Origin of the sequence: Achromobacter pulmonis, assembly GCF_902859765.1 — a bacterium.
Taxonomy (GTDB): Bacteria; Pseudomonadota; Gammaproteobacteria; order Burkholderiales; family Burkholderiaceae_B; genus Achromobacter; species Achromobacter pulmonis.
The window spans coordinates 1-57,671 of record NZ_CADIJV010000019.1 but is presented as its reverse complement, the minus strand read 5'-3'; the positions used below and the strand labels follow the sequence as shown (position 1 = coordinate 57,671).

At 66.1% G+C, this 57,671-nt stretch carries 50 protein-coding genes (1 of these 50 running past the window's edge); 7 read left to right on the top strand and 43 right to left on the bottom strand.

Annotated features, from left to right (window positions below; genetic code table 11):
* The 15 genes from HV701_RS16465 to ndk all read right to left on the bottom strand — a co-directional run.
* A protein-coding gene (locus tag HV701_RS16465) for an adenylosuccinate synthase (RefSeq protein WP_054417791.1) crosses the window boundary here: on the bottom strand, positions 1-517 show its 5' portion. 779 nt of this gene lie to the left of the window's left edge; the window shows 517 of its 1,296 coding nt (coding positions 1-517); the start codon lies at positions 515-517; its stop codon lies off the left edge, out of view.
* 76 nt (positions 518-593) lie between these two features.
* Positions 594-1,751 carry an ATP phosphoribosyltransferase regulatory subunit gene (locus HV701_RS16460; RefSeq protein WP_175134112.1) on the bottom strand — a complete coding sequence of 386 codons (1,158 nt, stop codon included), beginning with the start codon at positions 1,749-1,751 and terminating at the stop codon, positions 594-596.
* A gap of 269 nt (positions 1,752-2,020) precedes the next feature.
* The gene (hflC, locus tag HV701_RS16455) at positions 2,021-2,923 is read right to left on the bottom strand and encodes a protease modulator HflC (protein WP_175134111.1); all 903 of its coding nucleotides are present in this window, start codon (positions 2,921-2,923) and stop codon (positions 2,021-2,023) included.
* 18 nt (positions 2,924-2,941) lie between these two features.
* A complete protein-coding gene (gene hflK / locus HV701_RS16450) occupies positions 2,942-4,243 on the bottom strand; it encodes an FtsH protease activity modulator HflK (RefSeq protein WP_175134110.1) in 1,302 nt (433 codons plus the stop codon).
* The gene (gene hflX, locus HV701_RS16445) at positions 4,209-5,315 is read right to left on the bottom strand and encodes a GTPase HflX (RefSeq protein WP_175134109.1); all 1,107 of its coding nucleotides are present in this window, start codon (positions 5,313-5,315) and stop codon (positions 4,209-4,211) included. The genes hflK and hflX overlap by 35 nt, the downstream gene beginning before the upstream one ends.
* A gap of 84 nt (positions 5,316-5,399) precedes the next feature.
* Entirely contained in the window at positions 5,400-5,636 is a 237-nt protein-coding gene (hfq, locus tag HV701_RS16440; protein ID WP_006218585.1) for an RNA chaperone Hfq, read from the bottom strand.
* Between the two features lie 161 nt (positions 5,637-5,797).
* Positions 5,798-6,865: a histidinol-phosphate transaminase gene (gene hisC / locus HV701_RS16435; protein WP_175134108.1), complete on the bottom strand. Its 1,068-nt coding sequence runs from the start codon at positions 6,863-6,865 to the stop codon at positions 5,798-5,800.
* A 3-nt stretch (positions 6,866-6,868) separates the two neighbouring features.
* On the bottom strand, positions 6,869-8,221 hold the full coding sequence (gene der / locus HV701_RS16430) for a ribosome biogenesis GTPase Der (protein WP_175134107.1): 1,353 nt from the start codon (positions 8,219-8,221) through the stop codon (positions 6,869-6,871).
* A 25-nt stretch (positions 8,222-8,246) separates the two neighbouring features.
* The gene (bamB, locus tag HV701_RS16425) at positions 8,247-9,404 is read right to left on the bottom strand and encodes an outer membrane protein assembly factor BamB (RefSeq protein ID WP_175134106.1); all 1,158 of its coding nucleotides are present in this window, start codon (positions 9,402-9,404) and stop codon (positions 8,247-8,249) included.
* 5 nt (positions 9,405-9,409) lie between these two features.
* Positions 9,410-10,048: a YfgM family protein gene (locus HV701_RS16420; RefSeq protein WP_175134105.1), complete on the bottom strand. Its 639-nt coding sequence runs from the start codon at positions 10,046-10,048 to the stop codon at positions 9,410-9,412.
* 1 nt (position 10,049) lies between these two features.
* Positions 10,050-11,336 (bottom strand): histidine--tRNA ligase, encoded by a 1,287-nt coding sequence (hisS, locus tag HV701_RS16415; protein WP_175134104.1) that lies wholly within the window; start codon positions 11,334-11,336, stop codon positions 10,050-10,052.
* Positions 11,337-11,390: 54 nt separating this feature from the next.
* Positions 11,391-12,686 (bottom strand): flavodoxin-dependent (E)-4-hydroxy-3-methylbut-2-enyl-diphosphate synthase, encoded by a 1,296-nt coding sequence (gene ispG / locus HV701_RS16410; protein WP_420867820.1) that lies wholly within the window; start codon positions 12,684-12,686, stop codon positions 11,391-11,393.
* Positions 12,687-12,692: 6 nt separating this feature from the next.
* Complete coding sequence (locus HV701_RS16405; protein WP_175134102.1) at positions 12,693-13,193, bottom strand: helix-turn-helix domain-containing protein; 501 nt, start codon at positions 13,191-13,193, stop codon at positions 12,693-12,695.
* Positions 13,190-14,344 carry a dual-specificity RNA methyltransferase RlmN gene (rlmN, locus tag HV701_RS16400; RefSeq protein ID WP_175134101.1) on the bottom strand — a complete coding sequence of 385 codons (1,155 nt, stop codon included), beginning with the start codon at positions 14,342-14,344 and terminating at the stop codon, positions 13,190-13,192. Before rlmN ends, HV701_RS16405 begins: the two co-directional genes overlap by 4 nt.
* 41 nt (positions 14,345-14,385) lie before the next feature.
* Positions 14,386-14,811, bottom strand: a complete 426-nt coding sequence (gene ndk / locus HV701_RS16395; protein ID WP_175134100.1) for a nucleoside-diphosphate kinase — start codon at positions 14,809-14,811, stop codon at positions 14,386-14,388.
* Positions 14,812-15,238: 427 nt separating this feature from the next.
* On the opposite strand from ndk, the gene HV701_RS16390 reads away from it, so the two are divergent.
* Complete coding sequence (locus HV701_RS16390; protein WP_175134099.1) at positions 15,239-18,145, top strand: valine--tRNA ligase; 2,907 nt, start codon at positions 15,239-15,241, stop codon at positions 18,143-18,145.
* A gap of 97 nt (positions 18,146-18,242) precedes the next feature.
* Here HV701_RS16390 and HV701_RS16385 read toward each other — a convergent pair whose 3' ends face one another.
* The 21 genes from HV701_RS16385 to HV701_RS16285 form a co-directional block, all read right to left on the bottom strand.
* On the bottom strand, positions 18,243-19,532 hold the full coding sequence (locus HV701_RS16385; RefSeq protein WP_175134098.1) for an NAD(P)/FAD-dependent oxidoreductase: 1,290 nt from the start codon (positions 19,530-19,532) through the stop codon (positions 18,243-18,245).
* 9 nt (positions 19,533-19,541) lie between these two features.
* Positions 19,542-20,273, bottom strand: coding sequence for an amino acid ABC transporter ATP-binding protein (locus HV701_RS16380; protein ID WP_175134097.1), 732 nt, complete (start codon positions 20,271-20,273; stop codon positions 19,542-19,544).
* Positions 20,270-20,923 (bottom strand): amino acid ABC transporter permease, encoded by a 654-nt coding sequence (locus HV701_RS16375; protein WP_175134096.1) that lies wholly within the window; start codon positions 20,921-20,923, stop codon positions 20,270-20,272. Before HV701_RS16375 ends, HV701_RS16380 begins: the two co-directional genes overlap by 4 nt.
* A gap of 161 nt (positions 20,924-21,084) precedes the next feature.
* Entirely contained in the window at positions 21,085-21,840 is a 756-nt protein-coding gene (locus tag HV701_RS16370; RefSeq protein WP_175134095.1) for an ABC transporter substrate-binding protein, read from the bottom strand.
* A gap of 92 nt (positions 21,841-21,932) precedes the next feature.
* Positions 21,933-22,607: a helix-turn-helix domain-containing protein gene (locus tag HV701_RS16365; RefSeq protein WP_175134094.1), complete on the bottom strand. Its 675-nt coding sequence runs from the start codon at positions 22,605-22,607 to the stop codon at positions 21,933-21,935.
* Between the two features lie 224 nt (positions 22,608-22,831).
* On the bottom strand, positions 22,832-23,650 hold the full coding sequence (gene trmD / locus HV701_RS16360; protein WP_175134093.1) for a tRNA (guanosine(37)-N1)-methyltransferase TrmD: 819 nt from the start codon (positions 23,648-23,650) through the stop codon (positions 22,832-22,834).
* Positions 23,650-24,267, bottom strand: a complete 618-nt coding sequence (gene rimM, locus HV701_RS16355) for a ribosome maturation factor RimM (RefSeq protein ID WP_175134092.1) — start codon at positions 24,265-24,267, stop codon at positions 23,650-23,652. The genes trmD and rimM overlap by 1 nt, the downstream gene beginning before the upstream one ends.
* A gap of 65 nt (positions 24,268-24,332) precedes the next feature.
* Positions 24,333-24,593 carry a 30S ribosomal protein S16 gene (rpsP, locus tag HV701_RS16350; RefSeq protein WP_175134091.1) on the bottom strand — a complete coding sequence of 87 codons (261 nt, stop codon included), beginning with the start codon at positions 24,591-24,593 and terminating at the stop codon, positions 24,333-24,335.
* A 271-nt stretch (positions 24,594-24,864) separates the two neighbouring features.
* Positions 24,865-25,122 (bottom strand): sulfurtransferase TusA family protein, encoded by a 258-nt coding sequence (locus HV701_RS16345; RefSeq protein WP_175134090.1) that lies wholly within the window; start codon positions 25,120-25,122, stop codon positions 24,865-24,867.
* Complete coding sequence (alaS, locus tag HV701_RS16340; RefSeq protein WP_175134089.1) at positions 25,109-27,733, bottom strand: alanine--tRNA ligase; 2,625 nt, start codon at positions 27,731-27,733, stop codon at positions 25,109-25,111. The genes HV701_RS16345 and alaS overlap by 14 nt, the downstream gene beginning before the upstream one ends.
* Before the next feature lie 33 nt (positions 27,734-27,766).
* The gene (locus HV701_RS26955; protein ID WP_175134088.1) at positions 27,767-28,186 is read right to left on the bottom strand and encodes a TrbG/VirB9 family P-type conjugative transfer protein; all 420 of its coding nucleotides are present in this window, start codon (positions 28,184-28,186) and stop codon (positions 27,767-27,769) included.
* Positions 28,187-28,389: 203 nt separating this feature from the next.
* Entirely contained in the window at positions 28,390-29,730 is a 1,341-nt protein-coding gene (locus tag HV701_RS16330; protein ID WP_175134087.1) for an extracellular solute-binding protein, read from the bottom strand.
* A gap of 4 nt (positions 29,731-29,734) precedes the next feature.
* Positions 29,735-30,991, bottom strand: coding sequence for a D-amino acid dehydrogenase (locus tag HV701_RS16325; RefSeq protein ID WP_175134086.1), 1,257 nt, complete (start codon positions 30,989-30,991; stop codon positions 29,735-29,737).
* A gap of 192 nt (positions 30,992-31,183) precedes the next feature.
* Positions 31,184-32,230: a CDP-6-deoxy-delta-3,4-glucoseen reductase gene (locus HV701_RS16320; protein ID WP_175134085.1), complete on the bottom strand. Its 1,047-nt coding sequence runs from the start codon at positions 32,228-32,230 to the stop codon at positions 31,184-31,186.
* 65 nt (positions 32,231-32,295) lie between these two features.
* Complete coding sequence (gene panD, locus HV701_RS16315; protein WP_175134084.1) at positions 32,296-32,664, bottom strand: aspartate 1-decarboxylase; 369 nt, start codon at positions 32,662-32,664, stop codon at positions 32,296-32,298.
* A gap of 241 nt (positions 32,665-32,905) precedes the next feature.
* Positions 32,906-33,778: an MOSC domain-containing protein gene (locus HV701_RS16310; protein WP_175134083.1), complete on the bottom strand. Its 873-nt coding sequence runs from the start codon at positions 33,776-33,778 to the stop codon at positions 32,906-32,908.
* Positions 33,779-33,894: 116 nt separating this feature from the next.
* On the bottom strand, positions 33,895-34,821 hold the full coding sequence (gene thpD / locus HV701_RS16305) for an ectoine hydroxylase (RefSeq protein WP_175134082.1): 927 nt from the start codon (positions 34,819-34,821) through the stop codon (positions 33,895-33,897).
* A gap of 15 nt (positions 34,822-34,836) precedes the next feature.
* A complete protein-coding gene (locus tag HV701_RS16300) occupies positions 34,837-35,241 on the bottom strand; it encodes an ectoine synthase (protein ID WP_006387829.1) in 405 nt (134 codons plus the stop codon).
* On the bottom strand, positions 35,238-36,545 hold the full coding sequence (gene ectB / locus HV701_RS16295; RefSeq protein ID WP_175134081.1) for a diaminobutyrate--2-oxoglutarate transaminase: 1,308 nt from the start codon (positions 36,543-36,545) through the stop codon (positions 35,238-35,240). Before ectB ends, HV701_RS16300 begins: the two co-directional genes overlap by 4 nt.
* A 121-nt stretch (positions 36,546-36,666) precedes the next feature.
* Positions 36,667-37,227 (bottom strand): diaminobutyrate acetyltransferase, encoded by a 561-nt coding sequence (gene ectA / locus HV701_RS16290; protein WP_175134080.1) that lies wholly within the window; start codon positions 37,225-37,227, stop codon positions 36,667-36,669.
* Entirely contained in the window at positions 37,224-37,772 is a 549-nt protein-coding gene (locus tag HV701_RS16285) for a MarR family winged helix-turn-helix transcriptional regulator (RefSeq protein WP_175134079.1), read from the bottom strand. Before HV701_RS16285 ends, ectA begins: the two co-directional genes overlap by 4 nt.
* 248 nt (positions 37,773-38,020) lie before the next feature.
* Between HV701_RS16285 and HV701_RS16280 the strand changes: the two genes are divergently transcribed.
* Both HV701_RS16280 and HV701_RS16275 read left to right on the top strand, forming a co-directional pair.
* Entirely contained in the window at positions 38,021-38,956 is a 936-nt protein-coding gene (locus HV701_RS16280; protein ID WP_175134078.1) for a MurR/RpiR family transcriptional regulator, read from the top strand.
* 61 nt (positions 38,957-39,017) lie between these two features.
* Positions 39,018-40,361 carry an aspartate aminotransferase family protein gene (locus tag HV701_RS16275; RefSeq protein WP_175134077.1) on the top strand — a complete coding sequence of 448 codons (1,344 nt, stop codon included), beginning with the start codon at positions 39,018-39,020 and terminating at the stop codon, positions 40,359-40,361.
* A gap of 15 nt (positions 40,362-40,376) precedes the next feature.
* Here HV701_RS16275 and HV701_RS16270 read toward each other — a convergent pair whose 3' ends face one another.
* From HV701_RS16270 to parE, 4 genes are all read right to left on the bottom strand, one after another.
* Positions 40,377-41,591, bottom strand: a complete 1,215-nt coding sequence (locus HV701_RS16270; protein ID WP_175134076.1) for a DUF418 domain-containing protein — start codon at positions 41,589-41,591, stop codon at positions 40,377-40,379.
* An 88-nt stretch (positions 41,592-41,679) separates the two neighbouring features.
* Complete coding sequence (gene parC / locus HV701_RS16265; protein WP_175134075.1) at positions 41,680-44,004, bottom strand: DNA topoisomerase IV subunit A; 2,325 nt, start codon at positions 44,002-44,004, stop codon at positions 41,680-41,682.
* 35 nt (positions 44,005-44,039) lie between these two features.
* Positions 44,040-44,651 carry a YcxB family protein gene (locus tag HV701_RS16260; RefSeq protein ID WP_175134074.1) on the bottom strand — a complete coding sequence of 204 codons (612 nt, stop codon included), beginning with the start codon at positions 44,649-44,651 and terminating at the stop codon, positions 44,040-44,042.
* Positions 44,651-46,612 carry a DNA topoisomerase IV subunit B gene (parE, locus tag HV701_RS16255; RefSeq protein WP_175134073.1) on the bottom strand — a complete coding sequence of 654 codons (1,962 nt, stop codon included), beginning with the start codon at positions 46,610-46,612 and terminating at the stop codon, positions 44,651-44,653. The genes HV701_RS16260 and parE overlap by 1 nt, the downstream gene beginning before the upstream one ends.
* Before the next feature lie 326 nt (positions 46,613-46,938).
* On the opposite strand from parE, the gene trxA reads away from it, so the two are divergent.
* Together trxA and rho are read left to right on the top strand one after the other, a co-directional pair.
* Positions 46,939-47,265 (top strand): thioredoxin TrxA, encoded by a 327-nt coding sequence (gene trxA / locus HV701_RS16250; RefSeq protein WP_006387817.1) that lies wholly within the window; start codon positions 46,939-46,941, stop codon positions 47,263-47,265.
* A gap of 117 nt (positions 47,266-47,382) precedes the next feature.
* The gene (gene rho, locus HV701_RS16245) at positions 47,383-48,642 is read left to right on the top strand and encodes a transcription termination factor Rho (protein ID WP_175134072.1); all 1,260 of its coding nucleotides are present in this window, start codon (positions 47,383-47,385) and stop codon (positions 48,640-48,642) included.
* 130 nt (positions 48,643-48,772) lie between these two features.
* Here the strand turns inward: rho and HV701_RS16240 are convergent, their stop codons facing one another.
* Entirely contained in the window at positions 48,773-52,393 is a 3,621-nt protein-coding gene (locus HV701_RS16240; RefSeq protein WP_175134138.1) for a YhdP family protein, read from the bottom strand.
* Positions 52,394-52,494: 101 nt separating this feature from the next.
* Between HV701_RS16240 and glnE the strand changes: the two genes are divergently transcribed.
* Positions 52,495-55,260, top strand: coding sequence for a bifunctional [glutamate--ammonia ligase]-adenylyl-L-tyrosine phosphorylase/[glutamate--ammonia-ligase] adenylyltransferase (gene glnE / locus HV701_RS16235; RefSeq protein WP_175134071.1), 2,766 nt, complete (start codon positions 52,495-52,497; stop codon positions 55,258-55,260).
* A 100-nt stretch (positions 55,261-55,360) separates the two neighbouring features.
* Positions 55,361-56,035, top strand: coding sequence for an epoxyqueuosine reductase QueH (locus HV701_RS16230; protein WP_175134070.1), 675 nt, complete (start codon positions 55,361-55,363; stop codon positions 56,033-56,035).
* A gap of 30 nt (positions 56,036-56,065) precedes the next feature.
* Here HV701_RS16230 and HV701_RS16225 read toward each other — a convergent pair whose 3' ends face one another.
* Together HV701_RS16225 and HV701_RS16220 are read right to left on the bottom strand one after the other, a co-directional pair.
* On the bottom strand, positions 56,066-57,037 hold the full coding sequence (locus HV701_RS16225; protein ID WP_175134069.1) for an AraC-like ligand-binding domain-containing protein: 972 nt from the start codon (positions 57,035-57,037) through the stop codon (positions 56,066-56,068).
* Between the two features lie 149 nt (positions 57,038-57,186).
* On the bottom strand, positions 57,187-57,663 hold the full coding sequence (locus tag HV701_RS16220; RefSeq protein ID WP_175134137.1) for a c-type cytochrome: 477 nt from the start codon (positions 57,661-57,663) through the stop codon (positions 57,187-57,189).
* Positions 57,664-57,671: the final 8 nt, after the last annotated feature.

Sequence of the window (57,671 nt, the reverse complement as noted above, 5' to 3'; positions counted from 1 at the left end):
GCACGAAGTTGTGGTAATCCAGCACTTCGGCGAGCTTCTCGTCGAACAGCGCGGGGTTGAACAGGTCCTGCACACGCAGCGCGCGGCGGGCAACCTTGTCTTCGTAGGCCGGACCGATGCCGCGGCCGGTGGTGCCGATCTTGCCATCGCCCTTGCGCGCTTCGCGGGCCTTGTCGACGGCCACGTGGTACGGCAGGATCAGCGGGCAGATCTCGGAGATGCGCAGGCGCGAGCGCACGTCCAGGCCGGCGGCCTCGAGCTCTTCGATTTCCTTGAGCAAGGCCTCCGGCGACAGCACCACGCCGTTACCGATGAAGCAGGTGACGCCGGGATGCATGATGCCGGACGGGATCAGGCGAAGAATCGTCTTCTTGCCATTGATCCACAGCGTATGGCCGGCGTTGTGGCCGCCCTGGAAGCGGACCACGCCCTGGACGGATTCCGCCAGCCAGTCAACGATCTTGCCCTTGCCCTCGTCACCCCACTGGGTGCCGATTACGACTACGTTCTTGCTCATGTTACGAATCAATATCGAGTTTCTCGGGAAATCCGGAAATCTCCCCGCGGCCCTCTCGTTGCCGAGAGGGAGTTAGTCAAAGCGTTCTGACCGTCCAGGCGCCATCCTGCAGCGCCAGCTCGCGATCGCAAACGAATTCGTCCTGATCCTGCTCGTGACCGGGCAATACCTGAACGACGATTTCCCCTGACCGGCGCAGGCGGCGCACCGCCTCGGCCAGGGCGGGGGCCTGCCCCCAGGGCGCGCGAACCGCACGCGCCCGTTCCGCCGGCGGCAGACCCGCCGCCAGCTTGCGTAAATCCAGACTGAAACCGGTGGCCGGACGCGCGCGCCCGAAGGCCAGGCTGACGTCGTCGTAGCGACCGCCGCGCACCAGCGCGTCGCGCCAACCTTCGGCGTACAGCGCGAACTTGATGCCCGAGTGATAACCGTAGCCATCGACATCGGCCAGATCGACACCGATATCGACGTTGGGCATGCCATCGACCAGCACTTGCAGCGCGTCCAGCGCCGCCACCACACCCGGCAGCAGCGGCAGGTCGTGGCGAGCGCGCTTGAGCACGTCGGGACCGCCATAGAGCTTGGGCAGCAATTGCAGCGCCTTCAGCGTCTCGGCGCGCATGCCAGGGGTACGCGCGGCCAACTCGGTCAGGCCAGGCACGTCTTTCTCGCGCATCAGCCGGATGACGTCCTGCGACACCTCGGCGGCGGCCGGATCGGCTTCGACGATGGCCCGCAGCACGCCCGGATGGCACAGCACCAGGCGCGGATTGCGCACGCCGGCGATGGCCACGGTTTCCAGTACCAACTGCACGATTTCGAGGTCGGCCTCGAAACCCGCATGGCCGTAGATTTCGGCGCCGATCTGCAGCAACTCGCGGCTCGACAGCAGATCCGCCGGGCGCGCGTGCAGCACGTTGCCGCAATAGCACAGGCGCGTCACGCCAGCGCGGTTCAACAAGTGCGCATCGATGCGCGTGACCTGGGGAGTCATATCGGCGCGTACGCCCAACGTGCGGCCCGACAACTGGTCGACCAGCTTGCAGGTGCGCAGATCCAGATCGCTGCCGGTACCGGACAGCAATGAATCGATGTACTCGACCAGGGGTGGCGCGACCAGCTCGAAGCCGTAAGTACGGTACAGATCGAGAAGTTCGCGGCGCAATTCCTCGATGCGCCGGGCCTCTGCCGGAAGTACGTCGGCAAGGCTCTCGGGCAGCAACCAGTTACCCATGAATGTTTACCTGAATAACGCCTAGAGATGCGTGGGCGTCGCCCAAACGAAAAAGCGACTGAGGGGGCGTAAGCCCGCTCAGTCGCTGCGGAATGTTTTCTAGCTTACGCGGTATTGTACATGGTTCAGCCCGCGGCGCCAGTCGGGGTGTCCCGTGGCGCCAAGCCGTCCCCCATTGCCCCGAAGCCGGAGCCGGCTTGGCCCGGCGCCGGTGCCGGACAGAAAAAAGCCCCTTGGGAAACCAAGGGGCCATCGGTGCGTGACCGCCTTTATTTGGCCGGCACGGTGACCGGCGCCAGGGCCTGGCCCGCCGGGTCCTTCAGGAACTGGAAGAAGCTGGAGCTGGGGTCGACCACCAGCACGTCGCCCGGCTTCGAGAACGAAGCGCGGTAGGCTTCCAGGCTCTTGTAGTACGTGTAGAACTGCGGATTCTTGCCGTAGGCCTGCGAGTAGATCGCGGCGGCCGCGGCATCACCTTCGCCCATGATGGTCTGGGCCTTGGCGTAAGCCTGGGCCACGATGACTTCACGCTGGCGGTCAGCTTCGGCGCGGATCTTCTCGCCCTCGGCGGCGCCGATGGAACGCAGCTCGTTGGCGACGCGGGTACGCTCGGCCTCCATACGACGATAGACCGACTCCGAGATCTCGGGCGCGAACTCGATGCGGCGCAGGCGCACATCGACGATCTGCACGCCCAACGGCTCGGCGCGCTTGGCGACGTTGGTCAGAATTTCGGCCATGATCTTGTCGCGTTCGGTCGACACCACTTCGCGCACCGTGCGCACGTTGACCGAGGCGTTCAGGGCGTCGCGGATCTGCGCCTGCAGGCGCTCTTGCGCGGCGCGCTCGTTGCCACCGAAGGTCACGTAGTACAGGCGCGGATCGGCGATGCGCCATTTGACGTACGAGTCGATCAGCAGGTTCTTCTTTTCGGAAGTCTGGATGCGCTCGGCCTCGTTGGTTTCGATGGTCAGGATGCGCTTGTCCAGCGTCACCACGTTCTGGAACGGCGGCGGCGCCTTGAAGTACAGGCCGGGCTCGCTGATGACCTTGCGTACCTCACCGAGCGAGAACACCAGGGCGTAGTCGCGCTCGCGCACCACGAATACGCAGGAAGACAGGGCGGCCAGCACGATGAGCAGGCCAACCAGGATGGGCATAAGACGTTGCATGATCAGAAATCCTCCGGGTTAGCGCGACGTACGGTCGCGGGGCAGCGAGTTGCTATTGCTGCTGCCGGAGGGTTGCGGAACCGGCGCCGCGCTGCCTCGCAGCGGCGCCTGGAGCGGCGGACTGACCAATGCAGGCGATCCCGGGTTGCCCACCGTGGACTTGCCGGCATCCTGGGCGGCCAGATGCATGATCTTGTCCAAGGGCAGATACAACATGTTGTTGTTGCTCTTGGTGTCGACCATGACCTTGCTGGCGCGCGTGAAGATGTCCTGCATGCTTTCGAGGTACATGCGCTGGCGCATGACCTGCGGCGCCTTTTCGTACTCGGCCAGGATGCTGGTGAAGCGCGCGGTATTACCCTGCGCGTCGCCGGTCACCTTGGCGCGGTAGCCCTCGGCCTGCTCCAGCATGCGCGACGCCTGGCCACTGGCCAGCGGCACGACCTGGTTGGCATAGGCCTGGCCTTCGTTGATCTGGCGTTCGCGATCCTGGCCCGCCTTGACGGCGTCGTCGAACGCGGCCTGCACCTGTTCCGGCGGCTGCACGTTCTGGATGGCGACGGTACTGACCTGCACACCGGTCTGGTATCGGTCGAGGATCTGCTGCATCAGCGCCTGGACCTCGCTGGCGACCGTGGTACGGCCTTCGTACAGCACGAAGTCCATGGACTGCTTGCCGACCACTTCGCGCATGGCGGTTTCGGACGCCTGGCGCACGGAGTCGTCCGGGTCGCGGGTCATGAAGAGATAGTCGGGCGCGCCATCGGCACGCAGGCGGTACTGCACGACGAACTGCATGTCGACGATGTTCTCGTCCGTCGTGAGCATCAACGCCTCGGGCAGCACCTTGTTGCGGGCGCCGCCGCGGAAACCGACCTCGAACGTGCGCAGTTGCGACACGTTGACGATTTCATGGTTCTGGATGGGGTACGGCAGGCGCCACTGGAAGCCGGCTTGCGATGTGCTCTTGTATTTGCCGAACTGCGTGACGACGGCGACTTGGCCTTCCTGGACGATGTAGAAACCGCTGGCCGCCCAGATGCCGACCGCGACCAGGGCGATCACCCCCAGCCCGATGCGCGCGCCACGCGGCGACGGCGGCGTCATGCCACCGCGATTGCCACCGGGGCGGTTATTGCCGCCCCCGCCCTTGCGACCGAACAACGATCCGATGCGATTATTGAAATCGCGCCAGACCTCGTCGAGGTCGGGCGGACCGTCTCCGTTGCCCTGGGGTCGCTTGGGCGGCTCGGAGCCATTGTTGTTTCCACGACCCCAGCCGGGGTCATTCAGATTGAAGAGTTTGATAATTCGCGGCATTGTTTCCCACAATCTGTCCGGTCTCCGCAATTGCCCCGCGCAACGCGTCCAAACCGGCGCGCTCCGTGGCGCTTACAAATACTCGCGCAATCGTACCATGGGCGTCACGCTCCGCCCGGGGTTCCAGGCCAGCGCGGTCGATCTTGTTATATACCAGAATGGTGGGAATCGCGGCGGCACCGATTTCGGCCAGGACCTTGTTGACCTCGAATATCTGCTCGTCGCGCTGCGGGCTGGCGGCATCGACCACGTGCAGCAGCAGGTCCGCGTGCACGGTTTCTTCGAGCGTGGCGCGAAACGCGGCGATCAGATCGTGGGGCAAGTCACGAATGAAGCCCACGGTATCGGATACCACCACATTGCCTGCGCCTTCGATCCAGATACGGCGCGTGGTCGTATCGAGCGTGGCGAACAACTGGTCGGCGGCGTAAGTGTCGGCCCGGGTCAGGGCATTGAACAGAGTCGACTTGCCGGCGTTGGTGTACCCCACCAGCGACACCGACAAGGCGCCGCCGCGCGCGCGGGCGCGCCGCTGCGTGACGCGCTGGCGCTCGACCCGGTCCAGGCGCTCGCGCAGCGTCTTGACCTTGGCGCCGATCATGCGGCGGTCCATTTCCAGCTGCGATTCCCCCGGGCCGCGCATGCCGATACCGCCGCGCTGCCGCTCCAGGTGGCTCCACATGCGGGTCAGGCGCGTGGCAAGGTGCTGCAACTGCGCCAGTTCGACCTGCAGCTTGCCTTCGTGGCTTTTGGCGCGCAGCGCGAAAATATCGAGAATGAGCGCAACGCGGTCCACCACGCGCAAATTGAAGGCGCGCTCAAGGTTGCGCTGCTGCGCTGGGGAAAGCGGCTGATCGAACAACACAATGTCGGCCAGCAATGCCTGGGCCATGGCCACGCCTTCGTCGGCCTTGCCGGAACCGATGAAGAACTTGGCATCGGGACGGTCGCGGCGAGCGGTGAGCGTGCCGACGATTTCCGCGCCGGCGCCCTTGGCCAGCATGGCGAATTCCTCGGCATGGGCGGCGAAATCGGGATCACCCAGATCCACGCTGATGATCAGTGCGCGCATACATGCACCATTTTGGAGCCAAAGCGAAAATGCCCGCCGACGTCAACCGTCTGGCGGGCAATAAAAGGTACTGCGGGAGCGAGATTATTCAGCAGGGACTTCCACCTGGAAATTTACGGCGCGGGCGGGAACAACGGTGGAAATGGCGTGCTTGTAGACCATTTGCGTGACCGTGTTACGCAGCAGCACCACGTATTGGTCGAAAGATTCGATTTGCCCTTGAAGCTTGATGCCGTTCACGAGGTAGATCGACACGGGCACATGATCCTTGCGCAGCGTGTTCAGGAACGGATCTTGCAGAGTTTGCCCTTTATTGCTCATTGGCCAGGCTCCATTTGTTTGTTATTGAGTGATGACGCGCTTTTCACAGGTGGGGCACGCCGAAATATGTACTCTACAGGGTTTTCCCGGCCCGTGCCACTTGTGTCGGATGCAAAAGTTGACACCAGAGTTTTCCGCCGGAAAAGCCCTTCAGCCGCGGTTCAGATGACCTGCGCGAGCGCCTCCAGAAGCAATTCGCACTGTGCATCCGTGCCCACTGTAATACGCAGGAACTGATCTATGCGCGGCTGGCGGAAATGGCGCACGATGATGCTGCGTTCACGCAGACCGGCCGCCAGTTCGGCGGCATCGCGCGAAGCGTGCCGGGCGAACACGAAATTGGCGCTGGACGGCAGCACCTCGAAGCCCAGCGCCTGCAGCCCGGCCGTCATGCGCGCGCGGGTCTGGATCACCGCCTGGCGCGTCTGCTCGAAGTACTCGACGTCCTCGAGCGCGGCCACCGCGCCGGCCGAGGCCAGGCGATCCACAGGATAGGAATTGAAGCTGTTCTTGACCCGCTCCAGGCCATCGATCAGTTCCGGGCCGCCCACCGCGAAACCGACCCGCAGACCGGCCAGCGAACGCGACTTGGACAACGTCTGGATCACCAGCAGGTTGTCGTACCGCGCCGTCAGCGGGATGGCCGATTCAGCGCCGAAATCGACATAGGCCTCGTCCACCACCACCACGCAGTCCGGGTTGCCCGCCACTATGCGCTCGACTTCGGCCAGCGTCAGCGCGCGGCCGGTGGGCGCGTTCGGATTGGGGAAGATGATGGCGCCAGCCTGACCATGACGGCCCGGCAGATAGTCTTCGACGTCGATGCGGAAATCATCGGTCAGCGGCAGGGTCTGGTAGTCGATGCCGTACAGGCCGCAGTAGACGGGGTAGAAGCTGTAGGTAATGTCGGGAAAGCGCAGCGGGCGCTCGTGCTTGAGCAGCGCCAGGAAGGCATGCGCCAGCACTTCATCCGAGCCATTGCCGACGAAGACGTTGGCCGGCGCCACGCCCACCGCCGTCGCCACCGCCTGACGCAGGCGGTCGGACGACGGATCGGGATAGAGCTTGAGGGTATCGTCGCACGCCGCACGGATCGCCTCGAGCACCTTGGGCGACGGTCCATGGGGATGCTCGTTGGTGTTCAGCTTGATGAGGTTCTGAAGCTTGGGCTGCTCGCCCGGGACATACGGACTGAGCGTCCCGACCACGGGACTCCAGAAACGGCTCATGGATCAGCTTTCCTGCGCGTAGGGGTTGTGCGAAGACTTGAATTCGATCCGCAGCGGCGTGCCGGCCAGATCGAAAGCATTGCGGAAACGGGTTTCCAGGTAGCGGCGATACGAATCGGGCACCGCGTCCAGCGCGTTGCCGTGGATCACCACCAGCGGGGGATTCTGGCCGCCCTGGTGCGCATAACGCATCTTGGGACGGAAAATGCCCTTGCGCGGCGGCGGCTGCTGCTCGACGGCGGCCTGCAACTCGCGCGTCAGCTTGGGCGTGGACAGCTTGGCGAAGGCGGCGGCATGGGCCGCGTTGACCGACTTGAGCAACGGCTTGATGCCCTGCCCGCGCAGCGCCGAAATGGTGTGCACGCGAGCGAAAGACAGGAAGCGCAGCTTACGCATGAATTCGCGCTCGATGCGTTCCTTTTCCTCGCCGTCCAGGCCGTCCCACTTGTTGATGGCCACGACCACGGCGCGTCCGGTCTCCAGCACGAAGCCCGCGATGTGGGCGTCCTGTTCGGAGATCTCGGTCTGCGCGTCCAGCATCAGCAGCACCACGTTGCTGGCCTCGATGGCCTGCAGCGTCTTGATGACCGAGAACTTCTCGACCGCCTCGAACACCTTGCCGCGCTTGCGCAGGCCGGCGGTGTCGATCAACGTGTAGCGACGGCCGTCGCGCTCGAAATCGATTTCGATGGCATCGCGGGTGGTGCCGGGCATGTCGAACGCGATCACCCGCTCTTCGCCCATCAGCGTGTTGATCAGCGTGGACTTGCCGACGTTCGGACGCCCCACGATGGCCAGCTTGATGCGGTGGTCGTGCTCGCCCTCTTCGACCGGCTCTTCCTCGGCCGGCGGTTCGGCCAGGTCCTGCAGTGCGAGCTCGATCAGGTCGACGATGCCGTCACCATGCGCCGCCGAGATGGGATAGGGTTGCCCCAGGCCCAGCTCGTGGAACTCGGCGATGGATGTGCCGGCCGCCATGCCTTCGGCCTTGTTCACCGCCAGCAGCACGCGCTGCTGGCCCGATTTGCGCAGCAGCGTGGCGATTTCGTGGTCATGCGCATTGAGACCAGCGCGCGCATCCACCAGGAACACGACGACGTCGGCCTCGGCGATGGCCTGGCGCGTCTGGCGCGCCATTTCCAGCAGGATGCCGTCCTTGGCAACCGGCTCGAAACCGCCCGTGTCGATGACGATGAACGGGATCTCGCCCACCCTGCCCTCGCCGTAATGGCGATCGCGGGTCAGGCCGGAAAAATCGGCCACCAGCGCGGCGCGCGATCGCGTCAGGCGGTTGAAAAGGGTCGACTTCCCCACATTGGGACGGCCGACCAGGGCAACGACAGGCTTGAAAGACACGGTGTAAGGCTTTGTTCTTAAGAGTTTAGTTGGTGCCGATCAGGACGAGATTGCCATTGCCCGTCTGGACCAGCACACCTTGGGACGTCGTCTGCGGCGGCGACACGATGGCGCCGCCCCCGACGGACAGGCGCGCCATCAGGCTGCCGTCACTGCGCGACAGGAAATGCACGTAGCCGTCCAGGTCGCCGACCGCGAGCGCGCCGCCCAACAGGGCCGGCGCGGTGAGCTGGCGGTTCTTCAGCGCCGCCTGCTTCCAGACGTTGCCGCCGTTGTCGAGCGCGAAGGCGTTGACCACGCTGTTCTGGTCGGCCGAATAGGCAAAGCGCTGGTCCAGGGTCATGCCGCTGACGCTGGAGAAGTCCTTGGCCCAGATAGGACGGCCGCCGGCCGTGACGTCAAAGCATACGATACGCCCTTGGTAGGCCACGGCGCAAAGCAGGTTGCCGGCGATGCGCGGCGCGCCCACCACGTCGGTCAGGCGCTCCAGGTCGCTGGCGCCGCGCGGGGTGGCCACGGTGCCTTCCCATTGCACGTTGCCGCTGTCGGAGGCGATGGCCAGCATCTTGCCGCCGGGCAGGCCGGTGATGACCAGGCCTTCGGCCAGCACCATCTGGGCGGTGCTGCGCAGAGCCAGCGCCGGGCCGGGACGCTGCACGCTCCAGAGCCGTTCGCCATTGTTGGCGTCGAAGGCCTGAATACGGTAGTCGCCACTGCGGACCACGACGATGCCATAGCCCACCACCGGCGGGATGTTGACGTCGCTGGTGGCGCGCACTTTCCACTTGACCTTGCCGCTGTCGTCGAAGGCGACCACGTCGCCATCGGGCGAGGCCACGGCGGTGGTGGTGCCGTCACTGCCGGCTCCCGCGGTCAGCTTCACGCCCGCCTGCGATTTCCAGATGGGGCGGCCGCTTTGCAGGTCGAACTTGCCGACCGAGCCGTCGGGCGTGGCGGCGTAGACCGCGTTGCCCAGCACCGTGGGCACGAAGCCCAGGCCGGAACCGCTGCCGATGGAGGTCGACCAGACCTGGCGCACCGACATGCCCGCCTTGTATTCGGTCAGGGGAGCGGGGTCGTAACGGCCATCGTCGTGGGAAAACAGGCCGCAGCCGCCCAGGGCCAGCATGCCCGTCAGGCACACCGCGCCGCGCCAGGCGCGGCCAAAGGCAAATTTACGCATTCCAGTCACGCTCCGCTCAGGGCATCCAGTTTCAATTGCACCACCTGGGTCAGCGGATTCGCCGTGCCCAGGCCATCGATGGCGCTTTGCCATGCGGCACGCGCTTCCTCGCGCTTGCCTTGCGCCGCGAGGATATCGCCGCGGCGATCGGCGAACAAGGCGGCAAACGCGGCCGGCGCGTTGTTCAGCTGCCCCAGGGCGGCATCGTACTGCTTCTGGTCGAGCAGCAGGCCCGCCAGGCGCAACCGCGCCACCGCCTGCATCGAGGGATTCTTGGATTGGCCGGCCAGCCATTCAAGCTGCTGGCGCGCGCCGTCGATGTCATTCTGGGCCTGCAGCGCCTGCGCCGCCACCAGCGCACCGCGCGCGGCGTAGCCGGTCGAGCCGTATTGGTCACGCAGCGTTGCAGCGGCAGCCTTGATGCGCACGGCCGAATCGGCGCCGCCCAGGCGGGCCGCATCTTCGAGCGCCTCGAAGTAGCCCATGGCCTGGTTGGCCTTGTGCGCCTGGTAGGCCTTGGCGCCCCACCAACCGCCCCAGGCCAGCGCCACCGCGGCCACCAGCACCATGACCAGGGTGCCGTAGCGGGCCCACCACGCCTTGATCGCGTCGAGTTGTTCCTGTTCTTCCAGATCGTATGCCATGCTAACCCTTGAGATTCAATACGTCGGCCAAGCCCGCCAACGGGACTTGCTGCTGCGCGGCTTCGCCTTGGGCGTCGGCACGCAGGAACTTGATGCTGGCGGTCTGCGCGGCCACTTCATCGGCGCCAAGGATAACCGCAACCCGGGCTCCGCTGGCATCGGCGCGCTTGAATTGGGACTTGAAGCTGGCGGCGCCGGCATGCACCACCACCGACAGGCCGGCGTCGCGCAGGTCTTCGCCCACCCGGGCGGCAAGGCGCTGCGCGTCCTCGCCCTGATGCACCACGTAGACGTCGCACTCGGCCGGGGCGTCGATCTGCACGCTCTGTTCCCACAGGTCCAGCAGGCGCTCCATGCCAATCGCGAAGCCGACCGCCGGCGCAGGCTTGCCGCCCAGCAGCTCGATCAGGCCGTCGTAGCGGCCGCCACCGCACACCGTGCCCTGGGAGCCGAGGCGGTCGGTGACCCATTCGAAGACGGTCAGGTTGTAGTAGTCCAGCCCGCGCACCAGGCGCGGGTTGAGCCGGTATTCGATGCCGGCGTCGGTCAGGCGCTGGCACACGCCCTCGAAGTGGGCGCGCGATTCCTCGCCCAGGAAATCGAACAGGCGCGGAGCGCTGTCGGCCATTTCCTGCATGGCGGGGTTCTTGGTGTCCAGCACGCGCAGCGGATTGGTGTAAAGGCGGCGCTTGCCGTCTTCGTCCAGAATGTCGCTGTGCTTTTCCAGGTGCGCGATCAGGGCGGCGCGGTGCGCGGCGCGCTCGGCCGGTTGGCCCAGCGAGTTCAATTCCAGGCGCACGTCGGTCAGGCCCAGCAGCTTCCACAGGCGGGCCAGCATGACGATCAGTTCGGCATCAACGTCCGGGCCGGCAAAACCCAGGGCCTCGACGTCGATCTGGTGGAACTGGCGGTAGCGGCCGCGCTGCGGGCGCTCATGGCGGAACACCGGGCCGATCGAGTAGACGCGCTGCGGACGGTCGTACAGCAGGTTGTGCTCGATCGAGGCGCGCACGATGCCGGCGGTCATCTCGGGCCGCATGGTCAGCGATTCGCCGTTGAGCGCATCGGTGAACGTGTACATCTCTTTTTCGACGATGTCGGTCACTTCGCCGATGCCGCGCGTGAACAGGCGCGTATGCTCAAGCACGGGCGTACGCACATTGCGATAGCCGTAGCCGCGCAGCCAGCCGCGCACGATTTCCTCGAATTGCTCCCAACGGGCGCTCGGCCCCGGCAGCAGGTCATTCATGCCGCGGATGGCGGCGACTTTCTGGAAAGCTTGAGTCATCTTGATCATGCCGCCCCGCGCGCTGGCAAGCGCGCCTGCGGCCACACCCTTTCTTTAATGAGAGGCGAGCGCGCCATAGCGACGCGCCACATAGTCTTCAACGATGGCCTGGAATTCCTCGGCGATACGATCGCCCTTCAGGGTGACCGTGCGCTCGCCGTCGACGAACACCGGCGCGGCCGGCACCTCGCCGGTGCCCGGCAGGCTGATGCCGATGTCCGCGTGGCGGCTTTCGCCAGGCCCGTTGACCACACAGCCCATGACCGCGACGTTCATGCTTTCGACGCCGGGGTATTGGGCGCGCCACACCGGCATCTGCCGGCGCAGGTAGGACTGGATGCTGTCGGCCAGTTCCTGGAAGAACGTGCTGCTGGTGCGGCCGCAACCGGGGCAGGCCACCACCATGGGCGTGAACGCGCGCAGGCCCATGGTCTGCAGGATTTCCTGCGCCACAACAGCTTCGCGGCCACGGTCGCCACCGGGTTCCGGCGTCAGCGAAATACGGATGGTGTCGCCGATGCCCTGCTGCAGCAGCACGGCCAGCGCGGCGGTCGAGGCCACGATACCCTTGCTGCCCATGCCGGCCTCGGTCAGGCCCAGGTGCAGCGGGTAGTCGCACCGCGCCGAGAGGTCGCGGTAGACCGCGATCAGGTCCTGCACGTGGCTGACCTTGCACGACAGGATGATGGCGTCGCGGCGCAGGCCGAGTTCCTCGGCGCGCTGGGCGTTGCTGATGGCGGACACCACCAGCGCGTCGCGCATGACCGCCTGGGCCTCCCAGGGCTGGGCGCGGCGGCTGTTTTCGTCCATCTTGCGCGCCATCAGCTCGTGGTCCAGGCTGCCCCAGTTCACGCCGATGCGCACCGGCTTGTCGTAGCGGCAGGCCACCTCGATCATCTGGGCGAAATTGTCGTCACGACGCTTGCCGCCGCCCATGTTGCCGGGATTGATGCGGTATTTGGACAGCGCCTGCGCGCATTCCGGGAATTGCGTCAGCAGCTTGTGGCCGTTGTAGTGGAAGTCGCCCACCAGCGGCACATCCACCCCCATGCGATCGAGCTGCTCGCGGATCGCCGCGACCTCCCTGGCCGCCTCGGGCGTATTGACGGTGATGCGCACCATCTCGGAACCGGCCAACGCCAGCTCCTTGACCTGGATCGCCGTGGCGATGGCATCGGCGGTGTCGGTGTTGGTCATGGACTGCACCACCACCGGCGCGTCGCCCCCGATGCGGACGATTCGGTCGCCCCACTTGACCGCCACCGAACGCGTGGCGCGACGCGGCGCCGCGCCCACGGCGGGCGGCGGCACATCCTGGCAAGGCAGAGAGGATTCTTGCATCGGTCGAATCGGTATTTACTTGGACAGCTTGGGAAGCCAGTCGAACGCCAACCACTGCTGCGGCAGCCAGCCCTGCCAGAAGGCGTAGGCAACGCCGGCGGCAAGCACCAGCACGATGGCGATCAGCCAGCCCCACGACGCCGACGACGCGCGATCGTCGTCAGCGCTGGACTGGGGAATGGAATGCGCCGAATGCAACGCGCCCGGACTCAGCTTGACCGGTCCGGTGACCCGGGCCTTGGGGTCGAGCGAATCGACGATGGCCTGCGAATCGGCGCCCAGCATGCGGGCGTAGTTGCGGATCAGGCCGCGCAGCGAAACGCCGGTGGGAAGATCGGCCCACTGTTCATTTTCGAGGGCCTCGATCTGCTTGGCCGAAAACTTGATACGGCTGGACACTTCGTCGAGCGACCAGCCCTTGGATTGGCGCAGCGCGCGCAGCGCCGAGCCCACATTGCCCGAGCCACCCGCGCTCGCGGGTGTCTCTGAAACTGCAGAAGCGATATCCTGCGTCATGCATGCACCTGTCTAATTGGTATGGTCTGGCGCTGCGCGGCGTTCCGCTCGGTGATCCGGGTACGGTCGCGCACTTCTCCGGCCAACTGGCCACAAGCGGCATCGATATCGTCCCCCCGGGTCTTGCGCACCGTCGTGATGATGCCGGCGTCCATCAGGCGCTGGGCGAACACCTTGACGCGGGCCGAAGGCGAACGCTTCAGACCGGACGCGGGGAAGGGATTGAACGGGATCAGATTGAGCTTGCAGCGGATCTGGCGGGCAATGTTTATCAGTTCCTTGGCATGCTGATCGGTATCGTTGATACCGTCCAGCATGCAATATTCAAACGTGATGAAGTCGCGCGGCGCGAAGGCCAGGTAGCGTTCGCACGCGGCCAGCAACTCCTTCAACGGGTATTTCTTGTTCAACGGCACCAGCTCGTCGCGCAGCGCGTCGTTGGGCGCATGCAGCGACACGGCCAGCGCCACCGGACAGTCCTGCGACAGGCGGTCCATCATGGGCACCACGCCCGATGTGGACACCGTGACGCGGCGGCGCGACAGGCCGTAGGCGTTGTCGTCGAGCATCAGGCGCAGGGCCGGCAGCACCTGGTCGTAGTTGAGCAGGGGCTCGCCCATGCCCATCATGACCACATTGCTGATGACCCGGGTATCTTCGGTGGCGCGGGCGCTTTCCAGGCGCGCGGTGCCGATGTCGGCTTCCAGCACGCGCTTGGCCCACCACAGCTGGCCGATGATCTCGCTGGTCTTGAGGTTGCGGTTGAACCCCTGATGCCCGGTCGAGCAGAAACGGCAGTTCACCACGCAGCCGGCCTGGCTGGAGATGCACAGGGTGCCGCGGTCGTCTTCGGGGATGAAGACGGTTTCGATGGCGTTGCCCTGCCCCACGTCGAACAGCCACTTGCGGGTGCCGTCAGACGAGCGTTGCTCGGTGTTGACGGGCAGCGCCTCGATGACGCAGCGCGATGCCAGTTGGCCGCGGAAATCGCGGGCCAGGTCGGTCATGGCGTCGAACGAATCGGCGCCGCGCTGGTGCATCCAGCGCTGCAGCTGGCGGGCGCGAAACGGCTTGCCGCCCCACTGCCCGACGAGTTCGGACAGGGCGGAGCCGTCCAGCCCCAGCAGATTGATTCGTTCGACGGTTTCCATGACCTGGGTAGTGCTATGACGCTAAAACGATTTCCGGGAAATCAACGGCTGTGGATGTTGATTTCGGGGAAGAAGAAAGCCACTTCGACGGCGGCCGTTTCCGGCGCGTCCGAGCCGTGCACGGCGTTGGCGTCGATGCTGTCGGCGAAGTCGGCGCGGATGGTGCCCGGGGCGGCCTTCTTGGGATCGGTGGCGCCCATCAGGTCGCGGTTCTTCTGGATGGCGTCTTCACCTTCCAGCACTTGCACGAACACGGGGCCCGAGACCATGAAATCGACCAGATCCTTGAAGAAGGGGCGCTCTTTGTGCACGGCGTAGAAACGCTCGGCGTCGGTGCGCGACAGTTGCGTCAGGCGGGCGGCGATGACCTTCAGGCCGGCTTGTTCGAAACGGCCGACGATCTGGCCGATGACGTTCTTGGCAACGGCGTCGGGCTTGATGATCGAGAGGGTGCGTTGGACGGACATGGGAACTCCAAAAACGGATTGCTGACTGGTTTCTATGATTGCCTGGCGTGGCCTGCGTCTGTTGGTGTCACCCTTCAGACGGCATCGCGCCATGGGCGCGCAAGCGGCTCGGACCTGCCGGGCCGCGACAGCGGCTGCGTCGCGGCGGCATTTCCGGGCCGTCCCGGCCGCCTGTGCCAAGGCGGGGATTCGACACTGCCGACCCTTCGGAGGCATCCCGCATTGAATGTTCGCTCGGTTCATTGTGCTGAAATCCTCAGCGTTTTTTCAATGAACTTTTGGCGAAATCCCAATGAATTCAGGGACTTCTAAAAGGTTTACAGTAACCCGGTATTCTAACACGCCGATACGACCGCATTACATCTTAAAATGAGCGGTTTGCTTGCCCGTTTCCATCGACCGGGCGCCCTGTCTGCCGGAACCTGTAATGACTCAAGCTGCTCCCCCGAACGCCGCGCCCGCCGCGACCGACACCCCGGAACTCTCCAAGAGCTTCGAACCCGCCGCACTCGAATCCCGCTGGTACGCCGAGTGGGAAAAGCGCGGGTACTTCGCCGCCGGCTCGCACGTAAAAACAGGGACGGGAACCCAAGGCGCCGCTGAGCCCTACGTCATCCAGTTCCCGCCGCCCAACGTGACGGGCACCCTGCACATGGGCCACGCGTTCAACCAGACCATCATGGATGGCCTGATCCGCTACCACCGCATGCTGGGCAACGATACCGTCTTCATCCCGGGGACGGATCACGCCGGTATCGCCACGCAGATCGTGGTTGAAAGACAGCTCGACGCCCAGAAGGTTTCGCGCCACGACCTGGGCCGCGAGAAATTCGTGGAAAAAGTGTGGGAATGGAAGGAAAAGTCGGGCAACGCCATCACCGGTCAGGTGCGCCGCCTGGGCGCCTCGGCCGACTGGCCGCGCGAGTACTTCACCATGGACGAGCGCATGTCGCGCGGCGTGGTCGAGACCTTCGTGCGCCTGCACAAACAGGGCCTGATCTACCGCGGCAAGCGCCTGGTCAACTGGGACCCCAAGCTGCTGACGGCCGTGTCCGACCTGGAAGTGCAGTCGGAAGAGACCGACGGCCACATGTGGCACATCCTCTACCCCTTCGTCGACGGCCCGCAGACCATCGTCGACAAGGACGGCCAGACGGTCACCCTGCGCGGCATGACCATCGCCACCACCCGCCCCGAAACCATGCTGGCCGACGGCGCGCTGTGCGTACACCCCGACGATCCGCGTTACAAGCACCTGATCGGCAAGGAAGTCGAGCTGCCGCTGTGCGACCGCAACATCCCCATTATCGCGGATGACTTCGTCGATCCCGAATTCGGCACCGGTTGCGTCAAGATCACCGGCGCGCACGACTTCAACGACTATGCCTGCGCGATGCGCCACGACCTGCCGCTGATCGTGATCTTCACGCTCGACGCGCACATCAACGAGAACGGCCCCAAGCAGTTCCAGGGCATGGAGCGCTACGAGGCCCGCAAGGCCGTGGTCGCCCAACTGGAAGCCGAGGGCTACCTGGTCAAGGTCGAGCCGCACAAGATGATGCAGCCCAAGGGCGACCGCACCGGCGTCGTGCTCGAACCCATGCTGACCGACCAATGGTTCGTCGCCATGAGCAAGCCGGCCCCCGCAGGCACGCTCAACCCGGGCAAGAGCATCACCGAGGTGGCGCTGGACGTGGTGGCAGACGGCCGCATCCGGTTCTACCCGGACAACTGGACCACCATCTACAACCAGTGGCTCAACAACATCCAGGACTGGTGTATCTCGCGCCAGCTGTGGTGGGGCCACCAGATTCCCGCCTGGTACTCGGAAGACGGCCAGGTGTTCGTCGCGCACGACGAGGCCGAAGCGATCCAGCAGGCCCGCGCCGCCGGCGTCACCGGCGGTCTCACGCGCGACCCGGACGTGCTGGACACCTGGTTCTCGTCGGGCCTGGTGCCTTTCACCACGCTCGGCTGGCCCGACAAGACGCCCGACCTGGAACGCTACCTGCCCTCCAGCGTGCTGGTCACCGGTTTCGACATCATCTTCTTCTGGGTCGCGCGCATGGTCATGCTGACCACGCATCTGACCGGCCAGATCCCGTTCAAGCACGTCTACGTGCACGGTCTGATCCGCGACGCCGACGGCCAGAAGATGAGCAAGTCCAAGGGCAACACGCTCGATCCGGTCGACCTGATCGACGGCATCGACCTGGATGGCCTGGTGGCCAAGCGCACCTACGGCCTGATGAACCCCAAGCAGGCTGGCGCCATCGAGAAAGCGACGCGCCGCCAGTATCCGGACGGCATCCCCGCCTTCGGCACCGATGCGCTGCGCTTCACCATGGCCGCCTACGCGACCCTGGGCCGCAACATCAACTTCGATCTGAAGCGCTGCGAGGGCTATCGCAACTTCTGCAACAAGCTCTGGAACGCCACCCGTTTCGTGCTGATGAACACCGAAGGCCACGACCTGACCGGTCCGGACTCGGGCGAAACCTCGTTCGTCGACCGCTGGATCGTCAGCCAGCTGCAGACGCTGGAAGCCGAAGTGGCGCGCGGCTTCGCCGACTACCGCTTCGACAATGTCGCCAACGCGTTGTACCGCTACGTCTGGGACGAATACTGCGACTGGTACCTGGAACTGGCCAAGGTGCAGATCCAGACCGGCACGCCGGCCCAGCAACTGGGCACGCGCCGCACGCTGATCCGCGTGCTGGAAGGCGTGCTGCGCCTGGCGCACCCGATCATTCCGTTCATCACGGAAGAACTGTGGCAGAAGGTCTCGGTGGTGGCCGGCAAACGCCAGGAAGGCGTGGCCGACAGCGTCAGCGTGCAGCCTTACCCGCAAGCCAACCCGGCCGCCGTGGACGCCGCCGCCGAGGCCGACGTGGCCGAACTCAAGGCCCAGGTCGAAGCGGTGCGCGCCCTGCGCGGCGAGATGAACCTGTCGCCGGCGCAGAAGGTGCCGCTGTGCGCCCAAGGCGACGCGCCCACGCTGACGCGCAACGCCCCCTACCTGGCGGCGCTGGCCAAGCTCAGCCAGGTCGACGTGCTGGACGTCCTGCCCGACGCCGGCGCGCCGGTGCAGGTGGTCGGCGCCAGCCGCCTGATGCTGCATGTCGAGATCGACGTTGCCGCCGAGCGCGTGCGCCTGAACAAGGAAATCGCGCGCCTCGAAGGCGAGATCGCCAAGGCCAACGGCAAGCTGTCCAATGCCAGCTTCGTCGAGCGCGCCCCGGCCGCCGTGGTCGAACAGGAAAAGGCCCGTCTGGCGCAATTCGGCGAGACGCTGCAGAAGGTGCGCGAACAGCGCGGCAAGCTGGGCAACTGAAGACGCGCCAGGCCTGGCGGGCAATGACCCGCGGCCTGCCCCCCCTCCCGGCGCCCCGGCCCCTGTCCGGGGCTTTTTTACGCCACGCCGTGGCGGGCTAGACGCCGCCGTCGGTCATGCGGTACCACGTCACCACGGCATTGACATACAGCCGGCGCAAGCCATAAAGCGGAAACGGCTTTATTGGCGACAAGGGCACCGGCAACGCCTTGGGATCGCCGCTGACCAGGTATTGCGCCATCGCGCGCCCCATGCTGGTCTGCAACCCCACGCCGCGGCCCTGGCAGCCAATATCCACTAACAGGCCGGGCTGCGGTTCATGCAGGTGCGGCAGGTAGTCGCGGGTAATGGCGACCCGCCCGCACCAGCGGTATTCGAACGGCGTGCCGGCCACTTGCGGGAACATCTTCACCATCACTCTTTCGAGATGGGCCCAGTCCTGCGCGCCGCGGGGCTCGCGGAACGGCCCGCGCCCGCCCATCAGCAGGCGGCCCTGGTGGTCGAGACGGAAATACAGCAGCAGGTTGCGGGTGTCGGATGTGACGTGGCCCTCCGGGAAAATGCCCGCGCGCACGCGCTCGGGCAACGGCGGGGTGGCCACCTGGAAGGTATTGGCGTCGATGATCGAAGGCTTCAGGCCGGGCAGCAGGTCGGCGCCGTAGGCATTGGTGCACATCACCACGCGCTCGGCCGTCACGCGGGCCCCGCCCGCGGTGGTGGCAACCCACTTGCCGCCCTCGCGCTGGAGCCGGGTGACAGGGGTATCCGTATGGATCACGGCGCCGGCATTCAAGGCGGCGCGCGCCAGCCCGCGCGCATAGCTCAGCGGCTGCACCGCGCCCGCGCGCCGGTCGACCCATCCCCCCAGATAGCGGTCGGTGCCGATCAGGCGCGTCACCTCGGCCTTGTCCAGGGGCTGGGCATCGGCGCCGTGACGCGCCCATTGCGCGGCGCGGGCATGCGCCAGCTTCAGCGCCGCCGGGTTATGCGCCCCCTGGATCCAGCCACGGCGCACGTGCGGCACGTCCATCGCATGCCGCTCGATCAGGTTGAAAACCGCGTCGGCGGTCGCGCCGGCAAAACGCACCAGCCGTTCGCCGCGCTCGGCGCCAAACATCGAAACCAGCGCATCGGGATCGTACTTGAGGCCCGGAATCACCTGGCCGCCATTGCGCCCGGAACCGCCAAAGCCGATCTCGCGCGCCTCCAGCAGCGCCACGCGCACGCCTTGCTCGGCCAGGTGCAGCGCCGTGCTCAGGCCGGCGTAACCGCCCCCCACCACCAACACGTCGGCCTGCGCGGACTGCGCCAGCGGCTGCGTGTCCGGCGGCGGCGCCGCGGTGGCGGCCCAGAGCGAAGGAGCAAGCGGAAACGGCGTCTGCGACATGATGGTTCCTTACATGGGATGCAGCACGCGGCGCAGGAAATCCTGCGTGCGCGGGTGCTGCGGATGATTCAGCACTTCACGGGCGGCGCCCTGCTCCACCATCACGCCGCCATCGAAGAACATGACGCGATCGGCCACCTCGCGCGCGAAGCTCATCTCGTGCGTCACGACGACCATGGTCATGCCGGCTTCGGCCAGTTTGCGCATCACGCCCAGCACGTCGCCCACCAATTCCGGATCGAGCGCCGAGGTCGGCTCATCGAACAGGATCGCCTTGGGCTGCATGGCCAGCGCCCGCGCAATGGCCACGCGTTGCTGCTGGCCGCCGGACAATTGCGGCGGGTGCGCATCGGCCTTGTCCGCCAGGCCGACGCTGGCCAGCAGTTCGCGGCCGTGCTCGAGCGCCCGCGCGCGCGGCTCGCCCTTCACATAGATCGGCCCTTCCACCACATTTTCCAGCGCGGTGCGATGGGGAAAGAGATTGAAGCGCTGGAACACCATCGCCACCTGCGTGCGGATGGAAACGATGGACGGCGCGTCGCAATCCACCCGTTCGCCATCCACGGTGATGAGCCCGGCGTTGTAGCGCTCCAAGCCGTTGATGCAACGCAGAATGGTGGATTTGCCCGAATCGGAAGGCCCGATCACGCATACCACCTCGCCTTTGCGGACCTCGGCGTCGATGCCCTTGAGCACCTCCAGCGAGCCGAAGCTCTTGCGCACGCCTTTGAGTTCGATCATTTGGCGGCACTCCTTTTTTCCAGATGCCGCACCAGCAGGATCAGCGGCACGCACATCACCAGGTACATCAGCGCCACCAGCGAGAACACGGTGGCATTCTTGAAGGTGGACACCGCGATCAGCTTGCCCTGCAATGCCAACTCGGCCACCGTGATGGTGGAGGCCTGCGACGAATCCTTCAGCATCATGATCATGATGTTGCCGTAGGGCGGCAGCACGATCTTGACGGCCTGCGGCAGCACCACGCGGCGCATGGTCATGCTCCAGCTCATGCCCATCGCCATGGCCGCCTCGATCTGGCCGCGGTCGATGGCTTCGATGCCGGCGCGAAAATTCTCGGCCTGGTAGGCCGAGTAGGCGATGCCCAGGCCGATGATGGCGGCCTGCAGCGCCGTCAGCGCGATGCCCATGTCCGGCATCACGAAGTAGATGTAGAAGAGCAATACGATGATCGGAATGCCGCGCAGCAGATTGATCACGCCCGCGCTGAATTTGGACAGGTACTTGTTGCCGGACACGCGCATCAGTGCCCACACCAGCCCCAGCACGGTGGACAACACCAGCGAGCCCAGCGTCACCAGGATGGTGAGCTTGGCGCCCTCCAGCAATATCGGCAGGTACTCCGCCGCGTCTTTGAAGAATTCCGTCATGACTCCATCCATCCCGGCCAGGACCGGTTGACACAGGAAAATGCCCCACCCGCATGCGGCGAGGCGCACTCATCAAGCCGCCGCGCACGGCGCGGCCGGGACGGACGCGCCGCCCCACAAGTCTGCCGGCCGCCGAACCGGGCGGCGCCGGCCGCCACGCATCAGCTGGCGCCCAGCCCCCATTTCTTGAGGATCCGGTCAATTTCGCCATCGGCCTTCAACTTGGCCAGCGCCTTGTTGATGCGTTCGAGCAAGGCGGTATCGTCCTTGCGCGTGGCCAGCCCCAGGCTGCCCATGACGGTAGGCTGGTAGGACTGCGCCATCTTCAGGTTGGGATAGTTGCCCTGAGTCAGGATATAGGCGGCAATGGGATAGTCCATGAAACCGCCCTGGATGCGGCCGGCATTGGCGTCGCGCATCATGTCCGGCGGGTTGTCATAGAGCTTCACTTCCTTGAACATGCCGCTCTTCTGGATCGGCTCGACGAAGGCAGTACCCACCTGCACGCCCACCGTCATGCCTTTCATGTCGGCGAAAGACTTGTATTCCTTGTTGTCGCTCTTGAGCACCATCAGGCCCTCGCCATAGCGGTAGACCGGCTCGGAAAAACTCACCACCTGCTGGCGCTGGGGCGTAATGAACATGGCGGCCGAGACGATGTCGATGCGCTTGGAGGTCAGCGAACCGATCAGGGCGGAAAACGCCATGGGTTCGATCTGCACCCCGAAACCGGCCTCCTTGCCGACCGCCTTGATGATATCGACCATCACCCCCTCGATGGAGTTGGTCTTGGTGTCCAGAAAGGTGAACGGACTGCCGGTTGGCGTGGACCCGACCTTCAATACCGTTTGGGCCTGCGCGGCCGTAGCCGTGGACAACGCTGCGAATACAGAGACAACCAGAGTCTTGAATTTCATGACATTTCCTCATTTTGGCGAAAAAAACCCGGGTCCGGCCCGGAAGGCGGATGATTGCCCTGCGTCATCGCGCCGCTCTACCGTCCGCGCGTTCACGACGGCGGTTGCACCCCATCCCCCGCGGTCTGATTGATATTCGAGATGGCCCAGATGACCTCGGTCACCTGCGACCCGGGATTGCGCCAGCGACGCGGCGTGCTGCTGGCATAACAGAAGCTGTCCCCCTCGTTGAGCAGCACGACACGGTCGCCCACCCATAATTCGAGCGCTCCTTTGACCACCACCCCGATCTGCTCGCCTTGCCCGGTCACGAACAGTTCGTTGCCGGTGGAGCCGCCTGGCTCGATAGTGGCGCGGCAAAGATCCATGCTGCGGCAGGCCGGCGGCGTGTACATCTCCTTGACGATGCCCTTCTCGCGCAGATCGATGTAGCGATGCGTGCCGGCACGTGCAACGCGACCGCCATCCTCGACTTCGGTGTGTTCGGCATTGCGCAGCAACGTATTGACCGAAACACCGAATTCGCGCGCCAGCTGGTGCAGCATCTTGACCGAAGCCGAACTCAGGCCGCGCTCGATCTGGCTGAGCAAGCCCACCGACATGCCGCAGGCCTGCGCCACATCCGCCAGCGAGCGGCCATGCTGCTTGCGCAACTGGCGCAATTGCTGGCCCAGCCACATGTCGACCGCGGATTCGGGGCGACCCGCCGCCAGCGCCGGCTTGGACAGCGACGCATCGTCACGCGCAACGAAAGAAGATTGGCTCATGTGAAAATTTCATTTTTATATAATTTTCAATACTAAGGAGCTGGACGGGACACCACAACCTAGGAGCATCCCTAGGGCAGCAGGCTGGACGACCGCGGCAGCCGGAATTTGCGCAAGGCCAATCCCGGATGCCGACGGCGATGCCCGCGCCCGGCCGCGCGCGGGTGCGATGGCGCAATACAAAAAGGGAATGAGAGAGGAAGCGGCGCGCGGACCGCCCTGATTCAGGCGGTCCTGGGCTTGGCGCTCCGGCGCCTTTTCGCGGGCAACGGCGGCAGCGGCTCACCGGCCAATTCCGCCAGGAAACGTTCGTCGGCCAATGACAGCCCACCCTGGGCGCGGGCGGATTCGATCAACTCGGGACGGCGCACGGCAGTCAGCGCCAGCGAGCGCTCGCGGCGCCAACGCAGGATATTGGCGTGATGACCGCTCAGCAGCGGTGCCGGCACGGATACGCCTTCGTAGACCTCGGGGCGGGTGTAATGCGGGCTGTCCAACAAGCCGGACAAGGTCTTGTTGAAAGAATCCTGCAGCGCCGAATCGCCATCGTTCAGCACGCCCGGCAGCAGGCGCACCGCAGCATCAATAACCGCGAGCGCGGCGATTTCCCCGCCCGACAGGACGAAGTCGCCGAGGGAAATCTCATGCGTGACGCAACGCTCGATGAAGCGCTGGTCGACACCTTCGTAGCGACCACAGATGAGAATGAGGCCATCGCTGGCGGCCAGCGCCTCGGCGCCAGCCTGGTCGTAGCGCTTGCCGACGGGTGCGAGCAAGGCCACCGGCGCCGGCCCCAGGCCCTGCGCCTGGCGCGCCGCCTGGGCGGCATTGACAGCCGCTTCGAGCGGCGCGGCCATCATCACCATGCCGGGGCCGCCCCCATAGGGGCGGTCATCCACGGTACGGTGGGGATCGCTGGTGAAATCGCGCGGATTCCACGCATGCAGGGCCCAACGGCCCTGGGCGTGGGCCCGGCCGGTGACGCCGAGGTCACGCACCACCCCGAACATCTCGGGAAAGAGCGTCACGACGTCAATGCGCATCAGAGATCCGCGGGCCAGTCGCTGTCGATGCGGCGCGCGGCCAGATCGACGGCTTGGATGTGCGCGCGCACGAACGGAACGAGCATGTCGGCGGGCTTTCCCTTGGCGTTGAGAATGGTCTCGGGGCCGCTGGCCCCTTCCTTCTGGCGCAAGACCTTCAAAACGGCGTGGGCGCCGTTGTCGAAGACCTCGTCGACCACGCCGATGAGCGTGGCCTCGCCTGCCGCCGTGGTGTACAGCGAACAACCAATGAGATCGACCCAGTAGTATTCGTCTTCTTCGGGCGCGGGGAAGGAACCCCGCGGCGCCTGCACGGAAAACCCGCGCAACGCTTCGGCCTGGTCGCGATCGGAAATGCCCGCCAGTTGCGCCACCACGGTGGCCCCCTGCGAACGGGCTTGCACGACTTTATATGCGACAGGCACAGACGCGACAGCGCCCCGCGCCAATTCAGGCACAGGGCGAGTCAACCACCATTGAGAAGCTGAGCGCAGCACTTCGGCATTGGCCGAATGCGGCTGCACCTTGACCCAGCCTTTCACACCGTAGGCCGCACTGATGCGGCCCAGCTCGATCAAGTCCGCAGGCGCCGCGTTGGAAGTAGCGGCATCAGACATGTCGGGCTATCGGTTTCGTACAGCGTAGCTGGAAACTAGCAAGGTTCAGGCGTGCGACGCGGGCATCAAGCCGCGGCGGAAACCTTGGCCGAGTAGTCCTTGACCAGACGCTCGACGGCCGGCGACAGCTGGGCGCCGTTGCTGGTCCAGTGTTGCACGCGATCCAGCGAGATGCGCAGATTTTCAGCGCCGTCGTTGCCGACGGGGTTGTAAAAACCCACGCGCTCGATGAAGCGGCCGTCGCGACGGTTGCGCGAATCGGTGGCCACCAGGTTGTAGAACGGACGCTTCTTGGACCCACCGCGGGCCAGGCGAATCACCACCATAGGTAATCCCTTGAATTAGTTGTGAAAAACGGGAAATTCTAGCACTTAAACATGCCAGCTGGCAAATGCCCAAGCCGAATCCTGCGAGAGCAGCGCGATTCATGCGCGAAAACGCGACATATACGCCGCATACGGCATTCTACAAAACAAAATGCGGGCCGAAGCCCGCCTTGGCCAGTACAAGCCAAGCATACACCCGATTGCAGCAATCGGAATGCGTCATCCTGTGCCACGCCCGGCCGGAGTCATGGGCCGAGCCGCCAGCGCGGCGCTAGCGGCGGCGCAGGAAATGCACGCCGCGGCCATCGGCCTCGTGTTGCGCGACCAGCACATTGCCGGTCTGCCGCGAAAACGCCTGGAAATCGCGGATGGCGTTGCGGTCGGTGGTAACGACACGCAGCACCTGCCCGCTTTCCATCTGCGCCAGGGCTTTCTTGGCGCGCAGGATGGGCAGCGGGCAGGTCAGCCCGCTGGCATCCACTTCCTGATCGAAGGACGGCGCCGCGCCGCCCATGTCAGAGGCGCTCATCGACCCACTGCTGCACGCTGGCGATCGCGGCCGGCAAGGCCGCGAGGTCGGTGCCGCCCCCCATGGCCATGTCCGGACGGCCGCCGCCCTTGCCGCCTACCTGGCTGGCGACAAAGCCCACCAGGTCGCCAGCCTTGATACGGCCGGTCAGGTCGGCCGTGACGCCGCCGACGACGCTGATCTTGCCGTCGGCCGAGCCGGTGGCCAGCAGCACCACGGCGGGCTTGAGGCGATCCTTCAGGTTGTCGACCATGCCACGCAGGGCCTTGGGATCGACGTCGCCAATACTGGCGGCCAGCAGCTTGATGCCCTTGAGCTCGACGGCAGCGGAACTGGCAAGATCGTTGCCGGCGCTGGCGGCGAGCTTGCTGCGCGATTGCTCCAGGTCTTTTTCGAGTTGCTTGACCTGGTCCTGCACCTGCGCGATGCGGGCCGGCAGGTCGGCGGGCGTGCTGCGCAGCATGCCGGCCACCTGGGTCAGCAAGGCGCTCTGGTTCTGCACCCAGGCCAGGGCGTTGTCGCCCGTGATGGCCTCGATACGGCGCACGCCGGCGGCCACGCCGCCTTCGGACACGATCTTGAACAGGCCGATGTCGCCGGTGCGGCCGACATGGGTGCCGCCGCACAATTCGCGCGAGAAGCCGATGTCGAGCACGCGCACGGTGTCGCCGTACTTCTCGCCGAACAGCGCCATGGCGCCGCCCTTGACGGCGTCGTCATAGGCCATGACCTGGGCCACGGTGGGCTGGTTGGCGAGAATCTCGGCGTTGACGATGGCCTCCACGCGGGCGATCTGCTCGGCGGTCAGGGGCGCGTCCTGCGCGAAGTCGAACCGGGTCTTGTCGGGGTCGACCAGCGAGCCGCGCTGCTGCACGTGCGCGCCCAGCACCTGGCGCAGCGCCTTGTGCATCAGATGGGTGGCCGAGTGGTTACGCACGGTGCGGGCGCGGCGCACCGCGTCCACGCGCGCCAGCACGGTGTCGCCCACCGCCAGCTTGCCCTCTTCGAGCGTGCCATGATGGCCGAACACGCCGGACTGGATCTTCAGGGTGTCGCCCACAGCGAAACGCATGCCGACGGCTTCGAGCAGGCCGGTATCGCCGACCTGGCCGCCGGACTCGGCGTAGAACGGGGTGGCGTCCAGCACCACCACGGCGCTCTGGCCGGCCTGAACCTGCTGCACCTGGGTGCCGTCAACGTACAGGGCGGTGACCTTGACGTTGTCGAGCTCGAGTTTTTCGTAGCCTTCGAAACGCGTTTCCGCGCCTTCGTAGCTCAGCCCTTCGGCCATCTTGAACTTGCCGGCGGCACGGGCCTGGTCGCGCTGGCGTTCCATGGCGACCTCGAAGCCAGCCATGTCGACGTCGACCTCGCGTTCGCGGCAGATGTCGGCGGTCAGGTCCACCGGGAAGCCGTAGGTGTCGTACAGCGTGAACAGCGTGGTGCCATCCAGTTGGCCGCCCTTGGGCACGTTGGCCAGCGCGCCGTCGAGGATGCGCATGCCGTGCTCCAGCGTTTCGCCAAAGCGTTCTTCTTCCTGCTTGAGCACCTGTGCCACGCGCTCGGCGGTGGCGGCGAGCTCCGGATAGGCTTCGCCCATCTCGGCGACCAGGTCGGGCACCAGGCGATGGAAGAACGGCTTGGTCTGGCCCAGCTTGTAGCCATGGCGCAGCGCGCGGCGCACGATGCGGCGCAACACGTAGCCGCGGCCTTCGTTGCTGGGGATGACGCCGTCGACGATCAGGAACGAGCAGGCGCGGATGTGGTCGGCGATGACCTTGAGCGAATTGTTTTCCAGGTCCTTGACGCCGGTTTCGCGCGCGGCGGCGGCGATCAGGTGCTGGAACAGGTCGATTTCATAGTTGGAGTGGACGTGCTGCAGCACGGCCGCGATGCGCTCCAGACCCATGCCGGTATCGACACAGGGGCGCGGCAGGCGCGTCATGTTGCCGGCGGCATCGCGCTCGAACTGCATGAACACCAGGTTCCAGATCTCGATATAGCGGTCGCCGTCTTCCTCGGGCGATCCCGGGGGGCCGCCCCAGATCTCGGGACCGTGGTCGTAGAAGATTTCCGAGCACGGGCCGCAGGGACCGGTGTCGGCCATCTGCCAGAAGTTGTCCGACGCGTAGCGCGCGCCCTTGTTGTCGCCGATGCGGATGATGCGCTCGGCCGGCACGCCGACTTCCTTGGCCCAGATGTCATAGGCCTCGTCGTCTTCCTGGTAGACGGTGACCCAGAGCTTCTCGGCCGGCAGCTTGTAGACCTGCGTCAGCAGTTCCCAGGCGTACTGGATGGCGTCACGCTTGAAGTAGTCGCCGAAGCTGAAATTGCCCAGCATTTCGAAGAACGTGTGATGGCGGGCGGTGTAGCCCACGTTCTCCAGATCGTTGTGCTTGCCGCCCGCGCGCACGCTGCGCTGCGACGAGGTGGCACGCGTGTACGACCGCGATTCCTTGCCCGTGAAGACGTCCTTGAATTGGACCATGCCCGAATTGGTGAAAAGCAGGGTCGGATCGTTGCCCGGCACGAGCGACGACGAAGGAACGATGGTGTGTCCCTTGGACTTGAAAAATTGCAGGAACTGCTGGCGAATCTCGGAGGATTTCATCGTGGATGAAGCAGGATTTAGGCGAATCGTTGATTATAGAGGGTTGTCGGCGGCTTGCACCTTAGGGAACGTCCGGCCGTCGCCGTCCGACACGCGCCGCGCCCGCGCGGCAAGGCGACCGCCTCGGAATGTCAGGGCCTCCCAACTGCCCGCCAGCACCAGGTAAGGCGGGCGCCGGGCATAAGGCAGCACCCGCTCGCCGTCCGGCCCGACCCCGAAAATGGCTGGTACCGCCTGGCCCGGCGCGAATTGCAGCCAGGTCTCGCGGCCATCGTCGAACACCTGCATGGGCGCCACCGCGGCATCGCCGGACAGGCGCCAACCGAAGTGAAACCCATGCGCGGCCGGCTCGCCCGCGCGCCAAGCCGGACCGGCAAACGCCCCCGGGCCGGACAATGGCGCACACCCGGCCAATACCGCCAACGCGGCTGTCAGAACAAGTTTCCGTATCATGGCATCGCCTCCCCGGGTCATGGCGATCCGACAGCGGGCCGCCTCGGCGACATGGTGGCGGCGCGCCCGCCGCGCGGGTAGATCGGCATATACGCATGGACCGGATTGCCCCACCGGCTCCGGGCAGCAAAAAGCCCGGTCTGGCAACCGGGCTTGCGGACGGGTAGCGGCCGGTGCGATCGCGCCAGCCGATGCGCCTGGCCTTAACGCTGCGCGGCGATGCTGCGCGCCTGGCTGGCCGCGTTGTTCAACGCCGCCACCGGCGGCGTCTTGCCGTCGAACGCATCGTTGAGCTGCTGGTTGAACACCGGCTCGATGCGGTCATAGTGGGCCATGCGGAAACCGCGGCTGTTGGCCGCCGGACGGTTGCTCATGGACGCGACCACCGCCTGGGCGCCGGGGATGCGCTTGTAGAACGACACGTCCGAGGCGCGGAAGGCGGCTTCGGTCAGCGGCAGATAGCCGGTCCGCTGGTGCCACTCGGCCGCAATGACAGGCTTGGACAGCCAGGCCAGGAACTGCGCCGTGGCCTTCTCTTCGGCCTGCGGATGGCCGCCAAGCGCCCACAGCGCCGAACCGCTGACGAACGGCTGGCCGCCGTTCTTGGTGACCTGATCGTAATACGGCAACGGCGCCACGCCGAACGACAGCGACTTGGTATTCAGGAATTGTCCGAACGACCCCGAATTGCCGGTCAGCACGGCGCATTCGCCCTTGGCGAAAAGCTTGTCGGCGGTGTTGTCGGCAGAGTGCGCCATGAACAGCAGCGAACGCTTCCAGCTGACCATGAGCGACACATGGCGCATGTAAAGCGTATCGAACTGCATCGCCGGCGCGGCGCTCTTCTTGGTGATGGCGTCAAGGCCATTGTTGTTGCTGGTGTAGGGCTGGTTATTGACCGGCGCCAGGTTTTCCAGGTGGATCGCCACCTGGTCGCTCGAAGCGTAGGGACAGTCGAGATCGGCCACATCGCGCAGCTTCAGCAGCTCGCCCTGCAGGCCGGTCCAGGTGCGGGCAGGCTTGTCGGGATCGAGGCCGGCCTTCTTGTAGGCGGCGGTGTTGTAGAACATCACCGGTATTTCGGCCATCCAGGGGAAAGCCAGCAGGCGTCCCTTGCTGTCACGAATGAAGCTGCTGGTGGCCGGCACGAACCAGTTCAGGTCCTTGACCGGATACTTGGCCAGCAATTCGTACATCGGCAGGATCGCCTTGTGCTCGGCCACGACTTCCGGCGAATGGTTGTCGTTCAGTTGCACCAGGTTGGGGGCCTTCTTGGCCTTGACCGCGGCGGTCGCTTCCTGCTGCAGTTGCGCCTGCGTCGGGAAGGCGCGCAGGACCACTTTGACCTGGTCCTGCTCCTTGTTGTACTGCTTGGCCAGCTTCTCGAACTCGGCCTTGTTCGCGTCCGGCAGGGTGTGCCAGACCTGGATTTCGACGGGTGCCGCGTGGACCGCGCCTGCGACCGCCATGGCGGCGCCAAACACCCATGCCCGCCGGCTGGCGAACAGTGCGCGGGCAACGCCCGCCAATTGCAATTTCTTCATAGGTTCATAGACCAAGAAAAGGGAATTCCGGTTCTGGACGACGTCCGCTCAGCAGATCGGCCAGCGCCCGGCCCGAGCCGACGCCCATCGTCCAGCCGAGAGTACCGTGTCCGGTATTGACATACAAATTGGGGATATGGCTGCGGCCGATGATGGGCACGTTCGAGGGGGTGGACGGGCGCAGGCCCGACCAGTAACTGACGCGTTCGAAGTCGAGCGCGTCGGGAAAGAGTTCGCGGGCCAGCCGCGTCATGGCCTCGCAGCGGCCGGTATTGAGTTCGCGCGAATAGCCCGACAGCTCCGCGGTGCCGGCCATGCGCAGGCGGTCGCCCAGGCGCGAGAACACCACTTTGTGGCTGCTGTCCGTCAGGCTGACCGTGGGCGCGCCGTCCGGCTTCAGGACCGGGAAGGTGGCCGAGTAGCCCTTGGCCGGATAGACATTGCATGGAATGCCCAGCGGCCGCAGCAGCGACGGGCTGAAACTGCCCATCGCCACGACGTAGGCGTCGGCCGCCAGGGTGGCGTAGCGGCCATCGGGCTCGATCAGCTCCACGCTCTGCACCGCACCGCCCTGCGTGACCAGGCGCGTGACACGGGTGCTGTAGCGGAATTCGACGCCGGCGCGCGCGCAGCGTTCGGCCAGCGCCACCGTGAACAGGTGGACGTCGCCGCTTTCGTCTTCGGGGGTGTAGTCGCCGCCGACGATGGTGCCGCGATGCGGCGCCAGTGCCGGCTCGATGGCGACCACCTCGTCGGCCGACACTACCCGCCGCTCGACGCCGAAATCGCGCATCAGGCCGGCGGCGCGCTGGGAATTCTCGAATTCGTGGGGATCGCGATAGAAATTCAGGATGCCGCGTTCGAGGTGGTCGTATTCGATGCCGAGTTCGGCGCGCATGCCGCGCAAGGTGGCGCGGCTGTATTCGGCCATGCGGACCATGGCGCGGATGTTCGGCGCCAGGCGGCCCGGCAGGCACTCGCGCAGGAACGCCAGGCCCCACATCCATTGACGCCAGTCCAGTTGCGGACGGAACAGCAGCGGCGCGTTGTCCTGGAACATCCACTTGAGCAGCTTCAGGGGCGCCTGCGGATTGGCCCAGGGCTCGGCGTAGGAGACCGAGATCTGCGCGCCGTTGGCGAGGCTGGTCTCCTGGGCGGGTCCGGTGCAGCGGTCGATGACCACGACGTCGTGGCCGGCCTGGCTCAACCACCAGGCGCTGGAGATTCCGATGATGCCGCTACCCAATACCGCTACTTTCATGCCCGCATTGCTCCCTGCGTACCCGCTGGGCCCACGGACACGATGTCCGCCTCCCGCGGCAAGCCGCTGCCAGATGACACCGCAGTTTACCCCGGCGCCCCGCCCTCGCCTACGCCCGCCGTCATCAAAAAAAGGGAAGGAACCCGTCGTTGCCGGATCCCTCCCCTTCGATTGGCGGCCGCCTGATATCGATCAAGTCGCGGCTTTCGCCAGATCGGCCTCGGACGTGAACGCGTCCGCGTAGAACTCTTCGGCCGGCAGGCCGCGCTGGGCGCTGAATTCGCGCCGCGCGGCATCGACCATGGGCGGCGCGCCGCAGGCGTAGACCTGATAGCCGGACATATCGGGGATGTCATGCATCACCGCGTCGTGGACGAAACCGTCGCGTCCGCTCCAGCCATCTTCCTCGAGCGCGTTGGAGACCACCGGCACATAGCGGAAGTCCGGCAGGTCACGCGCCCACGACTGCGCCAGCGCGTCCATGTACAGATCGCGCGGACGCCGACCGCCCCAGTACAGCGCAACCGGCCGCCGGATATTCTTGTGGATCATGTGCTCGACGATGGCCTTGACCGGCGCGAAACCCGTGCCGCTGGCCAGCAGAATGATCGGCTTGTCGCTGTCTTCGCGCAGGAAGAACGACCCGAACGGGCCTTCCAGGCGCAGGATTTCGCGCTCTTTCATCTGCGTGTCGCCGGCGCCGAACACGTGGTCGGTGAACACGCCGCCGGGCAGGTGACGGATGTGCAGCTCCAGCGGGCTGCCGGTGTGCGGCGCGCCGGCCATGGAATAACTGCGGCGGCGGCCGTCCTTGAGGATGATCTCGATGTACTGGCCGGCGTAGTAGCGGAACTGCTCCGACGCGGGCAGTTGCAGCTTGAGCACGACCACGTCGGGCGCCGCCTTTTCCATCGTCTGCACTCGCGAAGGCAGCTTGCGGATCTGGATATCGCTGGCCAGCCGCACTTCGGTGGATTCGACCACCATGTCGGAAGCGGGCCGGGCCTGACAGAACAGGGTGTAGCCGTCGGCCAGTTCCTCGGGCGACAGGATCTGCGCGGGGTACTGGCCGGCGTCGAACTCCCCTGACACCACTTTGCCCTTGCAGGTGGAGCAGGCGCCGTTGCGGCAGCTATAGGGCAGCACGATGCCGGCAGCCAGGGCGCCGTCGAGCACGGTCTGGCCCGGCTCGACCGGGAATTGATGCTTGCTGGGTTGGATGATGACCTGGAAGCTCATGATGAAACGTATCAGGGGGGATCAGGGTTGACGGCGCATCGCTGGACGCGCCGCGCGGCCCGGCCTCAGGCCGGGAACTTGCGGATTTCCTTGACGCGGTTGGCGTCGTCCACCAGCACGACCTGCGGCTTGTGGGTGGCGGATTCGTCTTCGGACATCGGCCCGTAGGTGCAGATGATCATCAGGTCGCCGACCTGGGCGCGCCGCGCGGCCGCGCCATTGAGCGAGATGATGCCGCTGCCGCGGGCGGCCTTGATGATGTAGGTGTCGAAGCGCTCGCCGTTGTTGATGTTGTAGAGCTCGATACGTTCGAACTCGCGCATGCCGGCAGCGTCCAGCAGGTCTTCGTCGATGCCGCAAGAGCCTTCGTAGTGGAGGTCGGCTTCGGTGACCGTGACGCGGTGCAGCTTGGCCCGCAGCATGATGCGTTGCATGATGGGAATATCCTGGTATCGCGTGCCGGAACGCGATGTAATGCGATGAATGCGAAAGCGCCCGCGACTGGCGAGCATTCGCGGGCATGCCGCCGGACGGCAACCGGTTTTGCCGCCGGCAGCCGGTATTCTATAGTTTTTGCGCGACCAACCGGCCCATCGCGGCGTCTGCCGCCACATGGCGGCATTGACCATAGCCCCGGACCCGCGGCCGGGTCCTTCCGCCCCCGGGCCCCGTCGCCTAGAAATCCAGCTCGATCTCGACCGCGTCGCCCACTTTCAGGCGCGCGCCAGCCGGAGCGTCGACAATCGCGTTCTGGCCGAACACCACCCCGATCTCCAGGTTGCGGTAGCCCGCCAGCGTACGGCCCGGCTCGTCGTGCTGCACGGCGGTGAGCGGGTCGATGTCGGGAATCGAGCAACGCGTGCACGGCTTGACGAACGCCATGCCGACCGCGCCCACGGAAATCATGGCGGTATGGTCTTCCTCGAAGGCTTCCCATTCACCCTGCACCACGATATTGGGCCGGAACCGGTCCATCGGCACCGGCGCCACCCCCTTGGCCCGCAGGCGGGCATTCAGATCGTCGAGCGACGCCTGGTTCGCCACCAGCAGGGGAAAGCCGTCGGCAAAGCCGAAGAAGTGATCGCCCCCGAAGCGGGCAGCCAGGTCAGGATGGCCGGCGCTCCATTGGTCCACCCACTCCGGCTTGGCCGGCCGCGTGGCGCTGGCATCGACCTTGTACAGGCGGCAAGGCGTCTTGAGAAAGTCCGAGCACCATTGCGCGGCGGCGGCGCTTTCGCGCCGCGCCTGGAGGGTGTCCTTCCATACGCCGACCGTTTCGACATCGGCCTGCAGCGCCGAACCATCCAGCGGCACCAGCAGGTCCGCCATGCCCGGCGCCGACAGCCGCAGCGCGTCGGCCGAGAGCGCCGTGCGGATCAGGGCCATGGCGGGCCACTGGCGCTGCGTCATGAACTGGCCGTCGGCGCCCACCAGCATCCAGCGGCGATCATGCGCCAGGCCGGCCCGATCCAGCGGCGACTCGTCCAGATCGATGCCGGCACAGGATTTGACCGGGTAGATATGCAGGCTGAGGATACGGGCGGACATGGCGGCGGATTCCGGCAAGGCAAGGACCGAGAGCATAGCGGAAGGACGAAAAAAAGCCCAGGCCACGGGCCTGGGCTGCGGGCGCTGGCAAGCGCCCTGGGCAGATTGCCTTGACGTCAGCCGCCAACCAACTTCAGCGTGTCCAGCGGCGTCACCGCCTTGAACGCCTTGCGCGTGGCGATATGCTCCGGACGCGGGGTCAGGCCGTACTTGGGCGGTTCCAGCGTGTTTTCCATGCTGTTGTAGACCATGAACACATTGGCGCGCGGCCACGGCGAAATGTTGCTGTTGGAGCCATGCATGGTGTTGCAGTCGAAGAACACCACCGAACCCGCCTTGGCAGTCATGGAGCGAATACCGCCCTGTTCGACCAGCAGTTGCAGGCTGACCGGATCCGGCACGCCGTACTCCTGCTTCTTGAGCGACTGCTTGTAGTGCTCATTGGGCGTCTCGCCGACGCACGAGATGAACTGGCGATGCGACCCCGGCACCAGCATCAGCGGGCCGTTGCAATCGTTGTTCTCGGTCAGTAGCACCGAGCAGCTCAGCGCGCGCATCGACGGCATGCCATCTTCCACATGCCAGGTCTCGAAGTCGGAGTGCCAATAGAACTCCTTGCCCTTGAAGCCCGGCTTCATGTTGGCGCGGGACTGGTGGATGTAGACTTCCGAGCCCAGGATCTGGCGCGCCACGTTGACCAGCCGCGGATCGCGCACCAGGCGCGCCAACACCGGGTTGAGCACGTGCACCATGAAAATCGAGCGGACCGCGTTGCTGCCCGGCTCGGTGATCGATTCTTCGCGGCGGACAATCGACGGGTCGCGCGTCATGCGCTCGACTTCGGCCGACAACGCCTGCACCTCGGCGGCGGAGAACAGGTCTTCCAGCAGCAGGAAGCCGTCGCGCTCATAGCTGCCGATCTGCTCGGCGCTCAGGGCGTCGGCGTATTTGCCGTCTTCGTAGACCACCGGATCCTGGCGGGAAATGATGGCGGAACTGCGATCCGTACGGGAGGCGTACGGATCCTGCGCAGGTGAGATCATGCGAACCTCCTTGTATCAGGCCGCTTGGGCTTCGGCTTCAGGCAAGGCGTAGACGCCTTCTTTATCATGCACTTCCTGGCCGGTCAGCGGCGGGTTGAAGACGCAGATGACGCGCAGCGGCTCCTTGCCGCCGCACAGCCAATGCTCGTCATGTTCATTCAGGGCATAGACCACGCCGGGCCCGAGTTCGTACTTCTTGCCGTCGGCAATGGTCTCGATGGAACCGTCGCCCTCGATGCACCAGACCGCTTCCAGGTGATTCTTGTAATGGATGTGGGTGCGGCCACCCGGGAAGATGGTGGTTTCATGAAACGAAAAACCCATGCCATCCTTCTTGAGCAGCACGCGGCGGCTCACCCAGGTATCAGTGCGGACTTCGTCGGCGGTGCCGATCACATCTTTGACATTGCGTACGATCATTGACGTTTTCCTCCAAATTTCAGGATGCGGGCGGACTGCCCCTCTTCGGCCAGCGCGTCGGCCACGCTGGCTTCGATCACGTCCAGGCCCTTGGTCAGCAGCTCTTCCTCGATGGTCAGCGCCGGCAGCAGCTTGAGCACTTCGTCATGCGCGCCCGAGGTTTCAATGACCACGCCACGCTTGAAAGCGTTGGCGGCGATGCGGTTGGCCAGCGCGGGCTCGGCGTTGCTCACCAGGCCCTGGATCAGGCCGCGGCCGCGCACCGACAGGCCAGCGTTGGGATAGCTGTGCACCAGGTTTTCCAGCCAGTCGCGCACCAGGCGCTCCTTGCGCTGGATCTCGGCGGTGAACGCGGTGTTGGCCCAGTAGGTTTCCAGCGCCTGGGTGGCGGTGACGAACGCCAGGTTGTTGCCGCGGAAGGTGCCGCTGTGGGCGCCGGGCTTCCAGATGTCGAGCTCGGGCTTCATCAGCACCAGCGACATCGGCAGGCCGAAGCCCGACAGCGACTTGGACAGCGTGATGATGTCGGGACGGATACCGGCCGCCTCGAAGCTGAAGAAGGTGCCGGTGCGGCCGCAACCGACCTGGATATCGTCCACGATCAGCAGCATGTCGTGGCGCTTGCAGAGCTTGTCCAGTTCCTTGAGCCAGCGCAGCGTGGCGACGTTGACGCCGCCCTCGCCCTGCACCGTTTCGACGATGACGGCGGCGGGCTTGTCCAGACCGCTGCTGGGGTCTTCCAGCATGCGCTCCAGATACGCCATCGTGTCCACGTCGGGACCGAAATAGCCGTCATAGGGCATGAAAGTGGTATTGGCCAGCGGGTAGCCGGAGGCGTCGCGGAACTTCATGTTGGCGGTCACCGCCAGCGAGCCGCCGCTGACGCCGTGAAAACCGTGCGTGAAGGAAATCACATTGGGACGTCCCTTCACCTGGCGCGCGATCTTGAGCGCCGCCTCGACCGCATTGGTGCCGGTGGGGCCGGTGAACTGCAGGGTGTATTGCCAGTTGCGCGGCTTGAGCAGCACGCGGTCGACCGTCTCGAGAAAGCGCTTCTTGGCGCTGGTGGCCATGTCCAGGCCATGCACCACGCCATCTGCCTGCACGTACTCGAGCAGCTTTTCCTTGAGGATCGGATTGTTGTGGCCGTAGTTCAGGGTACCGGCGCCGCTGAAGAAGTCGATGTACTCACCACCGTCTTCGTCGACCAGCGTCGACCCTCTGGCCTGGCTGAAGATCACGGGAAACGACCGGATATAGCCCCGTACTTCCGACTCCATCCGGTCGAAGATTTTCAAGTCCATGTGATTAATCCTCCCTTTCATCTCATAAGTTGACAGACGGCCAGACTCCTTGCCGCATGCGCGCCAGGCGCATCCGGATACGTCAAGCCATCCCGGTTTTCGACAGGACCGCGTTGCCGCCTCAGGGGGCGGGCAAGGTGAACGGGCCTATCCTCAACAACATCTCGTCGTCATGGTCCGCGCCCCCGAACAATTGCCGGTCGAAGAACGGCTGCTCGGAAACGTGGGCGCCCAGCTCGCCGGCCAGGCCGGCGAAGGTACGGCGCGAGGCCTGGTTGTCAGGCGCCACCGTGGTTTCAAGATGACGAACATGCGCGAGGCTCTCGCGTTGCAAGAGCGCCCGAAGCATGGCGCGGCCTAACCGTTGGCCGCGTGCGCGGGTGTGCACGGCGACCTGCCAGACGAACAACACGTCGGGCCTGTCGGCAAGCACGTAAGCGGAGATAAATCCATCGATGCGTCCTCCGGCGCTTTCGGCCAGGACGCAGGTGCCGCGGTTGTGCTCGCACAGGAGCAGGTACGCGTATAGGGAATTGAGGTCGAGTGGCGGGCACTCGGATACAAGCTGGTGGATCGCGGCGCCGTCCTTGCGGCGAGGCTCACGCAACTGATGCGTTTTGCTGCCCGCCGCCGGCGCCACGGCACTTGAGTTCGTAGGGTCGTGCAGTTCGTTTGCTCTCATACAACCAATCCCGATTCGGGAGGCGCGCCACCCGTGGGCACCTCGAGGATGGGCGACGACACATCGCCCTGGGTTTCCGTCGCGACCCCGCTCTCTTCTTCCATGAGCGCAACGATGCGCTCGAGCGACAGGGTGATGGTGGCCTGCTCCAACTCCGGCAACGCGTTGAGCGCGTCGGCCAGGTGCTTTTGCAGCGGCGACGGCGCCTGCTGCGCGACTTCGCGGCCGACGTCGGTGGCAGTCACGAAAACGATGCGGCGGTCTTCGCGGCCGCGTTCGCGGCGGATCAGCCCCTTGTCTTCCAGGCGATCGAGAATGCCGACGACCGTGCTGGGGCTGACGTGGATTTCGCGGCTGATGGCCGTGGCCGTCAGCGGCCCGTTGGCGATGACCGTACGCAGGCACATCAGCTGCGGCGCGGTGATGTGGCTCACCGCGGACAACTGGCGCGAATGCAGCGCAATGGATCGGGTGATCCGGCGCAGTGCCCGCAGAATGCGCAGGTCATATTGCTGCGCGGGGTCGGTTACGGTCTGTTTATTCATGACTGAATTAGTTCAGCTAAATTGATTTCTATACGAATGATATGAGTGACCTATCCCTGTGTCAAACCGGATCAACCCCCATTTTGTAATCATTTCCGCCTAATCCGCCGTCAAGTCGCTGGGGGCTTCCCTGGGAAATCAGGACGTTACGATTTGCCGGAATCGCTCTACATTTCGTAAATAAAACATATGTTTTATTTTTTACTATAGATATATCATTTGTTTTACAACCCCTCTCCCCGGCCCCCATGATCGCTTCGTCCCTGCAAGACCATCTGCGCCAGCTGAGCGCCACGCTGCCCGCCGAGTTGCAGCGCGCCGCGCACTGGGTGCTGGCCAATCCGGCCGAGGTGGGGCTATGGTCGATGCGCCGGCAGGCGCAGGCGGTGGGCGTGTCTCCCGCTACCATGCTGCGGCTGGCGCGCGCCGCCGGCCATGACAGCTACGAAGCCTTCCGCGCGCCGTTCCAGCGCGCCCTGACCGGCGACGGCCTGCGCGAGCGCGCGGCGCGCCTGCAGACATCGCACGCGCAACGCGGCGGCGAGCCGGGCCAGGATGCGCTGACCCGATCACAGACGGCAGCGCTGGCCTCGGTCTGGCAAGCCAACGACGCGGCCGCGTTCGATGCCGCCGTCGATGCCTTGCTGCGGGCCCGTCAAGTAGGTTTCCTGGGCATGCGCTCGGCATTCGGCATCGCCTTCCAGATGCGCTATGCCTACCACCTGCTGCGCCGCAACGGCATCCTGATCGATGGACTGGGCGGCGCGCCGGCCGAAGACGCCGACTGCCTGCAGGCGGGCGATGCGCTGGTGGTGGTGTCGCAAGCCCCCTATCCCGCCGCCACGGTGCGCCTGAGCCGCCAGATCGCCGCCCGCGGCGTCACCGTGCTGGCGCTGACCGACAGCGTCACCAACCCGGTGGCGCAGGCCGCTCGCCACGTGCTGCATTTTGCCCGCCCGCCCGAAGGCGGCGCGCCGGCGCCGGCGCCGCATGACCCCGCCTCTTTTTTCCACAGCACCGCGGGCCTGCTGGGCTTGGCCGAGCACCTGATCGCACGACTCGCGGCCCGCGGCGGCGACGAGGTGCTGCACCGCCTGGCCGAGATCGAGACACGGCTGCAGGCCGACGGCGCCTATTGGCCACAACCGCCGCGCCGGCGCGGCCGCACCCCGTCCCCCGACTGAATCCCCCCTGCGCCACGCACACGCCCTTTCCCACTGCCCCCTCGCCACGGAGTCCCTCGCCATGACCAGCACCCGAGTCCTTCATCGTTCCCTGCGCGCCACGCCCCCTGTCGCGGTCCGCGGCCAGGGCGTCTGGCTCTATGACCAGGCGGGCCGCGCCTACCTGGACGGCTCGGGCGGCGCGGCGGTCTCGTGCCTGGGGCACAACCATCCGGACGTGCAGGCCGCGATGCACGCGCAGATCGACGCGCTGGCCTACGCCCACACCAGTTTCTTCACCACCGAGGTCGCCGAAAAGCTGGCCGCGACGCTGGTGGCCGACGCGCCGGCCGGCACGTCACATGCCTACTTCGTCTCGGGCGGCTCGGAAGCGGTCGAAGCGGCGCTGAAGATGGCGCGCCAGTACTACGTCGAGATCGGCCAGCCGCAACGTCGCCATATCGTGGCGCGGCGCCAGAGTTATCACGGCAACACGCTGGGCGCGCTGGCGGTGGGCGGCAACGCCTGGCGCCGCGCACAGTTCGCGCCGCTGCTGATCGAAGTGGCCCACGTCGCGCCGTGTTACGCCTACCGCGACCAGCATGCTGGCGAGACCGATGAACAATATGCCGAGCGGCTGGCGCAGGAACTGGAACAGACCTTCCAACGGCTCGGCGCCGACAGCGTGATGGCCTTCGTCGCCGAACCGGTGGTGGGCGCCACGTCAGGCGCGGTGACTGCGGTGCCCGGTTATTTCCGCCGCATCCGCGAGGTCTGCGATCGCCACGGGGTGCTGTTGATCGCCGACGAGGTGATGTGCGGCATGGGTCGCACCGGCACGCTGTATGCCGTTGAACAGGAAGGCATTACGCCCGACCTGATCACCATCGCCAAGGGTCTGGGCGGCGGCTACCAGCCAATTGGCGCGGTCATGGCGCAGGAACGCATCGTGCAGGCGATGCAGCAGGGCAGCGGCTTCTTCCAGCACGGTCACACCTATCTGGGCCACGCCACTGCCTGCGCGGCCTCGCTGGCGGTGCAGGAAGTGATCAAGCGCGACAAGCTGCTGGCGCGGGTGCGCGCCCAGGGCGAGGGGCTGCGCCAGCGCCTGCAACAGGCGCTGGGCGCGCACCCGCACGTCGGCGACATCCGCGGCCGCGGTCTGTTCATGGGCGTGGAACTGGTGCGTGACCGCGCCAGCAAGGCGACCTTCGATCCGGCGTTGTCGCTGCACGCGCGCATCAAGCGTGAAGCCATGGCGCGCGGCCTGATGGTCTATCCGATGGGCGGCACCATCGATGGCCGCCAGGGCGACCACGTGCTGCTGGCCCCGCCCTTCATCATCACGGACGATGAACTGGACCAGCTGACCGAACGCCTGGCCGATGCCATCGACGCGGCCATCGCAAGCGCCGGCGCCCGATAGCGTGCTGGCGGCCGCCTATGCCGCCACGCGCCGCCACGCGGGCCACGCACCGAGGGTCAGCGCGCGCAGCAGCCATTCGACCGGACCCTGGGCATGGTGGCGCAGCCACCATGCCGAGAATGGCAATTGCGCCCCGAAAATCGCCCCGGCAATCAACAGCGCCGCGCCCGGCGACACGCCACCCGAGAGCCGCAACCCCCAGCCGGTGAAGATGAAGGCGCACACCACCGATTGCATGAGGTAGTTGCTCAGGGCCATGCGGCCGGCCGGCGCCAGCGTGCGCGCCAGCCAGGCGCCCGGCCGCGTGCGCATGGCCAGCAGCAGCGCCGCGGCATACGACATGCTCAGCAACGGCGCCGTGAACAGACCCAGCGCCAGGCCGGGAATTTCCCACAGCAGCGCCATCGACGGCAAGGCGGCGGTCGCATACGCGGCCGATCCGGCCAATCCCGGCAATGCCCCCAGCGCGCACAACAGCCACAACACCCGCGGCTGGCGCCACGGATCGGCCAGCGCCTGGCGCCGTCCCAGCGCATAGCCGGCCAGGAACATCGCGAAGACGAACGGCCCCTGCACCAGCAGGATGACGCCCCAGATGCCACTGGTCAGTTCTTGCCAGTGGCGGGCGACGGTCGTGGCGATCGTGCCGCGATACGCCTGGATGGCGGCATGGGAATCCGCGAGCGCGACATTGTTGTCCCCCTGGCCCATGGCAACCGTGCCGACCGGATCGAGCAGGCTCAAGCCACCAAGCACCGCCCAGGCCAGCGACGTCAGGCCGATCAGCCACAGCGCCACGCGCAGCGCCCGCCCGGGCGCCATGCCACGGCATGCCATCAGGGCCAGCCCCAGCAAGGCATAGGTCAGCAGGATGTCGCCCTGGTAGAACAACACGGCGTGCGCCAGCCCAAGCGCGGCCAGGCCGGCCAGGCGCCGCAGAAAGCGTGGCCCGAAGGCGACGCCAGCCCGTTCGGCGGCGCTTATCTGCAGGGTGAAGCTGTAGCCGAACAGGAACGAGAACAGCAGGTAGAACTTGGTCTCGAACAACCATGCCACCAACCAGCGCACCGCCTGGTCCCAGGGACGCGCGAAGGCCGGGTCCACGATGCCGCTGGCATAGAACGGCGATGCGAACACGCCGATGTTGACGACCAGAATGCCCAACAGCGCAAAGCCGCGCAACGCGTCGACATGCGCCAGGCGCGGCGGCGCCATCGCGACGGCGTTCATGGCCGCTCTCCCGCCATGCCCGGCGTGGCTCGCGCATCGCCGGCGCCACCCCGGCGGCGCTGGCGCGGCATGGCGGTATCGGAGGCGATCAGCTCAGCACCGGTGACAGCAACGGCTGCTTGGGCCGCACGTCCAGCGCCCGCCCCTTGCGCGCGCGCTTGCCGACATACACCGCCAGCGCCGCGCCCGCCAGGATGTCCTCGGTGTGCTTGTTACGGTAGATGCCCGCCGCTCGCAGGCCGAGCGCGCCGATCGGCACGGTCTGGTCGAGCTTGTCGGCGCCGTCCAGGCCCATCAGAATGGTGCCGCGTCCGCCGCCGGACAGCGACTTGAGCTCGTCCAGGCCGAACACCAGGAACTTGCCCTTCTGCGACAACAGCGCCAGTTGCGTGGCGCCCTCGAACAGCGGCACCGGACGCAGCAACGCGTCGCCCGACTCCAACGTGATGAACTGCTTGCCGGCGCGTTGGCGGCTGGTCATGTCAGACAGCCTGGCGGCAAAGCCGTAGCCGCCGCGCGTGGCCAGCAGCCAGCGGCTGTCGGCCGCTGCCGCGATGGTGTGGACGATGCGGGTGCCGCTTTCCAGATCGATCATGGTGGTGACCGGCTGGCCGTCGCCGCGCGCCGACGGCAGACCCGATACGGCCACCGAATAGACGCGGCCGTTGTCGCCCACGGCGATCAGGGTGTCGGTGGTGCGGCATTCGAAGGCGCCGTAGAGGTCGTCGCCCTGCTTGAAACCGAACTGCGAGGCGTCGTGGCCGTGGCCCTGGCGGGCGCGCAGCCAGCCCTTCTGCGACACGATCACCGTGACCGGCTCATCCAGCACCTTGGTTTCGAGCACCGCGCGCTCGGCGGTCTCGATCAGAGTGCGGCGGTCGTCGCCATATTGCTTGGCGTCGGCCTCGATTTCCTTGATCAGCAGGCGCTTGAGGGTGTTGGGATTGTCCAGCAGTTCCTGCAACGCGACCTGCTCCTTGCGCTTGTCGGCCAGTTCCTGCTCGATCTTGAAGCCTTCCAGGCGCGCCAACTGGCGCAGGCGCATTTCCAGGATGTCCTCGGCCTGGCGTTCGGACAGCTTGAAGCGCTCCATCAGCGCCGCGCGCGGCTCGTCCGATTCGCGGATGGTCTGGATCACCTCGTCCACGTTCAGGTAGACCACCATGCGGCCTTCCAGCACGTGGATGCGGTCGATGACCTTGTCCAGGCGGAAGCGGGTGCGGCGCAGCACGGTGTTGGTGCGGAACGCCAGCCATTCGGTCAGGATGTCACGCAAGCCCTTCTGGCGCGGACGGCCGTCGGTGCCGATGCAGACCAGGTTGACCGAGGCGCTGCTCTCCATGCTGGTCTGGGCCAGCAGGGTGTTGACGAATTCGTCGCGATCGACGCGCGAGGTCTTGGGCTCGAACACCAGGCGCACGGCGGCGTCCTTGCCGGATTCATCGCGCACCGCGTCCAGCAGGTTCAGCATCACGGCCTTGGCCTGGGTCTGCTCGGGCGTCAGGCTCTTCTTGCCGCTCTTGACCTTGGGGTTGGTGATTTCCTCGATCTCTTCGAGCACCTTCTGGCCTGAAGTGCCCGGCGGCAGTTCGGTGACCACCAATTGCCATTGGCCGCGCGCCATTTCCTCGAACTGCCAGCGCGCCCGCACCTTGAGCGAACCGCGGCCCCCGGCATAGATCTGGGCGATGTCGGCGGCCGGCGTGATGATCTGGCCGCCGCCGGCGAAGTCCGGGCCGGGGATCATGCCGAACAGCTCGGCGTCCGGCAATTGCGGCTGCTTGATCAGCGCCACGCACGCCTGCGCCACTTCGCGCAGGTTGTGCGGCGGGATCTCGGTGGCCATGCCGACCGCGATGCCGGACGCGCCGTTCAGCAGCATCACCGGCAGGCGCGCCGGCAGCATCTGCGGCTCCTGCTGGCTGCCGTCGTAGTTGGGCACGAAATCGACCGTGCCTTCGTCCAGTTCGTCCAGCAGCAGCTTGGCGATCGGCGTCAGGCGCGCTTCGGTGTAGCGCATGGCGGCGGCATTGTCGCCATCGCGCGAACCGAAGTTGCCCTGGCCGTCGATGAGCGGATAGCGCAGGGAGAAGTCCTGCGCCATACGCACCATGGCGTCATAGGCAGCCTGGTCGCCGTGCGGGTGGTACTTGCCCAGCACGTCGCCGACCACGCGCGCCGACTTCACCGGCTTGGCGCCGGCGGCAAGCCCCATGGCCTGCATGGCGAACAGGATGCGGCGCTGCACGGGCTTCTGCCCGTCGCCGACGTCGGGCAGGGCCCGGCCCCGCACCACGGACACTGCATAGTCCAGATAGGCCTGCTCGGCATAGCGCGCCAGGGTGATGGCGGCATCGCCGCCGCCCTCGTCGGGCGCGGCGTCGAACAAACCTTGTTGATTGCTGTCGGTCATGATGGTTTCAGGTAGACAAATTCATTGAAACGGCGTCATTGGGGACGCGCGGCGCCCAGCAGCTGGGCATCGGCCACATGCTCGCGCAACTGGGCGCGCACCGCGTCCAGCGTGGCGGCGTCCTGCCCGCGCTTGGGGATGATCACGCCCTGCAGCGCCCCCAGGATGACGTACAGATGCTGCGGCGTTTCTTCGACCCGCCGCACGTCGTCCCAGTCGATGCGCCCGGAGGCAGCGGCGACGCTGTCCTCGATGCCGTCGGCGCCGAACACCAGTTGGTGGCGCCCCAGGAACAGCCCGTCCGGCTGCCTGGCGAGCATGCGCCGCGTGTTCATGCGCACCAGCCCTGGCAGCGCGAACTCGTAGGCCAGCGCCAGCAGCGCCAGGATGCCCAGGCCGACCGCCAGCCCTTCGAAGTACACCGGCAGCAGCGCACCCCAGTTCGGGCCATGCCCGTCCCAGGTCTGCCAGACCAGGTAGGCCAGCAGAACCACCACCATCAGCACGGCGAAACGCAGGTGCGACAGGTAGCGGCGGCGGCGCAGTTCCGGCCGTTTGTAGACATAGGCGGCGAACTCGGCATAGTCGTCGGCGGTCAGGTCGACCGCCATGCTGGCGGACGGCAACGGGGACGAGGGCAACGTCATCAGATGTCCAGCTCCGCCAGGTTGCCTTTCTCTTCGATCCAGGCGCGGCGTTGCGAGGACTCGCCCTTGCCCATCAGCATGTCGAACATGCGGGTGGTGTCTTCGGGGGTCTGGTCGCCGTAGCCCACCGGCAGCAGCCGGCGCGTGTCCGGATTCATGGTGGTTTCCCACAGTTGCTCGGGGTTCATTTCGCCCAGGCCCTTGAAGCGGCTGACCGCCCAGCTGCTTTCGCGCGAGCCTTCCTTGCGCAGCTTGTCCTGCGCGGCTTCCAGCTCGCCTTCGTCCAGGCAGTAGATCTTGCGCGCCGGACGCTTGCCCTGCGCCGGCACGTCCAGGCGGAACAGCGGCGGCTTGGCGACGTAGACGTGGCCGGCCTCGACCAGCTTGGGGAAGTGCTTGTAGAACAGCGTCAACAGCAGCACCTGGATGTGCGAGCCGTCGACGTCGGCATCCGACAGGATGCAGATGCGGCCGTAGCGCAGCCCCGACAGGTCGGGCGTATCGCGCGGCCCGTGCGGATCGACGCCGATGGCCACGGAGATGTCATGGATTTCGTTGTTGGCGAAGAGACGGTCGCGGTCGACTTCCCAGGAATTGAGCACCTTGCCGCGCAATGGCAGGATGGCCTGGAATTCCTTGTCGCGCCCCATCTTGGCCGAACCGCCTGCCGAGTCGCCCTCGACCAGGAAGACCTCGGTGCGGCTGGCGTCGCTGGATTCGCAGTCGGTCAGTTTGCCGGGCAGCACCGCCACGCCGGAACTCTTGCGCTTTTCGACTTTCTGCGCCGAGCGCTGGCGCGCCTGCGCCTGGCGGATGGCCAGCTCGGCCAGCTTCTTGCCGTATTCGACATTGCTGTGCAACCACAGGTCGAGCGCGCTCTTGGCGAATCCGCCCACCAGGCGCACCGCATCGCGGCTGTTCAGGCGCTCCTTGATCTGGCCCTGGAATTGCGGATCCAGCACCTTGGCCGACAGCACGAAGCTGGCGCGGGCGAACACGTCCTCGGGCAACAGCTTGACGCCCTTGGGCAGCAGGCTGTGCAGTTCGGCGAAGCCCTTGACCGCGCCGAACAGACCTTCGCGCAGGCCCGACTCGTGGGTGCCGCCGGCCGGCGTTGGAATCAGGTTGACGTACGACTCGCGCACGGCGTTGCCGTCCTCGGTCCAGGCCACCACCCATTGGGCGCCCTCGCCTTCGGCGAAGGTCTCGTGGTCGGCGCCGGCGTACTGCTGGCCCTCGAAGAACGGCACCATCAGTTCGGCGCCCGCCAGCGCCTCGGACAGGTAGCCGCGCAGGCCGTCCTGGTACTGCCAGGTCTTGGTGTCGCCGGTCTTTTCGTTGACCAGCGAGACCTTCACGCCCGGCAGCAGCACGGCCTTGCTGCGCAGCAGGTGGGTCAGTTCGCCCAGCGGGATATTGGGGCTGTCGAAATACTTGGCGTCCGGCCAGACCCGCACGCGGGTGCCGGATTTCTTGCGGCCGCCCTGGTCGTAAGGCGCCAGCGGCTCGGCGACGTCGCCGCCCTTGAACACCAGGCGGTTGACGGCGCCGTCGCGCCAGACCACCACTTCGAGCCGGGTGGCCAGGGCGTTGGTGACCGATACGCCGACGCCGTGCAGGCCGCCGGAAAAGGCATAGGCGCCGCCGCCGGCCTTGTCGAACTTGCCGCCAGCGTGCAGCCGGGTAAACACCAGTTCAACCACCGGGGCGTTTTCCTCGGGGTGCAGGCCGACGGGAATGCCGCGGCCGTCGTCCTCGACCGACACGCTGCCGTCGATGTGCAGCGTGACCAGGATCTGCTTGCCGTGGCCGGCCAGGGCCTCGTCCGCGGCGTTGTCTATGACTTCCTGCACGATGTGCAGGGGGTTTTCTGTGCGGGTGTACATGCCCGGGCGCTGCCGCACGGGCTCCAGCCCTTTCAGGACGCGGATGGACGCCTCGTTGTAACGTGGAGTGGCCAAGTTATCCCCAACATCTGTGGAAAAAAACCGACATTTTACGGATAAGCCCAGATTCTGCGCGGCTCCGGGTGGGATGCGCACGACCTGACCAGCACCGAATTCGGTAGGATGACGAAAGAGACACAGCCAGCGGATCCGGGTTCAATGCCCCGGATCGCGATAACTGCGCCGCGATATCCTACACAAAAGCGGCAAACACTGTTGTTATAAACAGTGGTATGCCTGTTGTTTTTGACAGTGGTATGCTTTAATCCATCCCACAAACAAGAACAACGGCAAGGCGTCCCTCTTTTCGCCTTTTGCTGCCGAACCCGAGAATCACCATCATGAGCGACCAAATCAAGAACGTCAGTGACGCGAGCTTCGATGCCGATGTATTGAAGTCCGGCCAGCCGGTGCTGGTGGACTACTGGGCTGCCTGGTGCGGCCCCTGCAAGATGATCGCCCCGATCCTGGAAGAAGTCGCCACCGAATACGCCGGTCGCCTGACGATCGCCAAGCTCAACGTGGACGAGAACCAGGGCACCGCCGCCAAGTACGGCATCCGTGGCATCCCCACCCTCATGCTCTTTAAAGACGGCCAGGCTGCCGCCACCAAGGTTGGCGCGCTGTCGAAGTCGCAACTCACCGCATTCCTGGACGGCGCGTTGTAAACTGCGTGCTGTGAACGAAGGCGCCGCCCTGGGGGCGGCGCTCATTCAGTACCGCGCGAGCCCGTCCGTGGCGCGCCGCCAGAACCCTCCTTTACTCTTCCCCCAACACTCACCGCGATGCACCTCAACGAACTGAAGGCGCTGCATGTCTCGCAGCTGCTGGAAATGGCCGCTGGCCTGGAAATCGAGAACGCCAACCGCCTGCGCAAGCAGGAGCTGATGTTCGCCATCATGAAACGGCGCGCCAAGCAGGGCGAGCAGATCTTTGGCGACGGCGTGCTGGAAGTCCTGCCCGACGGTTTCGGTTTCCTGCGCTCGCCCGAGACCTCGTATCTGGCCAGCACGGACGACATCTACATCTCGCCGTCCCAGATCCGCCGCTTCAACCTGCACACCGGCGACTCGATCGAAGGCGAAGTGCGCACGCCCAAGGATGGCGAGCGTTATTTCGCGCTGGTCAAGGTGGACAAGGTCAACGGCGTGGCGCCCGAGGCGATCAAGCATCGCATCATGTTCGAGAACCTGACGCCGCTGCACCCGAACCAGCCGCTGCGCCTGGAACGCGACATCAAGAGCGAGGAAAACCTCACCGGCCGTATCCTCGACATCTTCGCCCCCATCGGCAAGGGCCAGCGCGGCCTGATCGTCGCCAGCCCCAAGTCGGGCAAGACGGTAATGATGCAGCACATCGCGCATGCCATCACCACCAACTACCCCGACGCGGTCATGATCGTCCTGCTGGTGGACGAGCGTCCCGAGGAAGTGACCGAAATGCAGCGCACCGTGCGCGGCGAAGTGGTCGCCTCGACCTTCGATGAACCTGCCACCCGCCACGTGCAGGTCGCCGAAATGGTCATCGAGAAGGCCAAGCGCCTGGTCGAAATGAAGAAGGACGTGGTGATCCTGCTGGACTCGATCACCCGCCTGGCGCGCGCCTACAACACCGTGGTGCCCGCCTCCGGCAAGGTGCTGACCGGTGGTGTCGACGCCAACGCCCTGCAACGCCCCAAGCGCTTCTTCGGCGCCGCGCGCAACCTCGAGGAAGGCGGCTCGCTGACCATCCTGGGCACCGCGCTGATCGAGACCGGCAGCCGCATGGACGAGGTCATCTACGAAGAATTCAAGGGCACCGGCAACTCCGAAGTGCACCTGGAGCGCCGCCTGGCGGAAAAGCGCGTCTACCCGTCCATCAACCTGAACAAGTCGGGCACCCGCCGCGAAGAACTGCTGATCGCGCCGGACCTGCTGCAGAAGGTCTGGGTGCTGCGCAAGTTCATCCACGACATGGACGAAGTCCAATCCATGGAATTCATCCTGGACAAGATGCGCGCCACCAAGACCAATGCCGAATTCTTCGACATGATGAAGAAGAAATAAGCCGTCACCGCCCGCGCGCCGGGCGCACGCATCGAATTGGCGAGGATTGCCCCACGGCGGTCCTCGCCAATTGCTTTTGGGGTCGAGCCGGAGCGGTATCCCAAACGCCAGGGAACCGCGGACGGCCGCATCAGTGCTCGATGAACTCTTCCAGGCTGCGCGGCTTGGGCGTCTGCTTGGGAGCCGGCTTGCCTGAGGCGTCGATAGGGTCGATCCTGGGGTCGTCCCAGCTGCCAGTGACGGCATATTCCATGGTCATGGCGCGCGCCAGCGGCTGCTTGAGTAGCCATTGCGTGACGAACGCGCCCAGGCCGATCAGCGGGTTGACCGCCAACGCCGTCACCATGGCCGCGCCGCTGGCATCCAGGTTGGGGATCACCACCGCCTTCAGGTTCCAGCGCTCCTGCACGATATTGACGTTGCCCGCCAGCACGATGGCGGCCACCGGGCCGTTGATCTTGTATCCCTCGGTGGCCAGCGAACCGTCCGCCAGCCTGACCTGCCCGCGCACGGTATCGAAGGGAAAGCCATCGCGCAGCAGGTTGGTCGGATTGACGTCGAGCCGCGCCAGGCGCTGCAGCGATTGCAGCGACAGCAACTCCAGCAGCCGCGCGGTGCGTGAATTCACGTGCATGAAACGTCCCTTGTCCAGGGAGATCTCGGCATCCCCGGCGACATCCGCGATGTCGTGCGTCCAGGGCAGGTTGCGCCAGCTCAGCTTGGCCTTGATGTCCCCGGTGCCGCCCGACACCACATGTTCGAATCCGATGCGGTCCATGAAGCTGCCCAGGTTCTCGAACTTGGCGGCGGCATCAACCGTCAGGCCGCGGTCGGGCCCCTCCAGGCGCCAGGTGCCGGTCGCATTCAAGGTGGCGGCGTCGTTGGCTATCGACAGTTTGTCCAGGCGCCATTGGCGGCCACGCTCCAGGTTGGTGCCGATGACCTGCAGCTCGCCCAGATTCTTGCCATAGAGTCGGAACTCCTTGGCCTGCAGATCGATCGCGGGAATGTCGGACAGGTCGTTGCCGGAAGACAGCGCCTTGTCGGCCTCGTTGCTGTCCTCCGCGCCCCCCAGCGCCAGATGCTTCAGGCGCGCGGTGATCTGCCCGGCGATCGCGCCGGAGGCTTCGCGCCACGACAGCGAGCCAGCCGCCTGTCGCGACTCCAGATCGACGCGCCATTGGGCCGGCGCGGGCCGGGTGGCGTACAGGGTGAGGTCATTCAGGGTATAGCCGCCGGTGCGCAGCACCCCGGTGGCCAGGCTGACGCGCTCGGGCGGCGGCAGCAAGGGCCGGGAGGCCGCGCGGCCCTTGGTGGGCGCCAGGCTGAAGCCGTCCAAGACCGCTTCCCAGCTGTCCACGTCCAGCTCTGGCAGGCTGGCGTTCAGGCTCAGGCCGCGCTCCGGCAGACTGGCGGGCCGGTCGATGCCCAGCGCTCCGCGGGCGAAATACGTCGCCGCGCCATCGGCCGGATCGCGTTCAAACAGGGCGTTGACGTTGTCGCCCAGGCTGGCGGTCAGCCAGCGCCGGCCCTTGGCGCCCTGATCCTGCGCGGCGCCCCATTGCAGCTTGAGCGGGCGCACCGACCGCGCCGGCTTGCCCACCGGCGCCGGCATGTCGATCGCCAGCCCGGCCAGATCCGACTCCATCGACAGTTCGACCGAACCGCCCCGCTGATAGCCGAGCTTGCCCTTGTAGGCGGCCTTGCCCGAGAAACGCGCCATCGACGGGGCATTGCCGAGCTGCGCCAGCCCCGCCCCAGACAGCACGCCTTCGAATCGCAGGACATCGTTCGGCTGGATCAGGCTGCCGCTGATACTGACCGGACCGCCCAGGAACTGGGCGCGGATTTCCTTGGCCTGCACGCCTTTTTCCGAGAAATCCAGGTCCCCGTGCATCTGGCTGAGCAAGGGCATCTCGGGCATGAACGTGAAGGTGTTGTCGGCGAACAGGATCTTGCCTTGCACCTGGGTGTCGTCGGTATTCATCAACGGCACCTTGAGCTTGAGCGGCATGCGCCAATTACCGGTGCCGCGAGCCTCGTCCAGGGCGCCGTCCAGCAACTGGCCCAGCGGCGAGCTGCCGGCCAGCGCCAGATAGGCGGGCACCGGGCCGCTAGTCACGCCATCGACCGTCAGCTCGGCCTGATGCTCCATGTCTGGAATGGCGGCGGTCACGGCGCCAAGCGTCACGGTCTGGTCCTGGCCGGTATGAAAGACCGCGCCGCCCGGACTGTCGAGCACCAGCCCGACCTTGTCGACCCGGAAACTGCCCGACAGGTTCTCCAGCATCGGCCAGCCCTTGCGATGCGGCCGCGCCGGCGCATAGTCGACCGTGGCGCCGGAGTAAGCGCCGGCGATCACGAATTCGCCCGTCGATCCCGGCGCGCCGAAAGGGAATTCGTCGAGGTCGCCCTTGAGGGTGATGGCCGCCGCTTCCATCTGGCCCTTCGGCAGACCGGTTGCCAGCCACTCGCGCGCGTCCGGATTGACCTCCAGCGGCAAATAGCGGTGGATCGCGTTCATGGCGCCGCGCACCAGGGTGCCCCGCATGTCGACGCTGCCGGCGGCGCTCTTGCCTTCGCGGCGCCACTGGCCCTGCAGGCGGACGTCCAGATCGTCATTGGTGACGCGCAACTGGCTCACGTCCACGAACCAATCGCGCGCGTCCGCCCCCTTGATACGAGCGTCAAGCGACACGTCGCTGGCCGCCAGGTCGGGCTGCTCAAAGATGCCGGGCAGCGTCACCCGCAATTGCTCGACACGGCCGCGGAGCGCCAGATTCGCCGCGCCGGTGCTGCGCGCCAGCGGCAGGCGCGCGCTGTCGATGAAATCGCCCGGCGTGCCCTCGATATGCAACCGCGCATCGGCCCCGCCCACCGCCGGCCCGCCTGACGCCGCCGACCAGTCGACCCCGCGCGCCGCCAGGTCGGCGGTCAACGTCGTGAATTTGCCGTGGTCCAGCTGCAACCAGGCGCGGGCACTGACGCGCCCCCGGACCGGCGGCGGCGGCGTCCAGGCCGCCCAGGCCAGCGGCTCGGCATCGTCGATCGCGGCATAGATTTGGCCGCTCCAATTGGCGGGGCTGGCGGTATTGGCGGAGAACAGGCTGCGATTGAATTCCCCGCGCAGGTCCAGCTTGCGGGCCAGCGCCGGATCGGCATCGGCGCGCAAGGCGAAGCGGTGCGACAGGCTGCCATTGCGCACCAGGAAATCGACATTGCTCAAGACCAGCTCGGGCGCCTGGCGCAGCTCGTCCTGCCAGCGGACGCGGGCCCCATGGATGAACACTTCGCGCTGCGCGGTCAACCAGCGCAGCGCCGGATGATCCAGGTCGGACCGGTGATCGCTGGCGTTCAGGTCGATGCCCTGCCCCGCCACCCAGAGGCGATTGTCGGGATCGCGCCGCAAGGTCAATTCAGGCTGCTCCAGCCGCAGGCGCAGCAGCGTGGGCGAAAAAGTCAGCAGGCTGCGCCATGCCAGCACCGCCGACACGGAGGGCAACGTCAACACGGGGCCCGGCTGGTCATCGTAGACTTGCACCGAGGTCAGCGCCAGCCGTGGATTGAGGCCTTGCCAGTCGGCCTGGATCGCACCGATCGTGACCCGTGCGCCCAGTGCCTGGCTGGCGTAGGCTTCGATCTGGGGGCGCCATTGGTCCACGCGCGGCAAGACCCAGTAGCGCACGCCCAGAAGCCCGATGGCCACGACGCCGTATACGGTCAGTACCACCCAGAACAGGCAGCAGAGCACTTTCTTTGAAACAGACACGGATCGGTGGGCAGGAGAATAGTCTTGCGGTATCGTCCCCACTTATACCTGAAACGCGCCCATTCGTCTCCCGTCCGATCGCCATGCCTACGCCCGCCCTGTTCGCCCCCGCCCTTGCCTGGTCCGGCCACCTGCGCCGCCGTCTCGATGCCCACCCGGACCTGGCCGCCTGGCTGGAAGACGCAGCGCAACACCCGGTCACCCCGGAGCGGCTGGCGCACTGGCAGGCCGAGCTGGCCGGCCCCGGCGCGCCCGCCACCCTGCCCGTGGAGCAGTGCCGCCAGGTGCTGCGCAAATTGCGCGAGCGGGTCTTCAGCACCCTGATCGTGCGCGACCTGGCCGGCATGGCGCCGCTCGAAGAGGTGGTCGGGGCGATGACGGCGCTGGCCGACGCTGCGGTTGCCGCCGCCTACCGCAGCGTGGCCGCCGAGCTGGCTGAGGTGCACGGCGTGCCCCGCGATCCGGCCACCGGCCTGCCCCAGGAAATGCTGATCGTCGGCATGGGCAAGCTGGGCGGCGGCGAGCTCAACGTCTCCTCCGACATCGACCTGATCATGCTGTACGGCGAGGAAGGCGACACCGATGGTCCGCGCCGCATCAGCCATCATGAGTTCTATGGCCGCCTGACCCGCCGCATGATGCCGGTGCTGTCCGAAGTCGATGCCAACGGCCAGGTCTTCCGCACCGACCTGCGCCTGCGCCCGGACGGCGATGCCGGGCCGCTGGCATGGAGCCTGGATGCGCTCGAGCATTACCTGATCGGCCAGGGGCGCGAATGGGAACGCTATGCCTGGCTCAAGGCGCGCCTGATGCCGGCGCGGGCGTTCGAGGACAGTAACAGCGAGGCCCAGGCGCGGCAGCTCGAAAGCCTGCGCGTGCCGTTCGTGTATCGCAAGTATTTCGACTTCGACGCGCTGGCCGCGCTGCGGGCCCTGCGCGAGCGCATCCGCCAGGACTGGCAACGCCGCGCCACCGCCCGCAATGGCATCGACAGCGCCAACAATATCAAGCTGGGCGATGGCGGCATCCGCGAGATCGAGTTCGTAGTGCAATTAGCGCAGTTGATCCGCGGCGGGCGCATGCCGGCACTGCAGCAGCGCGGCCTGCTGGCGGCGCTGCACGCCGAACAACTCGCCGGCCTGGTGACCGAGGACGATGCGCGCCGCCTGGAGGACGCCTATCGTTTCCTGCGCCGCACCGAGCATGCGCTGCAATACCGCGAAGATGAGCAGACCCACCTGCTGCCGTCGGACCCGGCATTGCGGACCGCGCTGGCCAACGCCCTGGGCCTGGACGCCGCGCAATTCGAAAGCACGCTGGCCGCCCACCGCCAGTTCGTTTCCCGCACCTTCCGCAATGTGTTCCGCTTGGTGGGCATGGACAAGGAAGACACCGCGGATGCCGGCAGCGAAGCTGCCGCCGCCGAGGCCGAGGAACAATGCGAGCTGGCCGAACAGATCCGCCAGACCTTCGGCGAACAGGCCGACGACCTGCTGCGCCGCGCCGACACCCTGATGAACAGCCACCGGGTGCGCAGCCTGCCCGAGAGCAGCCGGCGCCGCCTGGAAGCCCTGCTGCCCGCCGCCCTGCGCGCCGCGAGCCAGACTGGCGCGCCGCTGGACGCCGCCGTGCGCCTGCTCGACCTGATCGAGAAAATCGCCCAGCGCAGCGCCTACCTGGCCCTGCTGGCTGAATACCCCGACACGCTGGCGCGCGTGGCCCGCATGGTCGCGGCCAGCCCCTGGGCGGCGCAATACCTGACCCAGCACCCGCTGCTGCTGGACAGCCTGATCGACTGGCGCACGCTGTTCGAACCGCTGGACTTCGCCCAGATCGCGCGCCAGTTGAGCGCCGACCTGGACGCCTGCCGCCTGCCCGACGGCGACCCCGACATCGAGCGCCAGATGAATCTGATGCGCGACGTGCAGCGCCAGGCCAGCTTCCAGCTGCTGGCGCAGGACCTGGAGGGCGAACTGACGGTGGAAAAGCTCGCCGACCAGTTGTCGGCCCTGGCCGACCTGCTGCTGACGGAAACCATCCGCCGCACCTGGCCGCTGGTGAACAAGGTCGCGGGCGCCGAACCGCGTTTCGCGGTCATCGCCTATGGCAAGCTGGGCGGCAAGGAGCTGGGCTACGCCTCCGACCTGGACCTGGTGTTCCTGTACGACGATACGCGCGAGGACGCCGCCGAGGTCTACGCCAAGCTGGGGCGGCGCATGACCTCGTGGCTATCGACCATGACGTCATCGGGTCGCCTGTACGAAATCGACCTGCGCCTGCGGCCGGACGGCGATGCCGGCCTGCTGGCGGTGTCGCTCGAAGCTTTCGAGCAATACCAGCAAAAGCACGCCTGGCCCTGGGAGCATCAGGCCTTGACGCGCGCGCGCTACGCATGCGGCGATGCCGCCGTCGGCCAGCGCTTCGAACAGATCCGCGAAGCCATCCTGGTGATGCCGCGCGATACCGCCAAGCTGCGCGAGGAAGTGCTGGCGATGCGCGAGAAAATCAATGCCGGCCACCCCAACAACACCGAAAAGTTCGATCTCAAGCACGATGCCGGCGGCATGGTGGATGTGGAATTCGTGACCCAATACCTGGTGCTTTGCCATGCCGGCAGCCATCCTGTGCTGGTGCGCAACCTGGGCAACATCACCCTGCTGCGCCTGGCGGGCGAGGCCGGGCTGATCGACCCGGGCCTGGCCACGCGCGCCGGCGATGCCTACCGCACGCTGCGGCGGGTGCAGCACCAACTGCGCATGCAAGGAGTGGAAAAGGCCCGCGTGGCGCCCGACCAGTTGCAGGCCGAACGCGCCGCCGTGCGCGAACTCTGGCACGCCGTGCTGGGCTGACAAACCGGGCGCCCGCCCCGCGCCGTGCCGGGCACCCCGCCCCATGGCGCCAACTCGGCGTAAAATGAGGCGTTTTCCGCCTAACCGCCTGCTTTTCACCATGTCCGAATTCGTGCGCCCCAAACTCGACCTGCCCGCCGGCCGCAGCAAGGTGCTGCTGCATTCGTGCTGCGCGCCCTGTTCCGGCGAGGTCATGGAAGCCATGACGGCTTCCGGCATCGACTACGCGATCTACTTCTACAACCCGAACATCCATCCGGTCAAAGAATACGAGATCCGCAAGCAGGAGAACATCCGCTTCGCCGAGCAGCACGGTATCGAATTCATCGATGCCGACTACGACATGGACAACTGGTTCGAGCGCGTCAAGGGCATGGAAGACGCCCCCGAGCGTGGCGAACGCTGCACCGCCTGCTTCGACATGCGCTTCGAGCGCACCGCGCTCTACGCGCACGAGCACGGCTTCGACACCATCACCAGCTCGCTCGGCATCTCGCGCTGGAAAGACATGAACCAGATCAACGGCTGCGGCGAACGGGCGGCCGCGCGCTACGATGACCTGGTCTACTGGACCTACAACTGGCGCAAGGGCGGCGGCTCCTCGCGCATGATCGAGATCAGCAAGCGCGAGAACTTCTACCAGCAGGAATACTGCGGCTGCGTCTATTCGCTGCGCGACACCAACCGGCACCGCCGCGCGCAGGGCCGCGAACGCATTCACATCGGCGTGAAGTTCTACGGCAAGGAAGACCTGATCAACGCGGAAGAGCTCTAAGGCCAGCGCGGGCCGGCCACCGCCGGCGGCTCAGGCCGTTTCGTCCGGCTGGCGCCCCAGGCGCCGGTACTCCGACGGCGACACCCCATAGCGGTTGCGGAACGCGTGACTGAAGCGCGCCGCGTCCGAAAACCCATGACGGAAAGCGATCTCGCCGATCTGCCGCGCGTGCTGCGCGGCATCGACCAGCATGTCGCGGCAGCGCTCCAGGCGCGCGCCCAGGATGAAGTCGGCCGGCGTGGTTGCCGCCTGCGCGAACAGGTTGTACAGATAGCGCCGCGACACGCGCAACGCCACCGCCGCCGTCGCCGGCGACAGGTCGGGATCATGCAGGTTCTCGATCAGGTACTGCTGCACGCGGCGCAACTGCGCCTGCCGCAGCGCGCCGGGGTCCTGCGCCGCGCCCCCACCGGCCCGTTCGCTGATGTCCAGCCCCATCATCTGCATCACCGCATTGGCGGCGTCGCGCGCCGCGCTCTCGGACAGGTGGGCGTGCTCGCTCAACGCCACCCGCAACAGATCCATGGCCATGCGGCCGCAACCGTGGCGCGCGCTGAAACTGCGCGCCACCGCGTTGCGCATGGCCGGCAGCCAGGCCTCGGCCTGCTTGCCGGGCACCTGCATCACCAGGAAGTGCGCGTTGTCGTCGACATCCACCTCGTAGGGACGAGTGGTGTCATAGATGCCCCATTCGCCCGGCATCAGCAAGGCGGTGCGCGCCGCTTGGCGGATTTCGCTGCGGCCGTCGAGTTGCAACGTCACCTTGTAGCCGGAGGCCTCGGCCCGTTCGGCCAGCATCTTGGTGCGCCGCACCCGCTGCGCGTCCGTGCGCATTTCGCAAATCTGCATCCAGCCCAGCGCATCGACCGCCACGCTGCTGCGAAAGTGCTTGGGGTCGGCCGCCGACACTTCCAGCGGCACGAACGTGTTGCTGATGTTTTCCTTCCAGCTGGCGCAATCCAGGAACTGCTGGGGCGCGCTGCGTACGAGGGCGAGTGACATGGCGACTCCGGCGCGCGGCGTGGAACAAATGGCGATCTTCTTTCTATCACCGACTCCCGGGCGCGGAGTATCCGTGACAACCCCTACGGGACGCCGGTATTGCGCGAGCCGGCGCGGCCGCCGCCCGGGGCAGGCCGCGCCGCGCGGTCTCAAGGCTTGCGGGCACTGCCGTACGAATAGTCGGACAGGGCAAACCCCCGCGCCGCCAGTTCGCGCGCCAGGCCATGGCGTACCGGCACCACATCGTCATAGCGGCGCGGCCGGGCGGCCGCCACCTCGCTTCCGGTATACGGCTGGAATCCGGCGGGCAACTGCGCCGGACTGAATGTGCGCAGCAGCCAGTTCAGCACATTGGCCAGTTCGGCATCGTCCAACTGGGAAAAGGCGGCCCCCGGAACCCGGATCAGGTATTCGCGGCCGGCGGGCAACTGCGTGAATGCCCCTACCGAATTGCGGAAGTCCGGAATGCCGTGCGGCGTGCTGCCGCGGCCGTCGACCCGGTGGCAGCCGGCGCATTGCAGTACGTAGTCGGCACGGGCGACCTGCCGCAAGGTATCGGCCCCGGCCGCGGCGCGGCTGGCGCCCGCCGCCGGCACCGTATCGCCGGCGGCGGCACCGCGCGCCATGCCCAGCC

Excerpts from the sequence above, each read along its gene's own strand:
- rimM (WP_175134092.1), bottom strand. The coding sequence starts at position 24,267 with ATGTCTGATGCCGCTACTTCCAACGCGGCGCCTGCGGACTTGATCGAG.
- HV701_RS16405 (WP_175134102.1), bottom strand. The coding sequence starts at position 13,193 with ATGACGCAGGATATCGCTTCTGCAGTTTCAGAGACACCCGCGAGCGCG.
- HV701_RS26955 (WP_175134088.1), bottom strand. The coding sequence starts at position 28,186 with ATGATACGGAAACTTGTTCTGACAGCCGCGTTGGCGGTATTGGCCGGG.
- HV701_RS16385 (WP_175134098.1), bottom strand. The coding sequence starts at position 19,532 with ATGTCGCAGACGCCGTTTCCGCTTGCTCCTTCGCTCTGGGCCGCCACC.
- parC (WP_175134075.1), bottom strand. The coding sequence starts at position 44,004 with ATGACCGACAGCAATCAACAAGGTTTGTTCGACGCCGCGCCCGACGAG.
- HV701_RS16300 (WP_006387829.1), bottom strand. The coding sequence starts at position 35,241 with ATGATCGTACGCAATGTCAAAGATGTGATCGGCACCGCCGACGAAGTC.
- ectA (WP_175134080.1), bottom strand. The coding sequence starts at position 37,227 with ATGAGAGCAAACGAACTGCACGACCCTACGAACTCAAGTGCCGTGGCG.
- ectB (WP_175134081.1), bottom strand. The coding sequence starts at position 36,545 with ATGGACTTGAAAATCTTCGACCGGATGGAGTCGGAAGTACGGGGCTAT.
- HV701_RS16260 (WP_175134074.1), bottom strand. The coding sequence starts at position 44,651 with ATGACGTTGCCCTCGTCCCCGTTGCCGTCCGCCAGCATGGCGGTCGAC.
- HV701_RS16375 (WP_175134096.1), bottom strand. The coding sequence starts at position 20,923 with ATGACGGAATTCTTCAAAGACGCGGCGGAGTACCTGCCGATATTGCTG.
- HV701_RS16390 (WP_175134099.1), top strand. The coding sequence starts at position 15,239 with ATGACTCAAGCTGCTCCCCCGAACGCCGCGCCCGCCGCGACCGACACC.
- hisS (WP_175134104.1), bottom strand. The coding sequence starts at position 11,336 with ATGACTCAAGCTTTCCAGAAAGTCGCCGCCATCCGCGGCATGAATGAC.
- HV701_RS16275 (WP_175134077.1), top strand. The coding sequence starts at position 39,018 with ATGACCAGCACCCGAGTCCTTCATCGTTCCCTGCGCGCCACGCCCCCT.
- trxA (WP_006387817.1), top strand. The coding sequence starts at position 46,939 with ATGAGCGACCAAATCAAGAACGTCAGTGACGCGAGCTTCGATGCCGAT.
- rlmN (WP_175134101.1), bottom strand. The coding sequence starts at position 14,344 with ATGGAAACCGTCGAACGAATCAATCTGCTGGGGCTGGACGGCTCCGCC.
- HV701_RS16320 (WP_175134085.1), bottom strand. The coding sequence starts at position 32,230 with ATGAGCTTCCAGGTCATCATCCAACCCAGCAAGCATCAATTCCCGGTC.
- HV701_RS16225 (WP_175134069.1), bottom strand. The coding sequence starts at position 57,037 with ATGTCACTCGCCCTCGTACGCAGCGCGCCCCAGCAGTTCCTGGATTGC.
- hfq (WP_006218585.1), bottom strand. The coding sequence starts at position 5,636 with ATGAGCAATAAAGGGCAAACTCTGCAAGATCCGTTCCTGAACACGCTG.
- hflK (WP_175134110.1), bottom strand. The coding sequence starts at position 4,243 with ATGCCGCGAATTATCAAACTCTTCAATCTGAATGACCCCGGCTGGGGT.
- trmD (WP_175134093.1), bottom strand. The coding sequence starts at position 23,650 with ATGCGCATTGACGTCGTGACGCTCTTTCCCGAGATGTTCGGGGTGGTG.
- HV701_RS16280 (WP_175134078.1), top strand. The coding sequence starts at position 38,021 with ATGATCGCTTCGTCCCTGCAAGACCATCTGCGCCAGCTGAGCGCCACG.
- hisC (WP_175134108.1), bottom strand. The coding sequence starts at position 6,865 with ATGAGCCGTTTCTGGAGTCCCGTGGTCGGGACGCTCAGTCCGTATGTC.
- HV701_RS16380 (WP_175134097.1), bottom strand. The coding sequence starts at position 20,273 with ATGATCGAACTCAAAGGCGTGCGCAAGAGCTTCGGCTCGCTGGAGGTG.
- HV701_RS16460 (WP_175134112.1), bottom strand. The coding sequence starts at position 1,751 with ATGGGTAACTGGTTGCTGCCCGAGAGCCTTGCCGACGTACTTCCGGCA.
- HV701_RS16220 (WP_175134137.1), bottom strand. The coding sequence starts at position 57,663 with ATGGCGCGCGGTGCCGCCGCCGGCGATACGGTGCCGGCGGCGGGCGCC.
- alaS (WP_175134089.1), bottom strand. The coding sequence starts at position 27,733 with ATGAAATCCTCCGAGATTCGCCAGCAGTTCCTGCAATTTTTCAAGTCC.
- rpsP (WP_175134091.1), bottom strand. The coding sequence starts at position 24,593 with ATGGTGGTGATTCGCCTGGCCCGCGGTGGGTCCAAGAAGCGTCCGTTC.
- panD (WP_175134084.1), bottom strand. The coding sequence starts at position 32,664 with ATGCAACGCATCATGCTGCGGGCCAAGCTGCACCGCGTCACGGTCACC.
- ndk (WP_175134100.1), bottom strand. The coding sequence starts at position 14,811 with ATGTCCGTCCAACGCACCCTCTCGATCATCAAGCCCGACGCCGTTGCC.
- thpD (WP_175134082.1), bottom strand. The coding sequence starts at position 34,821 with ATGATCTCACCTGCGCAGGATCCGTACGCCTCCCGTACGGATCGCAGT.
- HV701_RS16330 (WP_175134087.1), bottom strand. The coding sequence starts at position 29,730 with ATGAAGAAATTGCAATTGGCGGGCGTTGCCCGCGCACTGTTCGCCAGC.
- HV701_RS16365 (WP_175134094.1), bottom strand. The coding sequence starts at position 22,607 with ATGAGCCAATCTTCTTTCGTTGCGCGTGACGATGCGTCGCTGTCCAAG.
- glnE (WP_175134071.1), top strand. The coding sequence starts at position 52,495 with ATGCCTACGCCCGCCCTGTTCGCCCCCGCCCTTGCCTGGTCCGGCCAC.
- HV701_RS16370 (WP_175134095.1), bottom strand. The coding sequence starts at position 21,840 with ATGAAATTCAAGACTCTGGTTGTCTCTGTATTCGCAGCGTTGTCCACG.
- HV701_RS16420 (WP_175134105.1), bottom strand. The coding sequence starts at position 10,048 with ATGGCATACGATCTGGAAGAACAGGAACAACTCGACGCGATCAAGGCG.
- bamB (WP_175134106.1), bottom strand. The coding sequence starts at position 9,404 with ATGCGTAAATTTGCCTTTGGCCGCGCCTGGCGCGGCGCGGTGTGCCTG.
- HV701_RS16285 (WP_175134079.1), bottom strand. The coding sequence starts at position 37,772 with ATGAATAAACAGACCGTAACCGACCCCGCGCAGCAATATGACCTGCGC.
- HV701_RS16345 (WP_175134090.1), bottom strand. The coding sequence starts at position 25,122 with ATGAGCGCCTCTGACATGGGCGGCGCGGCGCCGTCCTTCGATCAGGAA.
- HV701_RS16310 (WP_175134083.1), bottom strand. The coding sequence starts at position 33,778 with ATGTCCGCCCGTATCCTCAGCCTGCATATCTACCCGGTCAAATCCTGT.
- HV701_RS16230 (WP_175134070.1), top strand. The coding sequence starts at position 55,361 with ATGTCCGAATTCGTGCGCCCCAAACTCGACCTGCCCGCCGGCCGCAGC.
- HV701_RS16325 (WP_175134086.1), bottom strand. The coding sequence starts at position 30,991 with ATGAAAGTAGCGGTATTGGGTAGCGGCATCATCGGAATCTCCAGCGCC.
- hflX (WP_175134109.1), bottom strand. The coding sequence starts at position 5,315 with ATGCGCGCACTGATCATCAGCGTGGATCTGGGTGATCCCGATTTCGCC.
- rho (WP_175134072.1), top strand. The coding sequence starts at position 47,383 with ATGCACCTCAACGAACTGAAGGCGCTGCATGTCTCGCAGCTGCTGGAA.
- HV701_RS16270 (WP_175134076.1), bottom strand. The coding sequence starts at position 41,591 with ATGAACGCCGTCGCGATGGCGCCGCCGCGCCTGGCGCATGTCGACGCG.
- hflC (WP_175134111.1), bottom strand. The coding sequence starts at position 2,923 with ATGCAACGTCTTATGCCCATCCTGGTTGGCCTGCTCATCGTGCTGGCC.